Raw genomic sequence first — 57,671 nt, forward strand, 5'->3', positions numbered from 1 at the left:
CCGCGACGCTCCGCGTGCGCGGGCGCCCCGCCGCCGTGACCGGCTGGACGGGCCCGTGGCCCGCCGACGAGCGCTGGTGGGACCCGGCCGCCGCCCGCCGCCGCGCCCGGTTCCAGGTCACCACCGACGACGGCGCCGCCTACCTGCTCGCCGTCGAGGGCGGGCGCTGGCATGTCGAGGCCGTTTATGACTGAGCCGCCGTTGAAGACCGAGCCGCCGTTCGTGACCGAGCCGCCGTTCATGGCAGAGAGGCTCTCCGGCTGATGGGATGGCACAATCCGCCGATCCCGTGGCGGGAGTTCGAGGAGCGGCTGTCGTGGCGGCCCGGCGGGCGGGCCCCCGAGCCGCCGCCGGAGCCGGCCGGCGTCCCCCGCCGCGCCGAGGCCCGCGTGCCGTGGGCGGAGCTGCACGTCCACTCCTCGTTCAGCTTCCTGGACGGGGCGAGCGACCCCGCATCGCTGGTCGCCGAGGCGGCGCGGCTCGGCGTGCAGGCGATGGCCGTCACCGACCACGACGGCATGTACGGGGCGGTGCAGTTCGCGCAGGCCGCGGGCGAGGCCGGGATCGGCACGGTCTTCGGCGCGGAGCTGGGCCTCGGCATGCCCGGGCCGCGGACCGGCGAGCCCGACCCGGCCGGCCGGCACCTGCTGGTCCTCGCCCGGGGCGCCCCCGGGTACGCGCGGCTCTGCTCGGCGATCACGTCCGCGCAGCTCGCGGGAGGACGGAAGGGCAGGCCCGTCTACGACGCGGGCGCGCTGGCCGAGGCGCACGGCGGCCACTGGGCCGTCCTCACCGGCTGCCGGAAGGGCCCGGTCCCGGCGGCGCTGGAGGCGGACGGCCCGGACGCGGCGGAGCGGGAGCTGCGCGAGCTGGTCGGCGCCTACGGCCGCGACAACGTGTTCGTCGAGCTGGTCGACCACGACCAGCCCGACGACGACCTGCGCAACGACGCCCTGTTCGCGCTGGCGCGCCGGGTCGGGGTGGACGTGGTGGCGTCCAACAACGTGCACTTCGCCGCGCCCGGCGCCGACGCGCGGCTCGCGCAGGCCATGGCCGCCGTCCGGGCACGGCGCGGCCTGGACGACATGGCCGGCTGGCTTCCAGCGGGCGGCACCGCCCACGTCCGCAGCGGCGCGGAGATGGCGGGGCGGCTCGCGCGGTTCCCCGGCGTCCGCGAGCGGACGGTCGCGCTGGCGGAGGAGTGCCGGTTCGACTTCGACGTGGTCGCGCCCCGGCTGCCCGACTGGCCCGTCCCGGACGGGCACGACGAGGCGAGCTGGCTGCGGCGCCTGGTGAAGGAGGGCGCGCTCCGGCGGTACGGGCCGCCCGAGAGGGAGCGGGTCTCCGGCGCCTACGAGCAGATCGCCCGGGAGCTGGACGTCATCGAGCAGCTCCGCTTCCCCGGCTACTTCCTGATCGTGCACGACATCGTGGAGTTCTGCCGGAGCAGGGGGATCCTGTGCCAGGGCCGGGGATCGGCGGCCAACTCGGCGGTCTGCTACGCGCTCGGCATCACCGGGGTCGACGCCGTCCGCCACGGCCTGCTGTTCGAGCGCTTCCTGTCGCCGGGGCGGGACGGCCCGCCCGACATCGACCTGGACATCGAGCACCGGCGCCGGGAGGAGGCCATCCAGTACGTCTACGGGAAGTACGGGCGGGAGCGCACGGCACAGGTGGCGAACGTCATCAGCTACCGCCCGCGCATGGCCGTCCGGGACGCGGCGCGCGCCCTCGGCTTCTCCCCCGGCCAGCAGGACGCGTGGTCGAAGAGCATCGACCCGCGCGACCCCGTCGGGACGGAGGCCGGCATCCCGGCGCCGGTGAAGGAGCTGGCGGACCGGATGCTGGCGCTCCCCCGCCACCTCGGCATCCACTCCGGCGGCATGGTGATCGCGGACCGGCCCGTCGGGGAGATCTGCCCGATCGAGTGGGCGACGATGCCGGGCCGCACCGTCCTGCAGTGGGACAAGGACGACTGCGCGGCGGCCGGGCTCGTCAAGTTCGACCTGCTCGGGCTCGGGATGCTCGCGGCGCTGCACGACTGCTTCGACCTGGTGGCCGAGCACCACGGGGTCCGGCACGACCTCCAGTCGATCCCGCCGGACGACCCGGAGGTCTACGACATGCTGTGCGACGCCGACACGGTCGGGGTGTTCCAGGTCGAGTCGCGGGCGCAGATGGCGACGCTGCCCCGGCTGAGGCCCCGCGAGTTCTACGACCTGGTGGTGGAGGTGGCGCTGATCAGGCCGGGGCCGATCCAGGGCGGATCCGTGCACCCCTACCTGCGGCGGCGCAAGGGCCTGGAGCCCGCCGACTGCCCGCACCCGCTGATGGAGCCGGCCCTGTCCCGCACGCTCGGCGTCCCGCTGTTCCAGGAGCAGATGATGCAGCTCGCCGTCGACTGCGCGGGATTCACCCCCGCCGAGGCCGACCAGCTCCGGCAGGCGATGGGCGCCAAGCGCGCCCCCGAGCGCGTCGAGCGGCTGAGGCGGCGGCTGCTCGACGGGATGGCCGAGCGCGGCATCCCGGCCCCCGTCGCGGAGAGCGTGTACGAGAAGATCCTCGGCTTCACCGGGTTCGGGTTCCCCGAGTCGCACGCGCAGAGCTTCGCGCATCTGGTGTACGCGAGCGCCTGGCTGAAGCGCCACCACCCCGCCGCGTTCACCGCGGCTCTGGTGCGCAACCAGCCGATGGGGTTCTACAGCCCGCAGAGCCTTCTCGCCGACGCCCGGCGGCACGGTGTCGTGGTCCGGGGCGTGGACATCAACGCCAGCGACGTCCACCCCACGCTGGAGGAGCCCGTCGAGGCCGACTCCGGCCATCCCCACGCGCCCGCGACGCCGCAGCCCGCGATCCGGCTGGGGTTGTCGGGCGTCCGCAACCTGGGGGACGACACCGCCGAGGCCGTCGCGGCGGGACGCCCCTACACGAGCATGGAGGACCTCGCCCGCCGCGTGCCGCTGTCGGCCGGCGCCCTGGAGGCGCTCGCCACCGCGGGCGCGTTCGACCGGTTCGGCCTGTCGCGGCGCGAGGCCCTCTGGGCGGCGGGCGCGCTGGCGGGCTCCGGCCCGGGGCGGATCGAGGGCGTCACGCCGGGCGCGTCCGCGCCCGCCCTGCCGGCCATGACGCCGATCGAGGAGACCCTCGCCGACCTGTGGGCCACCGGCGTCTCCCACACCCATCCCGTCGCGCACGTCCGGGAGGCGCTGGACGAGCTGGGCGCGCTGCCGTCCGCGCGGCTCGCGGAGACGCCGGGCGAGACCAACGTCGTCGTCGCCGGGCTCGTCACCCACCGGCAGCGCCCGCCGACGGCCGGCGGCATCGTGTTCATGACCCTGGAGGACGAGACCGGCATCATCAACGTGGTGTGCCCGCCGCAGGTGTTCCAGCGGTTCCGCGGCCTGGCCGTCGACTCCCAGGCGCTGCTGGTCGGCGGCCGTCTGGAACGCGTGGACGGGGTCACCAACGTCCGGGCCACCCGGCTGCGCCGCCTGCCGGTCCCCGGCCGCGTCCGGGCCCGGAACTTCCACTGAGACGAGATCGGGCGGCCCGCGCTAGAACCTCACCGCCTCCTCTGTCATCGTATGGAGGCGTTGGGGCCGCGTGCCGCCGTGGAGGCGGTCGCCAAGACGTGGCTCCGTGGGGCGGAAGGTGAGACTCCATGGACGCGACCTCCCTGGGTGAGCTGCGCCCGGACGATCCCTCCCGAATCGGCCGGTACCGCATCGAGGCCAAGATCGGTGAGGGCGGGATGGGCGCCGTCTACCTCGGCCGCGACACCGACGGGCGGGCCGTGGCCGTGAAGGTGGTCCGGGCGGAGCTGGCGGGCGACAGGACGTTCCTCGCGCGGTTCCACGACGAGGCCGCCAACGCCCAGCGCGTGGCGTCGTTCTGCACGGCGCAGGTCCTGGAGCACGGCGAGGACCTCGGCCTGGCCTACATGGTGACCGAGTACATCGACGGGCCGTCGCTGCTCCAGCACGTCAGCGCGAACGGGGCCCTTTCGCCGGGGATGCTGCACGGCGTCGCGGTCGGCGTGGCCGCCGCGCTCGTCGCCATCCACAGCGCGGGCCTGGTGCACCGCGACCTGAAGCCGAGCAACGTGCTGCTGTCCATCTCCGGACCGCGCGTGATCGACTTCGGGATCGCCCGCGCGCTGGACATGGCCTCCTCCCACACCCGGACCGGGCAGGTCGTCGGCACGCCCGGCTGGATCGCGCCCGAGCAGATCACCACGCAGCAGGTCACCCCGGCCGTGGACGTGTTCGCCTGGGGCTGCCTGGTGGCGTTCGCCGCCAGCGGGCGCAACCCGTTCGGGCAGGGCTCGTTCCAGATCATGGCGGCCCGCGCCGTGCACGCCGATCCCGAGATCGGCGACCTGCCGCCGTCGCTGACCGGGCTCGTCCAGGCGTCGCTGCGCAAGGACCCCGCGCAGCGGCCGAGCGCCCGGGAGCTGCTCCTGGCGCTGGTCGGCGGATCCGGCGAGGCGGCCGTGACGACCGAGCTGGGCGAGATGTGGACGGCCCCGCCCGGGGCCCCCGCGGCGGCCCCGGAAGCGACGCGCGCCGCCGACCCGTCGGCCACCTCCCAGGACGTCCCGGCCCCGGTCCCGGCCCCGCGACCCCAGCCGCAGCCCCAGCCCCAGCCCCAGCCGGAGCCGCGGACGGAACCCGCCTACGAGCGCCGCACCGACCCGCCCACCGCGCGGGAGTTCCCGGCGCCCGCCGTCCGGGGGCGGTCGCGGCGCGGCGTATTCGCCGCGTCGGGCGCGGCGGTGCTGCTGGTCGCGGGGGTCGTGGCGGGCGCCGTCTACCTCAACGGCCTCGATTCCCACGGCGCGCGGAACGCCGCGGCGGGTGCGGCGGCGTTCCCGACCGCGCCGATGTTCGTCCGGGTCGACACCGCGCCCGGGTGGCCGACGACGTGCAACGCCGACATCGGCGTCTACAGGCCCGGCGAGGCGTCTCCGAGGACGCTGGTGGGCGGGCCGGGCTGCGACGTCCTCCCCGAGCGGTCGCCGGACGGCAGGCGCGTCGCGTTCACCCGGATGGGCCAGCGGAGCGGCGAGGCCTGGGTGGTGAACGCCGACGGGTCAGGCGCGCGGAAGGTGACCGGCATCGTGCGCGGCACCCGCGTGGCGTGGTCGCCCGACGGCGCCCGCCTGGCCTACGTGGGCGAGAAGGACGGCGTCCGGCAGATCTTCGCCATGGCCGTCGGGGGCGGCCAGGTCACCCAGCTGACCACCGACGACTCCCTCAAGGACGACCCGATGTGGTCGTCCAAGGGCAAGCTCGTGTTCTGGAGCAAGCGCGACGCCGACGTGGAGCAGATCTACACCATGGACGCGGACCGGCCGGGCGGCGCCTGGACGCAGATCAGCAGGGACGGCGTGCGCGCGGTCGACCCGGAGTGGTCGCCCGACGGCTCCAAGATCGCCTACGTCCGGGGACCGGCCACCGCGAGCGACATCTGGATCATGAACGCCGACGGGTCCGGCGCGCACGCGCTGACGTCCGGGGCGGCGCGCGACATGGACCCGGCGTGGTCGGGCGACGGCCGCTGGCTCGCCTACGTGCGCGGCGAGGTCACCGACCCGGTGATCCGCGCCGTCCGCGCGGACGGCACCGGCGACCGCGCCGTCACGCCCGAGGGCCGGGTCCTCGGCCACCCGAACTGGTCGTGAGGGCCGGACCGCTCCCCGCGCTCAGCCGGTGATCATGTCGAGGCGACGCAGGATGACGCCCTCGCGCAGCGCCCACGGGCAGACCTCCAGTTCCGGCAGCTCGAACAGGTCCATCGCCGCGTCGGCGACGATCGCGCCCGCGAGCAGCTGCGGGGCGCGCCGCTCGGACACCCCGGGCAGCTCGGCGCGCTCGGCGGAGGGCATCGCGGCGAGCTTGTCGGTCCACTCGGTGAGGGCCTCGCCCGCCAGGACGCGCCGCTGGTAGGGGCCGTCGGCCGTCGGGGCGGCGCCGCCGATCCGGGCGAGCTGCTTGAACGTCTTGGACGTGGCGACCGCGTGGTCGGCCGCCCCGTACCGGGCGACGTCCCCGACCCGCCGCGCGATCTCCGCGCGGACGTGCCGGCGCAGTTTGCGGACCTCCTCGGCGGGCGGCGGGTCGGCGGTGAACCAGTCGCGGGTGAGGCGCCCGGCGCCGAGCGGCACGGAGAACGCCGCGTCCGGCTCCTCGTCGATGCCGGAGGCGACCTCCAACGAGCCGCCGCCGATGTCCACCACGAGCAGGCGCCCCGAGGACCAGCCGAACCAGCGCCGGACGGCGAGGAAGGTCAGCCGCGCCTCCTCCTCGCCGGACAGCGCCCGGATGTCGATCCGCTTGTCCGCGCGGATGCGCGCCAGGACGTCGTCGCCGTTGGAGGCGTCGCGGACGGCGGAGGTGGCGAACGCGACCAGGTCCTCCACGCCCTTGTCCTCGGCGACCTGGAGCGCCTCGTCGACGAAGTCGCGCAGCAGCGTCTCGCCCTCTTCGGAGAGCCGCTCGCCGTCCGCCAGATGGTCGGCGAGTCTCAGGTCCGCCTTGTGGGAGTACGCGGGGAGGGGCCGCGCGCCCTGGTGGGCGTCCACCACCAGGAGATGCACCGTGTTCGAGCCCACGTCCAGCACACCGAGTCGCATGGCCCCGACGCTATCGGACCGATCCATGGCGCGGGCAGGGCCCGGCGGGGGCTATGGTCGGCGGCATGGAGGCGGCTCACGAGCGGCGGTGGCGCGTACCGCCAGGTCATGTGGTGGTCAAGTGCGCGGCGGCGGCGGCCGTCACGGCGCTGCTCGTGCTGTACTCCCACGACCCCCAGTTCCGGTTCCTGGCGGGCGCGGCGGCGATCGGCCTGAACGTGCTCGCGCTGCGCGACCTGATCGCCCCGGTCCGGCTCGCCGCAGACCGCGAGGGCCTCACCGTCGTGACCGGCTACGCCCGGCGCCGCCGGCTGCGCTGGGACGAGGTGGTCTCCATCCGGGTGGACGAGCGGCGCCGGCTGCTGCTGCACACGCGGATCCTGGAGATCGAGACCGCCGACGACCTGTACCTGCTCAGCGCGTTCGACCTGGGCTCGGACGTCCACGACGCCGCCGACGAGCTGTACCGGCTGCGCCCGCACCGGCCCGTGAACTAGAGGGCGGGCACCTCGTCCGGCGTGGGGAACGAGCTCTGCGCGCCGGGGCGGCGGACAGCCGCGGCGCCGACCCGGGCGGCGTAGCGGGCCGCCTCCCGCAGGGAGTCGCCGCGCGCGAGCCGCAGGCACAGCGCAGCGGTGAAGGCGTCCCCGGCGCCCGTGGTGTCGACGGCCTCCGACCGCGGGGACGGGACGGCGGAGGTGCCCTGGCCGTCGGCGACGACAACGCCGTCGGCGCCGACCGTGACCGCGACCGAGCGGGGTCCGGACCCGGCGAGCGCCGCCGCCATCCGGCCGGGGTCGCCGGCCCCGCCGAGCAGGAAGGCGGCCTCGTGCTCGTTGACGACGAGGGGGTCGCAGAGGGCGAGCAGCCCGTCCGGGACGGGCGCGGACGGCGAGAGGTTCAGCACGACCCGGCGGCCCGCGCGGGCGGCGAGCCCGGCGGCGGCCTCCACCGCGGGCAGCGGCACCTCCATCTGCAGCGACACGACCGGGGCGCTCTCGATCAGCGCGCGGGCCGCCTCGACGTCGGCGGGGCCGAGCCTGGCGTTGGCGCCGGGCGAGACGATGATGCTGTTGTCGCCGTCCGGCCCGACCGTGATCAGCGCGACGCCCGTCGGGACGCCCGGCGTGGCCGCCAGGTGCGCGAGGTCCACGCCGGCCGCGGCCAGGGCGTCGCGCAGCAGGGCGCCGTGCCCGTCGTCGCCGACCCGGCCGACGATCGCGGCCCGGCCGCCGAGCCGCGCCGCCGCGACCGCCTGGTTGGCCCCCTTGCCGCCCGGATGCGTGGCCAGGTCGGACCCGAGCACGGTCTCCCCCGGCGCGGGCCGCCGCTCCACCCCCACCACCAGGTCGGCGTTGAGCGATCCGACCACGGCGACGTCACACCTGCGCTGTCCCACCAGTAACCGACTACACGCGCGGGGGGCGTCCGCGCAACCGCTATCCCGAGCGCAGCTCCGCCAGGTCGACGATCTCGGCGAGATCATCGACCGTCGGGTAGTAGCCGCGGCCGACGGGCACCCCGTCCCGCGTCACCAGCAGCGCCGTGGCCCCCCGCACTCCGGCGAAGTCCGCCCACACCCCGTGCGCGCCGGTCAGCCGCACCGCCGTCACCCGTAACCCGCCGGGCCCCGTCCAGCTCCCCCGCTCCTCCCCCATGCACGGAACGTTACGCTCGACCACCCAAGGTCACGATCTTGGGGTCTCCCGGCGGCGACCGAGCGCGTGGTGACGGTCTCCGAGGGGCGCGTCGTGCGGGGGGCTAGTCCGTCTCGAACGTCGCCGGGTCGGGCCCGAAGCGCAGGCCCTTGTCCATCTCGCCGAGCGTCTTCATGTCGTCCGGCGTCAGCTCGAAGCCGAACACGTCGATGTTCTCCGCGATCCGGGACGGCGTCGCCGACTTCGGGATGACCACGTTCCCGATCTGCAGGTGCCAGCGCAGCGCGACCTGGGCGGGGGTGCGGCCGTGGGCCCGGGCGATGCGGTCGAGCGCGGGGTCGTCCAGGAGCCCGTGCCCCTGGCCGAGCGGCGCCCACGCCTCGGTGCGGATGCCGTGGTCGCGGTGGAAGGCGCGCATCCCGTCCTGCTGGAAGTAGGGGTGCAGCTCGATCTGGTTGACGGCGGGGACCACGTCGGCCTCGTCGATGACGCGCCGCAGCGTCTCCACGGTGAAGTTGGAGACGCCGATCGAGCGGACCCGCCCGTCGTGCTTCAGCCGTTCCAGCGCCCGCCAGGTCTCCAGGTACAGGCCGCGGCCCGGCATCGGCCAGTGGATCAGGTAGAGGTCCAGGTATTCCAGGCCGAGGCGGCGCAGGCTCGCCTCGTAGGCGCGCATCGTGGCGTCGTAGCCCTGGTCGCTGTTCCACACCTTGCTGGTGACGAACAGCTCGTCGCGCGGCAGCTCCGACGCGCGCAGGGCGCGTCCCACGCCTTCCTCGTTGCCGTAGGCGCTGGCGGTGTCGATGCTGCGGTAGCCGTTCCGCAGGGCGATCGTCACGGCGCTCTCGGCCTCGTCGTTCCCCACCTGGAAGACCCCGAAGCCGAGCTGCGGCATCGCGGTCCCGTCGATGAGGTCCACGTTCGGTACGGTCACGGTGTCCCTCCTCCCTCGACTGTGTACCCTGCGCTCTCCTGCCCTGAGACGTGCCGTCAAACATGGCGGGCCCGCCATCGGCCCGCGGGCGGTCTAGGCGCCCCGGTCCCGGTCGCGCTGGGAGCGGGCGATCTCGGCGAGCGCGTCCCTGAAGACGGTGAAGCGCTCGTCGCCGAGGGCCCGCCGGTGGCGGTCCTCGATGGAGGCGAGGATCGCGCGGGCCTTGGCGATCTCGTCGAGGCCGCGCCCGGTGGGCACGACGCGCTTGGCGCGGCGGTCGCCCGGGTCGGGTTCGCGGCGGACGTACCCGAGCTCCACCAGCTCGTCCACGATCGTGCCGACGATCTGCTTGTGCTGCCCGGACCGGGCCGACAGCTCGGTCGCGCGCACGCCCTCCGGTTCGAGGAAGGCCAGGACGGTGCCGTGCCGCGGCCGGACGTCGGGGTGCCCCTGCTCGGCGAGCCGGCGGAACAGCTCCTCCTGGAGCGCCCGCGCCAACCGGCCCGCCAGCACGCCCAGGTCGGGCCCCCCTCGTTCCGCGTCCACGCGATCCCCGCCCTCCGGCGCCCTGCCGTCACGGATCCTGACTGTCAACAACCGTGACTTTAGCGCACCGGAGGGCGCGGACCCGACCGCTCATCCGGCCGTCACGCCACCCCCTGGAAGGTCCAGTCGCCGGAGCCGACCTCGAAGACGGCGCGGCCGTTCTGGACGCCGATCCACCCGGCCCCCTCCGGCGCCTTCGGCCGCGCGGACCCGCCGAGGAGCGGGTACTCCACGCGGGCCCGCGTGCCCGGCGGGACGGTGACGTCCAGCCGGAGCCTCTTCCCGGCGCGGCGCCACGAGGACGCGGCGCGCCCGCGCGGCGTCTCGTAGGTCGCGGCCGCGTAGGTGACGTCCCCGACGACCGCCGGCCGGACGAGGAGGGTCGCGTACCCGATCGAGTCGTCGGCCTGGCCGAGGCCCGCGAGGCCGGCGTGGAACCACTCGTCGATCGCGCCGAGCATGAAGTGGTTCTGCGAGTTCCCCGAGGTGGGCCCGTCCCAGTTCTCGGTCAGCGAGGTCGCGCCGTGCACGACCTGGTAGCCGTAGCTGGGGTTGCCGGTCTGCGTGGCGACGGCGTGGATGACGTCGTCGCGCCCGGCGGCGGACAGCACGTGGAACACCGACGGCAGCGCGATCTCGCCGACCGTCAGGTGGTAGCCCTTGGCCTCGATGCTCTTCACCAGGTGGGCCAGAACGGCTTCTCTATGGTCCGCCGGCACGACCCCCATGTCGAGAGCGAGGGCGTCGCACGCCTGGCTCCCGGACCCGTAGGTGTCGCCGGTGGCGTACTTCGCGTTGAACGCCGAGCCGATCTCGCCCGCGAGCGCCCCGTACCGCGCGGCGTCGGCGTCCTTCCCGACGACCTCGGCGATCCGCGCGAGGGCGGTGACGGCCCGGTGGTAGCCGAAGGTCGCGGTCACCCCCTTCGGGGTGCTGTCGTCGAAGGTGATCCAGTCGCCGAGGCCGTAGTCGAGCAGATGCCCCTTCGCCTTCGCGGACAGGTAGTCCACGTAGCGGACCATGTTCGGGTAGTAGGCCCGCAGCGTCGCCTCGTCGCCGTACGCGCGGTACATCTGCCAGGGCGCGAACACGATGACGTTGCCCCAGTTGGGGTCGTCCCTGAACCCGCCGGAGAACACCGTGAACTCGGGCGCGATGTCCGGGACGAGGCCGTCCTCGGTCTGGGCCTCGGCGATGTCGCGGACGAGCTCGCCGTAGTAGGCCGTGACGTCGTAGTTACGGGCGACGGCGGGGAACACGAGGTTGGCCTGTTCCAGCCAGCCGAGCTTCTCGCGGTGCGGGCAGTCGGTGAGGACGGAGTACATGTTGCTCTGCACGGCCCGGTCGATGATCTTGTGGATGTCGTTGAGGAGGCCGTGCGAGCTGGTGAACGAGCCCGCCCTGGCGTTGCCCGCGCGCAGGACGATCCCGGTGACGGTGCCGTCGTCCGGTTCCCCCGGCAGCCCTTCGAGCTGGAGGTAGCGGAAGCCGTGGTAGCAGAACCGGGGATGCCACGTCTCGGTGCCGTCGCCGGAGAGGGTGTAGGTGTCCCAGATGGGCGAGCCGGTGGTGTGCTGGCTGACGGTCCCGTCGGCGTTGAGCAGCTCGCCGGGGCGCATCGTCACCTTCGTCCCGGCCGGGCCGCTGACGCTCAGCAGCGGCCAGCCCGCGAAGTTGACGCCGAGGTCGACGACGTGGACGCCGGCCTTCGGGCTGGTGATCTTCTTGGCGCGGAGGGTCTCGACGGGGACGACCGGCGGCGCCATGCGGGCCGCGAGCCGGGCGGTGGGCGCGGCGACGCGCACCGCGGCCGTCCAGTCCCGCCGGGTGCGGCGCGCGTCGTGGTCCTCGCCGCCGTACCAGTTGGTGAACGTGGTCGCGCCGAGCGCCGTGCGCCAGGACGCGTCGGACGCCACGACCTCGCGCGACCCGTCGGTGTAGGTGATCTCCAGCTGGCCGATGAACGCGGGCTTGCCGTCCGAGCGGGTGAGCTTCTCGTAGCGGCCGGGCGTCGGAGGCACGTGAGCCATGCCGGTGCCCAGCTCCACCTCGACGGTGTTGCCGCCGCGGTGGAGCAGCCTGGTCACGTCGTAGGTGGAGTAGACGATCCGCTCCTTGTACTTGCTGTAGGGCGGTTCGAGGACGGCGTCGCTGACGGGACGGCCGTTCACGGTGACGTCCAGGACGCCGAGGGCGGTGGCGTACAGGCGGGCCGTGCGGACGCGCCTGCCGATCGTGAACTCGCGCCTGAAGACGGGCAGGGCCTCGGGCTGGCGGCGCAGCGGCGGCGGCGCCTCCTGGCCCTTGACCGTGGCGGCCGTGTCGAACGCCGTGCCGTCGCCGGAGGTCTGGACGGTGAAGTCCTCCGGGAAGTTGGGGGTCCTGCCGTCGTCGGTCGTCTCGTCCGTGCGCGGGTAGAGCAGGATCCGGTCGAACCGCTGTTCCCTGCCGAGGTCGATCTGCACCCAGATGGGCGCGGCGAGGTCCTGGTCCTTGCGCTCCAGGCTCGTGTAGCCGAAGGGCGCGGCGTCGCTGGTGAGGTTGCCGTCCGTGACGGCCTTCGGCTCCCACTGGCCCCCGACGGTGTAGCTCTCCGACGCGGTGACCGGCGCCCTCGCCGCGAGGTTCGGGCCCGACGCCCCGTCCTGCACCTGGATCTCGGCGAGCTGGAGCCGCGACACCTTGTAGGGCCAGCCCTCCTTGATCGGCAGACCGAGCCGGGTCACGTTCACCCGGACGTACCGGGCGGTGCGGGCGGCGAACGCGACCGTCGCGGGCGCGGGCGCCGGGTCGGCCGACCACACCGGGTTCCCGATCCACGCGGCCGTCCAGTCGGCGGGGGCGAGCAGGCCCATCTCGAAGTGGGACGGCTCGCTCCACGCGGACGCGCGGCCCTGCCCGTCCCACACGCGGACCTGCCACGACGCGCGCTGCCGGGACTTCAGCGCACGTCCCGCGTACACGGCCGAGACGGCGCCTCCGGCGACCTTGCCGGAGTCCCACAGGTCGGGGCGGGCGAGGCGGGCGTCCGTGGTCGCCACGCGCACCTGGTAGGCGCTCTGCACGGCGTCGCGCGGCCCGGTGGCGAACCGCCAGCCGAGCGTCGGCGCCGTGTCGTCGATGCCGAGCGGGGCCGGCAGGTGGTCGACCCGCAGGCCGGTGGGGTGCAGCGTCCGGTGCGGGGCGGCCGCCGGCGCCGCCAGGGCGGGCGCCGCGACCGCGCCGCTCGCCGTGACCGCGGCGGCGGCGACCCCGCCTGCCTGGACGAACCTTCTCCGCGACAACTCGTTCATGCTGGGCTCCTCGGGGGGGTGGGTGGAGCGGTAGGGGGAAAGGCGGGGCGCCGGTCCGGTGGGCGCCGGTCCGCGCCCACCGGACGGTGCGTCAGGGGGCGGTGCCGTGGAAGGTGTGGGTGCCGGAGCCGACCACGGCGGGCTCGGCGGTTCCGGGGACGTGCACCCGCGCGGTGCTGCCCGCCGGGACCGTGACCCGGAGGGTGACCTTGCCGTCCTCCAGCGTCCAGGAGGAGCGGACCTCGCCGTACGGCGTCCGCCGGGTGGCGGAGGCGCTGGTGAGGTCGCCCACCACGGCCGGGGCGATGACCAGGTCGCGGTACCCGGCGGAGCCGGGCGCCTGCCCGATGCCGGCGAGCCGGCCGGAGAACCAGGAGTCGATCGCGCCGAGCATGAAGTGGTTCTGCGACTGGCCGGCGCCGCCGTCCCACGACTCGCCCAGGGCGGTGTTGCCGTGGGCGACCTGGTACCCGTAGCTCGGACTGTCCGTCTGCGTCGCGACCTTGTAGATGACGTCGTCGGGCAGGACGCGGAACGCCGACGGCAGCGAGATCTCGCCGAGCAGCAGGTGGTACCCGGCGTTCCGGACACTGGCCACCAGGTGGTCCAGCAGCCGCCGGCGCTGGTCGGCGGGCACGGCGCCCATGTCCAGCGCGATGGCCTCGGCGCCCTGGCCGCCGCCCCCGAAGGTGCCGGTCGCGGGGTCGTAGAGCTTGTCCGACAGGGCCTTGGCGCTCCTGTCGGCCTTGGCCCGGTAGGCGGCGGCGCCGGCCTCGTCGCCGAGCGCGCCGGCGATCCGGGACATGGTGTCGGCGATCCGCCACCACCCGTACGTCCCCGAGACGACCTTCGGGAACGTGCGGTCGGGGGTGAACCAGTCGCCCAGGGTGTAGTCGGTCAGCCCGTCGGAGACGCGGCCCTCGATGTACGCGGCGTACCGCTTCATCGCGCCGTAGTACGTCCGCATGGTCTCGGTGTCGCCGTAGTTCAGGTAGAGCTGCCAGGGGACGGCGACGAACGCGCCGCCCCAGTTGGAGTCGTCCCTGTAGGTGCCCGGCAGGACCGTGTAGTCCGGGACCGTGGACGGGACGAGCCCGGCCTCGGTCTGCGCGTCCGCCATGTCCTGGACGATCTTGCGGAGCTGGGCGTGCACGTCGTAGTTGGCGGCGAGCGCGTCGCCGACGAGGTGGTCCTGCTCCAGCCAGCCGAGCTTCTCCCGGCTCGGGCAGTCGGTGAGGACGCTCATCATGTTCCCCTCGATGGCCCGGCGGATCAGCCCGTGGATGCCGTTGAGGAGGTCGTTGGACGAGCTGAACGAGCCCGCGGAGTCGTTGTCGGCGCGCAGCACCTGGCCCCGGACGGAGATCGTCGCGCCTTCGGGCAGGCCGCGCACCTCCAGGTAGCGGAAGCCGTGGTAGGAGAACCGCGGATGCCACGTCTCGGAATCCGCGGTGCGCGTGGTGTACTCGTCCCACAGCGGCGCCCCGACGTTGCTGGCCGACTGGAACGCGCGGCCGTCCTTGAGGCTCTCGGACGGCAGGATCCGCACGGACGTCCCGGCCGGGGCCTGGACGGTGACCTCCGGACGGCCCGCGATGTTGCGGCCGACGTCGAAGACCCGGTAGCCGTCGCCTGCCCCGATCTGCCGTCCCTCCAGCGTCTCGGCGACACGGACGGGTTCGGCGACCCGCCCGCTCAGCGCGCCGGGCGCCGTGACGGGCACGGCCGCCTCCCAGCCGGAGCGGGACGCGCCCGGCCTGTCCCAGCCGGGCCGCTCGCGGCGGGCGTCGTGGTCCTCGCCTCCGTACCAGTTGGAGAACGTGACGGGTCCGAGGACGGTCTTCCACGTGCCGTCGCTGGCCACCCGCACGACGCGGCCGTCGGCGAGGGTGACCTCCAGCTGGGCCATCAGCTTGGGGTCGCTGATCGTCCCGCTGAACTTGCGGTAGCGGTCGGGCGTGGAGATCACGTTGGCGATGCCGTTGCCCAGCTCGACGCCGAGCGTGTTCCCGCCGGAGCGCAGCATCCTCGTGACGTCGTACGTCGCGTACTGGACGCGCTCGGCGTACGCGGTGTTGGCCGGCTCCAGTTCGGCGTCGCCGACGCGGTGCCCGTTCAGCCGGGCCTCGTAGACACCGAGGCCGGCCACGTAGAGGCGGGCCCGGCGGACGCCGCCGGGCAGCCCGAAGTCCTTCGCGAAGAGTGGCAGCGCCTCGGGGACGGGCGACTCGGGCGGCTCCTGGCCGGTGACCGCCGCCTTCGCCGCGAAGGGCCCCTCGGCCGAGTCGGAGGCGGCGACCGAGAAGTCGACGGGGGCGTACGGGACCTTGCCGCCCTCGACGCCCTGGTCCGTGCGCGGGTAGAGGAGGACCTCGTCGAAGTCCTTGGCCGCCTGGAGGTCCACGGTGAGGGTGAGCGGCTTGTCGGAGACGTCCGCCTTGCCGTAGGCGGAGCTGGACCAGCCGGCGAACTCCTGGTTCGTGGTCTGCGTGCCGTCGGTGAGGTAGCGGGTCCCCCACTTGCGGTTGACGTTGCCGCCGTTGTCGGACGCGGTGACGGTCCTGCCCTTGGCGAGGTTGGTGTCCGGGTCGCCGGAACTGCGCACCTCCAGTTCGGCGAGCTGGAGCCGCCAGGTCCGGTCCGGCAGCTGCTCGACCTTGGGCAGGCCGAGCCTCGTCACGTCCAGCCGGACGTAGCGCGCGGTGGTCTTCGGCAGCTTCACCACGATGGGGGCGGGCTTCTTGCCGGTGACCTGCCAGTCCTTCTGGCCGATCCAGCCGCCCCGCCAGTCGCTCTGGGACGTCAGGCCCGTCTCGAACCAGGACGGCGACGACCAGCCGGAGGGCCGCGGGCCCGTCCAGACGCGGACGCGCCAGTACACCCGGGTCCGGCTGCCGATCGGCTTGCCCGCGTAGTCGGCGCGCTGGCCGGCGGACGCCACCCGGCCGGAGTCCCAGAGGTCGGGGCTTCCCTCCCGCAGGGCCTTCTCGCTCGTGGCGGCCTGGATCCGGTACGCGGTCTGGGTGACGTTCCGCCCGCCCTGGAGCTGCCAGGTCAGCGGCGGCGTCGTGTCGTCGATGCCGAGGGCCTGGCCGAGGTCGGCGGCCTTCAAGCGGGTGACGTGGGCCTCCGCGTCCGCGTGAACCGGGGCGGCCAGGAAGGTCAACGGGAGGGCGACGGTGACCGCGGCGGCCGCCAAGCCGCGCAGTGGCCTGCGCGAGGCGGTGGTCATGCGCGGTCGCTCTGGAGCCGGTGGGACCCGCGCAGCCCCTCGATGTAGACGTACTCGCCGTCGCTGTGGACGCCCTTGGCTCGTGCGCGGGCGCCGTCCCAGACGAGGCGTCCGTCGACGCGGACCTCGACCCGGGCGCCGAACGTCGGCACGCCGGCGCGGCCGACGGTGGTGCCCGGAGCCTTCAGGTGCGCGGAGTAGGTCCCGCCGGAGACCTTCCAGGAGGCGTCGACCGCGCCGACCGGCGTGGTGATCCGGCCTTGCGCGAACGTGAGGTCGGCCGGGTGCGGGACGAAGTCGAACGACCGCCCGCCCGTGCCGGTGGGGTTCAGGCCGAGCACGGAGAACGTGAGGGCCGGGGTCGGGCCCGTCGCCCAGGCGTGCGCGAGGCTGACGTAGGAGCTGCAGAAGACGCACCCGTCCCCCGGGTTGCGGAACGACTCCCAGAAGGTGCTGCCGGTCCCCTCCGGGTGGTTGAGCATGTAGCCCCACTGGCGCCGGATGATGTCCACGCCGGCCTGGTCGGCGGCCTGGCCGCCGGCGGCGAAGTGGGCGTTCACCTCCATGGAGCCGGAGAAGACGCCGGGGTTGCCCTTGTTCTCCGGGGCGGTCGAGGTGATCTCGTTCCAGTTGCCCTTGAGGGACTCGCTGATGCGGCGCGCCTGCCGCCGGTCCGCGAGGCCGTACCAGACGGCGAGGGAGTTGTCCGCCTGCGGGTGGATCGTCGAGTTCGGATAGAACTTGTACGCGCCGGCGGCCTCGTCCCAGAAGTTCGCGTTGATGGCGGTCCGGAGCGCGGCGGCCCGCTCGGCGTAGGACGCGGCCAGGGAGTCGTCGCCCTGCGCCTTGGCGAGCTGCGAGCCGGTGTCGAGGACGCGCCACATCAGCACGTTCGCGATGAGGTTCTCGCCCTTGGCCAGGATCCGGACGGAGTCGGACGTCCCCGTGATGGACACCAGGCCCTTGTCGTCCATCTTCCGGGTGATGAAGTCGACGCCCTTCCGGTACCGGTCCCACACGCCGGACACCCAGCCCGCGTCACCGGTGTAGCGGTAGTAGTCCCAGCTCGCGGCGAGCGTCCACAGGTGGTAGGTGTCCGAGCCGTACTTGTTCAGCTCGGGCCCGGCGTAGGGGAGCTCGCCGGTGTCGCGCTGGTGCTGGTACACGGTGGTGAGCGCGTTGCGGGCGGACTCGGTGTCGTTGAACGCCGCGTAGGCGCTCGGGATCTCGATGCCGAGGTCGCCGGGCCAGACCGTCCGGTCGCGCTTGGCGCCGTCCACGAGGATCGTGTCGCCGACGCCGATGTCGCCGGTGCTGTCCCACAGCGCCGCCGGGGGCTCCCAGACCCGGCCCGTCTTCGGGGAGATCGTGTTGAGCTGGACGGTGTAGGCGCCCGCGTACCAGATGCGGTTGAGCAGGTCGTCGCTCGAATAGAAGTAGTTCGCGTACTTCGACGGGTCCTTCATCGCCGGCGCGGGGGTGAAGGACAGCGACACCTTGTCCAGGTCGACCCGGCCGCCGGAGGACAGGAAGATCGTCAGGTAGCGGAAGCCGCCCCGGAGCAGTTCGGGGGGCGTGGTGTAGGACGTGGCGCCGTCGACGTCCACGGAGAGGGCGCCGTCGCGGCTGCGGGGGCCTCCGGTCGACGCGTCGCTCGTCGTGTCCACGTAGGTGGACGACTCGGAGAACGCGACGCCGACCTTCTGCGGGCCGTCCGACCCGGCGAAGCGCAGCGTGGTGAGTCCGCTGACCTCCTTGCCGAAGTCGAGCGTGACGGACGATCCGGCGCTGGTCAGGCTGGTAGTGCCGCCCTTCAGGACGGCGGCCGGGTCCGCCACGGTGCCGCTGGTCCTGAAGACCGACACCGGGTGGAGCGTCCGCGACGAGGGAGACAGGTTGTAGCGCTGCCACGGGGCCGCGTCGCGGCCCGGCTCGGCGTAGGCGGTGCCGAGCGGGGCCGCCTGGGCGGCGGTGAGGGCGGACAGTCCGAGAGCGACGGCGGCTACGCCGCGACGGCGCCTGGATACGCTGGTGTGCATGGGTTCCTCGCGAATGTGTTCTTAGCGGGACATGGGGTGAGGGGTCCACCGTGCGGGAGGGCGGGCCAACGCCCTCCCGCACGTTCGGCGGTTCAGCGGGTGGGGACCACCGCCTCGCCGTAGGGAACGAGCCTGACCGGCCCGACCAGCCCGTACCTCTGGCGGGACGCGCCGCCGTACACGCCGGGGTCGGAGACGCGGAGCCGGTTGTTCAGCGTCGTGGCGACCTCGACCTCGATCGTGTTGGCGCCCCGGCGCAGCCAGGGGCCGATGTCCACGACCGGGACGATCACGCTGACCGGGAGCCGGTGGCCGTTGACGGTCACGCGGCAGGTGTCGAAGACCTCGCCGAGTTCCAGCACCGCGCCGCCGCCCGTCCAGTCCACGGTGGTGCTGTAGGTGCCGATGCCGGAGACGTCCGCGAGTTCGGGGATGTCCGGCCACGCCTTGAGCCCGTCGAGCTCCAGGTCGTGCCGCTTCACGCCGTCCGGCGTCATGTCCTCCACCTGGAGCCGCCAGGCGGTGAGGGTCCGCGCCTCCGGCACGGCGCCGATCACGGTCTGCACGGTGCGGCCGCCGCGCAGCGTGGTGGAGTAGGTGCCCGCGGCCCTCGCGCGGGCGACCAGGCGCTGCCGGTCGACGCGGAGCTCGGCCTGCGAGGCGGTGGCGGACGGGGCCTCACCGCCGCGCGCCAGAATGATCACGGTGGCCTCGGACGGCTGCAGCGCCACCCGCAGCGTGATCGTGTCGCCCTCCTCGCGGTAGACGGCGACCCGCTCGGTCTCGCCCGTCCACAGGTCCAGCCGGTACGGGACGGCCTCGCGGTCGGACCGGGTGAAGGTGACCTCGTGGTCGATCGCCGCGACCGGCGGCTTGACGGTCTCGGCGTGCTTGCCGTTGCACAGGTAGAAGTAGTCGGCGCGGCCGTCCCGCCGGTGAGCGGTGAGGAGCGTGGACGCCTCCGCGTAGGCGACCGCCGGGCGCAGGCCGAGGTCGGCCAGCGCCCCGGGCACGTCGGCCTCGGCGGCGACGACGCGGACGCGCGGCTGCGCGAACACCTGCGTGAGGACGGCGCGCAGCTGCTCGTTCTCGCCGTCGCGCGCCAGGCCGGGGACGGTCGCGGCCGACCAGTCGCCGAGGAACACCAGCGGCAGGCCCGCCTTCGTCAGCCTGAGCATGGTGCGGGCGGTGCCGAGCGGCAGCGTGCACTCGTTGCCGCCGAAGCGGTCGCCCTCGACGAACACGACCTTGTAGGCGGGGCCGTCGGGGGCGAGCCGCCCGCCGGACACGGTCGCGGACGGCAGGTCGAGCAGCGGCGCGCTGATGAGCTGGTGCGTCCAGCCCAGCGGGACGCCGCTCTTGGTGAACCATCCGGCGCCGATGCCGGTCTTGGTGTAGCCCTTCTGGCGGAACACGGCCACGTCGATGCGGCTCTTGCCGGCCTGCATGGCCAGGTGGACGCGCGCCAGGTAGCCGGCCACGTCGGGGACGTGCCGCCAGGTCGGCTGGCGCGGTCCCCACGACTCGGAGAACCCGATGCCGCCGTTGTAGGGGGTGAAGGCCGCGAAGCCCGGCCACGCCGCCCCCGGCGCGGCGGCGTAGGAGAAGCCGTGCAGGACGGTCTGGTTGAGCCCGGCCGCGTAGGCGCCGCCCATCGTGCGGAGGAACTTGCCCCAGGTGGTGTTGTAGGCGCCGCCCTGGTAGGCCCCCGCCTCGCAGGAGAGGACCTTCCGTCCCCCCATGTCGCGGCCGCCGGCGAGGGCGCGGTAGTCGTCCAGGTTCTTGAACCCGAGCGACTCGCCCTCCGGGACGTCCAGGATCGCGGCGGTGTGGATGGCGTCGGTCTCCAGCCCGTACGGCTGCGCGCGGTACTCCAGCCCGATCGAGTGCGCCCACTTCGCGAGCGCCGCGAAGTGGAACTCGTTGAACAGGTCGGAGACCGTCTGCCAGAAGTCGTGGCGGACGTGGGCGGTGGTCGCCGCGTCGTAGGCGAACTTGGTGTTCTCCTTGAGGCGGACGATCACCGGCAGGTACGGCATGAGGTCGTAGCCGCGGCGGCGCCGGAACTCGGCGGGCAGGTCGGGCGTCCAGTTCAGCGCCGCCGTCTCCAGCTCGATCGAGTCCTCGAACAGCGTCCCGCCCGCCCGCTTGATCAGCTTGCGGATGTCGCGGCTGAGCAGGCGCGCCTCCCAGAACGCGGTGACGGCGCGGGTCCCGGCGCGGCTGAAGTGGTCGACGACGCAGCTGTCCGGGGACGAGTGCGGGCCGGACTCCGGCCGCTGCCCGCTGCCGCGCCGCCAGTAGGAGAACAGCAGCCAGTCGCCGCCCTCCGGGGCCGTCCAGGTGATCCGCTCCCCCGCGACCTTCGAGGTCAGGTCGGTGAACGACGCGGGGTCGAGGCCGGTCTCCTTGCGGGTGGTGTTCGCGGCGGCGGTCCGCACGGCGTGCACGGCGACGAGGTGCCGCCTCGTCACGCCGTCCTCGGGCGCGGTGACCGGCTCGGGGACCGGGCCGTCATGGGTGGCGCCGCCCGCGACGGGCACCGTCCCGTACGCGAGTTCCTGGACGGCGGCCTCGTCGTCCGGCGTGATCGTCGGGACGGCGGCGGGCCAGGCCGGGCCGATCGTCAGGTCGACGGTCACGCCGCGCCGTGCCGCCTGGTCGAGCGCGGCCTCCACGCCGGCGTTCCAGGCCGGGGTGCCCCAGCCGTGGCCCGCCGGGTCCAGGACGGACTTGTCGCGGATGCTGTGGTGCACCGCGACGATCTCCGCGCCGCCGAACCCGGCGTCCGCGATCTGGTCGATCTCGCGCCGGATCTCCGCCGGGTCGACCAGGCCGTCCGGCCACCACCAGCGGAACCGGGGCCGCACCGCCGCGCCGGGGCGGGCGAACCCGCCCGCCGCCGGCCCCGCGGGGAGAGCGGGCGCGGCCTGGGCGGCGGCCTCGCCCCCGAGGACCGGGCCCGCGCCCGCCGCGACGGCGGCCGCGGCGCCGATCTGGAGGGCGCGCCTGCGGGTGAACCCCTGCCCCGTGCGTTCGTCGTTCACTGTCTTCTCCTGATCACTGTGATGCGGCCGGAGCCGACCGGGCCGATGGTGAGGAGCCGGCCGGTGGCGTCCCGGCTCGTGGCGCGGGGGGCGCGGGCATGGGGGCCGGCGACGCCGTACGCGCGCGGGTCGTCGTCGCCGGTCTCGACGACGACGCGGGCGGACGCGCCGGGCGGCACGTCCACGTCCAGGCGGTACCGCTCGGCGCGGTCGAGCGCGACGGAGACGGGGCCGCGGATCGTCGGGACCCGCCCGGAGATCCGGGTCAGGTCGCCGGGGCGCGGCCGGACCTCGATCTCGGCGGCTCCCGGCGCGGTGATCCGCACGCCGAGGACATGGCGCGGGATGACGTTCGCGGGCGCCGAACCCCAGGCGTGCGAGAACGTCATGTTGGGCTTGAGGGACGGGTCCCAGGCCTCGGCCACGATGGTCGCGCCGAGGTCGTCCAGCATGTGCAGCCAGGAGCTCATGCCGCCGGCCGTCATCAGCCCGATCGCGGCTTTGGCCTGGCCGGTGGCGAACAGGGCGTCCAGCAGGAACTGCGCGCCGTAGACGCTGACCTTCATGCCGCCGTCCGCGAGGGTCTGCCCCAAGGCGCGGACGACGGGGTCGGGAACCGTTCCGGGCCCGGCCACGCCGAGCGCGACCGGGAACACGGTGGCGTGCTGCGCGCTGTGGGTGGTGCCAGCTCCATCGACGAACCGTCCGTTGGACGCGTCGAGCAGCTTCTCCCGCATCGCCTTGGCCAGCGTGTCGGCGCGCTCCCGCCAGCTCTTCGCGTCGGCGGTCCTCCCCAGGGCGTCCGCGATGTCGGCCATGGCGGTGAACGCGGCGTACTGGCAGGCGTTCACGACGGTGTTGACGTCGGTGAACACGTAGCCGTCCCGATTGGACGCGGGCCAGTCGACCAGGTCCTGGGTGGGCGAGGCGGGCTTCTTGTGGACGAGCCCGTCCTCGCCGAGGTGGGGCGTCAGATGCTTGGACGCGAGGATGTCGTAGTCCGCGGCGAGCTGCTCCGGGTCACCGGTGTGCAGGTAGTCCTGCCAGGCCGACATGACGCTCATCAGCCGGTACTCGGTCGGCCAGGTGGGGTTGCGGGCCAGGTAGGCGTCGGAGGCGCGGGCCAGCGCGAACGAGCGCTGCACCGCGTACTCGGACGCCTGGTTGATGAGCGCGTCGCCCTCGTAGGGGCCGCGTTCGCGCGTCGGCGTGTCGGTGTAGAGGTCGCCGCGGGTCGCCTCGATCGAGTAGCGGCACAGCTCGTACACGCGGTCGAGGTCGGGGCTGGAGCTGGAGAACGACGCGTCGGAGTCGCGCCAGGCGGCCCGCCAGGCGCGTCCGGTGACGGCCTGCGACAGGTCGAGGTCGTCGTCGCAGACGAGCTGCGCGTAGCGGAACCCTCGGTAGCCCCAGTGCTCGATGGTCTGCTCGCCGTCGCGGAGCGTCCACACCTCCCGGTAGGTGACGCCGGCGCGGAGCGCGTGCCTGACCGTCCCGTCGGCGTTCAGCTCCTCGCCGAGCCGGACCTCGACGGTCTGCCCGGCCTTGCCGCGCACGGACAGGCGCAGACCGCCCGCGATCTCCCGTCCGAGGTCCACGAGCCAGGTGCCGGACGAGACCTTCCGCACGGACGCGGGCCCGGCGTCGTACAGCCCGACCGGTTCGACGAGCGCGGGCTCCAGCCCGCCGATGGCCGCCTTCGCCACCGCCGGCTCCCAGCCGGAGTCGTCGAAGCCGGGGCTCGTCCATCCGGCCGGCTCCTGCCGCATGTCCCAGTACTCCTGGGGGCCGGTGTAGAAGCCGGAGCCGATCGTCCCGGCGTCGCGCAGCAGCCCCGCCTGGCGGCGCGCCTTCCACGCCGGGCCGCTCCCGACGGTGGTGGACGTCCCGTCGGCGTAGGTGACGACGAGCTCGGCGAGGAAGCGCTTGTCCTCCGGGGTGAACGCCAGGGCGGCGAGCGCGTTGCGCCGGCCCGGCTCCAGCGCCTCGGTCACGTCGAAGGAGTGGTACTTCGGCGCTCCGGCCCCGCCCCGCATGGAGGCGAAACCGGCCACCTCGCCGTTGACCCAGATCTTCGCCGGGTACTGGCGGATCGACGCCGGAGACTGGGCGGCGACGTGGAGCACGGCGGCCGCGATCGGCTTGCCCTCCGGGACGAACTCGGTGCGCAGCAGCGCCCAGGAGTCGTCGGGCGACCCGGCCGAGGACAGCGTCGACTGCCCCTTGGCCAGGGTCAGGGCGCCGCCGGCGACCGTGCCGGCGCCGAAGGTGCCGAGGCCGTCGGAGAAGTCCTCGTCGATGATCGCTTCACCGTCCGGGCCGGTGAAGGTGACGCGGTCCCACACGTTGGCCTCGGTGGAGCCGTTGCGCATCCCGACCGTGCCCGTCCGGTACGTGGCGTCGGTCGTGGTGTCGACCTCGGCCCCGTCGACGGACGTCCGGAAGGTGGAGCCCTCCATCTCGACCGCCACGTCGTACCAGCGGCCCGTCTCGACGGGGAACGGCAGGCGCTTCTCCTCCAGCACCTGGTAGGCGCCGTTCACGCAGACGTGCTTCTTCAGGACGCCGGGAGAACCGGCGCGCAGCTGCCACAGGTAGTTGGCGCTCGTCCCGGACGCCCGGAACCAGATGCTCGCCGCGACCGAGGTGATCTGGAGCCGAGCCTTGAGGACGCCGTCGCCGGGCGCCCGCGCGGCCGCCGTCCAGATCGGCTCGGCGGACCACTCGCCGACGCCCGTGGCCAGCAGTGCGGGCTCGGACCAGCGGGACGCCCTGGGCCCGTCGAACGTCCGGACCCGCCACCAGTACGGCGTGCGCGGCGCCAGCGCCGGACCGCCGTACGGCACGGCGACGGACGCCGCCGACGCGGCCTTCCCGCTGTCCCACACGTGCGGGCCGCGCTCCAGGCGGGCCGGCGTGGTGGCGAACTGCACCTGGTAGTGCGTCTGCTTCGTCCCCGGGCCGAGGTCGGCGACCTGCCAGCTCAGCCTCGGCCGGGCGGCCGTGACGCCGAGCCCGTCCGGCAGCAGGGAGGTCAGCAGCCCGGACGGCGTCCGGGCCGCCGGGGCGGCCGGGGACGCCGACGCGGCGCCCCCGGCGGAGCCGAGCACGACCGCGCCCGCCACCCCGGCCGCCGACGCGCCGAGGAAGTCCCGGCGGCTCATCCCGATCCTTGGTCGTTCGGTCATCGCCGGGCTCCTCAGAGGTGGTCGGAACGGAAGGTGAGGTGCCCGGAGCCGGCTTCGAAGACGGCGTAGCCGTCCTTCATGCCGGTGAAGCGGGCGCCGCCCGGCCCGGAGACGTGCACGTCGCCCGCGGCGCGGGCGGGGACGTGGATCTCGGCGCGGACGTTGACGGGGATGTCCGCGTCGAGCGAGAAGCCGCCGCCGGCCCGCTTCCACGTGACGCCGACGTCTCCGCGCTGCAGCGGGACGGTCCCGGACGCGCGGTCCAGCCCGGTCAGCGGCGGCCTGATCCGCACGGCGGCCGAGGCCGGGGCGGTCACGGCGACGCCGAGGAGGGTCCGCTGCACCTCGACCAGCGACGTCGCGCCCCACGGGTGGGAGTGGCTCTGCCCGGTCTCCGGGGCGTCCCACGACTCCCACGTGAAGGTGCCGCCGCGCGCGAGGATGTTGCCCCAGCCCGGTCCCCGCGAGTCGGTGAGGCGGGTGACGACGTCCGCGGGACGGCCGCCGAGCGCCTCCAGCAGCCGGTGCGCGGTCATCGGCCCCATCTGCATGCCGAGCCCGGCGACGTACGACTCGACCTCGGCCCGGCCGTCGGCGGGGGCGACGCCGTAGGCGAGCGCGTAGGCGTTGGCGATCTGCGAGGCGTGCGCGCTCTGGGAGCCGTCGCTCCTCAGTCCGTCGATGTAGACGCCGTCCGGGCGGCGGAGCCTGGCGTTGATGTTGCCGGTGAGCGCGGCGGCGTCCTTGCGCAGCGCCTCCGCGTCGCCGGTCCTGCCGAGCGCGGCGGCGGCGCGGGCGGTGGCGTTCAGGACGTCCACGCCGAGCACGTTGATGACCGTGCGCGCGGCGGTGTCCATGTCGTGGCCGTACCGCATGGTCGCCGGCCAGTCGATGATGCCGTACTTGTAGGCCCCGGAGCCGCCCTCCAGGTTGGTGACCAGGCCCGTCCCCTCCGCGACGTAGCGGCGGACGTAGCCGGCGACCGCGCTCATCACGGGGTACGCGTCCGCGAGCGTGGCCGCGTCGCCGGACTGCTGGTAGTAGTCCCAGACCCAGCCGGGGAACATCTCGGTGTAGTCGGGGATGTCGCGCTTGCCGTCGCCGTTCGGGTAGACGGCGTTGAGGCGCCCGTCCGGCCAGTACCGCGCCTGCGACGCCATGAACTCGCGGATCGCCTGCCGGGTGAGGCGCCGCTCCCCGTAGGCGCCCATCATGGCGATCGAGGTGTCGACCGAGTCGCCGAGGAACTGCCCCTTCTCCCGGGTCGGCGTGTCGAGGAACTGGGACTGCGATCCGTACAGCGCCGACCGCGCCATCAGGTCGTACGCCGCGTTCACTCCCGCGTCCGACGTGCGGAGGCCGCCCTCGCGGGTCACCTCGTTGTGCTGGACGACGGCGGAGACGTCGTCCGCCTCGGCCCCGGAGCCCGGCGCGATCTCCAGGTAGCGGAAGCCGACGTAGGTGAGCGGCCGGAAGGTCTGGTCGCCGTCGCGCTGGGTGTAGCCGTAGCCGAGGTTGGTGTCCTGGTTGTCGCTCTTGGAGCGGGAGACCGTCCCGTCGTCCTTGAGGACGTAGGAGGCGTACATGTCGACGTGCCGGCCGGCGACGCCCTCCCGGAACCGCACCACCGGCACGGCCGGGATCACCTTCCCGAAGTCGGCGACCAGCGCGCCCGAGTCCAGCCGCGTGACCTTCACCGGCCGGACGGTCCGGTACGCGAGCGCGGTCTCCTGGCCGTGCAGGTGCTTGAACCCCGACGCGGGGTGGGCGCCGACGACCACCGGGTCCTGCCACGAGGACGCGTCGAAGCCGGGCTGGTCCCAGCCGGCCTGCACGGCGGTACCGTCGATGTCCTCGACGTAGTCGCCGCCGTCCCCGTTGCGCTTCGGCGCCGTCTTCCAGGGGGCGCGCGTCACCTTCCACGTCCCGTCGGTGACGACGACCTGCCGCGTCCCGTCGGCGTGGTCGATGACCAGCCGGACGAGCAGGCCGGGCTCGCCCTTCGGCCGCCCCTGCCCCGACCCGTACCAGTGGTAGAGCGCGCCGATCGTGGCGGGCCGCCCGGCCTTCACCTTCGAGGTGACGTCGACGGTCTTGTAGAAGCCGTCGTCGGCGTACTCGAAGGCGGGGCCGCGGTCGACGGTCTCGCCGTTCAGGTGCAGCGCGTACTGCTGACCGGCCGCGATGTGCACGCGAGCGCGCACGACCTTCGACTCGCCGACCGTGAAGTCCTTGCGGGCGAGGGTGTAGTCGTCGGCCTCCGCGGTGGTGCGCCGGATCCAGGTGGCCTGCCAGTCCCGGTCGGCGAGCCCGGTGTCGAACGCGGCGGGCCGCGCCCACGGAGAGCGCTTTCCGGAGCCGTCCCAGGTCCGGACGGTCCACGTGTACGACGTCTCCGGCGCGAGGGACGGGCCGGCGTACCTCACGTACTCCTGGCTCCCCGACCGGACGCGGCCGCTGTCCCAGACCGCCGTGCCGGACGGCCCCCGCACGATGATCTCGTAGGCGCTCTGCACCTCCCCGGGGTCGCGGTCGCGGGGCGTCCACCCGAACAGCGGCGCCCCCTCCACGCTCAGCGGGCGCGCCTGGTCACCCACGGTCAGCGCCACGGGGGACTGCGGCGCGTGCCCTGCTCTCAGCGCGGCCTGCGCGGTCCCGGGGAGACCGGCGGCGAGGGTCGCCGCCACGGTGGCGACGGCGAGGGCGACGGCACGGCGTTCGGCATGGCGGGTCTTGTCACGGCGAATCATCTGAAGCAACCTCCACGTCGTTGCTGCGGCTTGCGGTGATCTGCCGGAAGGAGCCGGGGCGGACCGCGCCCGCGGGGGGGCGTCCCGCCCCGGCCCCTCTCCGGCTACGGCCGTACGGAGAACCCGCTCATCTGCACGTTCGCGCCGACGCCGTCCCAGCTCCTGGTGATGTCCAGGCGCACGTAGCGGGCGCTGACCTTGGCGAAGGCCGTCGTCCCGCCCTCCTTCGGCGTGTCCGTCGCGGTCGCCACGGTGCGCCAGTTCCGGCCGTCCGAGGAGACCTGGACGCCGTAGTCGCGGGGCCCGTAGTTGGAGCGCCCTCCCACGACGACCGAGCCGAACTCGACCGGCGCGCCGAAGTCGACGCCGTAGCGCACCGGGTCGGCGGGGGTCGGTCCCTGGCCGGCGGCGCGTCCCCACGACACCCAGAACGTGCTGGGCGAGCCGTCCACGGCGAGCTTGGCCGGGTACCGGTCCTGGCCGGCGTCGGCGACCACCCGCGGGAACGGCGTGCCGCCCGGGTTGAGGGCGAGGTCGCCGGAGTGCCGCAGGGTCACCGCCGCGGCGGCGGACGGCCCGGCGTCGCTGCGCGCGGTCACCTTCAGGGTGCTCGTGCCGGACGCGACGCCCTTGTCCCGCAGCGCGACGGGCACCGTCACCGAGCCGCCCGCCGGAACCGTGACGCGGCCCCGCTCCGGCTCGGCGCCGATCCCCTCGGCGGCGGACGCGGAGACCGTCACGTTCGCCGCGCGCCCGGAGGCGTTGGTGACCAGCACGGTCGCGCGGTTGTAGCCGCCGTCCGCCAGCGGCAGCTCCGGTTCGAGGGCCTCGACGGCCAGCACCGGGCGGTCGCCGCCGGACGGGGTGAGGGCGACGGGGCCGAACAGCCCGTAGTCCATCGGCGCCCGCGACGAGGCCCCGGTGCCGGGCGCGGCGCGGACCGCGTTGAGCAGCGTGGAGGCGACCCGCACGGTGATCGTGTTGGCCCCGGGCCGCAGGTACCGCCCGACCTCGACGTGCCGCAGGTCCGCCTGGTTCAGCGGTGGCAGGTCGTGCCCGTTGACGTTCACGCGGACGGTGTCCACCGGCGTCCCGAGGTCGAGCGCGACGCGGTCGATGCCCTTCCAGCCGTCGTCCAGGGTGACGTTCGCGGTGTAGGTGCCCACGCCCGAGACGTCCGCGAGGTCGACGGGATGGCCGTTGGCCTTGGTGATCGCCGACCAGGCGGGCAGCGCGCCGCCCTCCCCGGCCTTCACCGCGACCGGGCCGAGCGTCTTGTGCGCGGTGTCGCCGGGCCTGCCGGACGGGCCGGGGCCCCAGGAGTCGACCGACAGCGACCACTCGTCCAGCCTCACCGGTTGGGGGACGGCCGCCGCGCCCTGCGCTCCCGGCGGGCGTGAGCCGCCCGCGGGCCCGGTGAAGGCGGCGTCGCGCCGCGGCGTGACCGCGATGACCGCGGCGTCGTTCCCGGCCAGCCGGACCGGGACGGTGACGGTGCCGTGGCCGGACGTGTAGTCGGCGATCGGGGTGATCTTTCCGGTCCAGGTGTCCAGCCGGTAGGGCACGCCCTCGCCGGTCAGGGTGATCTTCTGCGCGGTCGCGGTGTTCGTCTGGTTGTACAGGTAGTAGTAGTCGGTGGAGCCCGCCTGGCGGCGCACGTCGAGGATGGCGCCCGAGCCGTCGTGCGGCGCGGCGGCCGGCGTGACGCGCAGGCGCCGCAGCGCGTCCGGCGCGTCCGCCTCGCTCGCCACCCGCACCACGCCGCGCTGCCGGAGGAGTTCGGAGACCACCGACCGCAGCCGCGCGTCCTGCCGCGCCGCGTCGCCGTTGCCGGGCACCGCGCTCGGCACGTCCCCGACGATGACGACGGGAAGCCCCTGCCGCGCCAGCCGCAGCAGCTTCTCAGCGGCGTCCACCGGCATCGTCTTCTGGTCGTTCAGCAGCACCGCGTGGTAGGCGGAGCGGTCGCCGAACAGGGCGCCGCGGGAGAAGGAGGCGTCCTTGCGGCGCAGCAGCGCCGGGCTGAGGTACTCGTAGGTGTACCCGGCCGCCGCCAGCGCCGAGGAGCTCTGGATCAGCTTGTTCGACCCGCTGCCGGTGGTGCCGGTGCCGTTCATGCCGAAGTCCTGCCAGTACACGGCCAGGTCGAAGCGGGGCTTGCCCTGCCGCAGCACCAGCTGCATCCGGGCCAGGTTGTCGTTGACCGCGCGGTAGTCGGCCCAGTTCGGGCCGCCCTTGTCGCCGAACGCCTCCGAGTAGGAGGCGTTGCCGCCGTAGGTCATGCCGGGCCAGGCCGACTGCGGCCCGGCGCCCGCGGGGCCCCTGCTCAGGTACGGGAAGCCGTGCCAGACGACCTGGTTCACGCCGCCCGCGAGGCCCCGGTAGACGGCCTGGAGGTTGGAGGCGTCCGATCCGGCGCCGGCCGTCGAGCCCCACACCGAGGAGGAGAAGGCGCAGCACTCGTCGGACACCACCGGCCGCCCGGACACGTGCGCGCCCGTCGCGACGACCCGGTAGTCCTGGACGTTGCTGTAGGCCCCGACCGACTGCCCGAACGCCAGGGACTCTCCCTCGGGCACGTCGACGTGCGAGGCGGCCTCCGCGACGTCCACCGGGATGCCGTAGGGCTGGATGCGGGTGCTGATGTGGTGCTTGTGGGCCCACTCGCGCAGGACGTCGAGCCGGTTGCTGATGTAGAGGTCGCTGAGGGTCTGCCGGTAGTCGGTGCGGACCCGGGCGCCGACGCCGCCGCCGAAGTCGAAGAACGGCCGGTCGGTGATGCCCTGGTCGCCGGCGCCGGCCAGGGCGGGGAGCACCTCGACCGGGGAGTAGCCGCGCCGCTTCGTCCACTGGTCGACCAGCTCGGACGTCCACTTCTGGGTGGTGCCCAGTTCGAGCGAGTCCTCGAACAGGTCGCTCTCGCCCATCTGGGCGAGCAGCTTCCGCACGTCGGGGGTGAGGATGTGCTCGTCGTAGAAGTCCGTGGTCGCCTTGGCCCCGGCCTCGCCGAACGGGTCGAGGGCGTAGTTGGTGCCGGTCGCGGTGTAGCCGGACAGGGACTGCCCGCTGGGCGTCTGGTAGAAGGCGATCAGCGCGTAGGTGCTCTCGCCGTCGCCGGGGAAGTCGACCGCGAGGCCGCCCTGCGCGTCCACCTTCGAGGTGACGTCGGTGACGCCCTCGCGTTCCAGCATCCGCGGGCCGCTCGACGTGGCGCATCCCGCGTCGGAGCACTTGGCGACGAGCGCGGCGACGAGCGTCCTCTTCGCCCCGGCGGGCGGCGCGACGTTGAAGTTGGTGGGCAGCGCCCCCGACCTGCCGGTCCCGCCCTTGTGGAACTCGTGGGAGAAGACGATCTGCTGCTGCGCGCTCGGATCGTTGACGTCGTCGACGGTGGGGACGGTCGCGGGCCAGCGCGGGCCGATGGTGAAGTCGAGGCCGAGCCCGTTGGCCTTGGCCGCGGCCAGCATCGTCCGGGTCTTCTGCGCCCAGAGCGGGGTGCCCCAGCCGTAGGTCTTCAGGAACTCCGGGGAGTTGTTGCCGGCGCCCTCCACGCTGAACGGCGCGACCTCGGCTCCGCCGCCGCCCGCCTTCCTGATCTGTTCGAGCTCCGCGGCCAGTTCCTTGTCGTCGGTGTGGGCCAGCGGCTGCCACCAGCGGTACTTGGGCCGCACGGACGCCGGGGGGTCGGCGAAGGTTCCGCGGGTCAGGGCCGGGACGTCCGGCCCGAACGGCGGAGCGGTCTCGGCCGCCCCGGCGGCGGCGAGCCCGGACACGGCCAGGAGCGCGGCCGCCGGCACCGCCAGGAGCCGAGCTTTGGAATGAGTCACGAGGAGTAGCCCTCCAGCTCGATGACGCGGCTGTAGTTGTGGTCGTTGGAGTCGCGGACGAGGAGCCGGAGCGCCGACGCCCGGACGGGCGCGAAGGTCCTCTCGACCGTGCCGGCGGTGCTGCCGGCGACCGTCGCGACCGTCGTCCACGTCCCGTCCACGCGGGCCTGGACGTCGAAGTCGCGGATTCCGGTCTTGGCGGCCGGGTGCGCCGGGTCGTCGAGCGTGAAGACCTTCACGCGGCCGACGCGGCGCGGCTCGTCCCAGGAGGCGGTCAGGGTGTCGGGGAAGTCTCCGGCGGTGTCGTCGTTCCAGCCGCCGACGCCGTTCAGCCACACGCCGGAGTCGGTGCCGCCGTCGTTGGTCCAGGCGGGCGACGAGCCGCTGTGGGTGCTGGACGCCGACATCTCGGCGACGCGCACGAGGTTGCCGGTGACGCGCACCGGGGCCCGCACGCTCTCGTCGTCGACGGTGACGGTGACCGTTCCCTCGGTCGCCTCGCCGGTGCGCCTGATCGCGACCGGGACCTCCGTGGAGCCGCCGGCCGGGATCGTGACCCGTCCCGCGGCCCCGGCGGTGAAGCCGTCCGTCGCGGCGGCCTTCACCGGGACGGTGACGGCGTGCCGCTCGAGGTTGGTGACGCGGAACCGGGCCGTCGAGGACTCTCCGTCGATGACGGGGACGTCGGCGCCGAACGGGGGTTCGACGGCGAGCTGGGTGCGGTCCTGGTGCACGGCCTCGGGCGTGCGGACGTTGAACGTCCAGGACCCGGATCCGACCTCGTACACGGCCCGCCCGTCCTGGACGCCCAGGGACCGGGCGCCCGCCGGGGCGGTGGCGCCGGACGCGCCGAGCAGCGGCACCTCCACGCGGGCGGGGGCGCCCGGCGGGACGGTCACGTCGAGCCGCAGGTCGTGCCCGGAGCGGCGCCACGCGCTGGAGACCGCGCCGCGGGGTGTGCGGTAGGTGGAGGCGGCGCGGGTCAGGTCGCCGACGACGGCGGGCCGGACCACGAGCTTGCCGAAGGCGACCGAGTCGCCCGCCTGGCCGATCCCGGCGAGCCCGGCGCCGAACCACTCGTCGATCGCGCCGAGCATGAAGTGGTTCTGGGAGCCGTAGCCGGTCGGGCCGTCCCAGTACTCGGTGAGCGCGGTCGCGCCGTGCACGACCTGGTAGCCGTAGCTGGGGTCGGTGACCTGCTGGGCGACGGCGAGGATGACGTCGTCGCGCCCGGCCGCCGACAGCACCCGGAACAGGGCCGGCAGGGCGATCTCGCCGACGGTGAGGTGGTGGCCCTTGCCCTTGACCGAGGCGACGAGGTGGTCGAGGACGGCCTGGCGCTGCGCCTCGGGGACGATGCCGAGGTCGAGCGCGAACGCGTTCCCGGCCTGGCTGCCCGAGCCGTAGGTGTGCCCGGCCTCGTCCAGGTACTCGGCGTTGAAGGCGGCGGCGATGTCGCCCGCGAGCCTGCGGTAGCGGGCGGCGTCGTCGTCCTTGCCGAGCAGGCCGGCGACGGAGGCGAGCGCGGCGGCGCTGCGCTGGTAGCCGTAGGTGGCGGCGATCCCGCGCGGCGTGGTCTTGTCGACGGCGGCCCAGTCGCCGAGGCCGTAGTCGAGCAGGTTCCCCTTCGCCTTGGAGGTCAGGTAGTCCAGGTAGCGCTGCATGTTCGGGTAGAAGTCGCGCAGCGGGCGGGCGTCGCCGTAGGTGCGGTAGTACTGCCAGGCGGCCAGGATGATGGCGCTCCCCCAGTTGGGGTCGTCGCGGACGCCGCCGGAGAACTGGACGTACTCGGGCGCGATGTCGGGGACGAGCCCGTCGGATGTCTGCGCCTCGGCCATGTTGCGCAGCAGCGCCGGGTAGTAGGCCGCGACGTCGTAGTTGCGGGTGACCGACCCCTGGACGAGCTGGGTCTCCTCCAGCCAGCCGAGCTTCTCCCGGTCGGGGCAGTCGGTCAGGATGCTGAACATGTTGCCCTGGATCGACCGGTCGATGATCTTGTGGATGCCGTTCAGCAGCAGGTCGGAGCTCTCGAACGAGCCGGCGGAGGCGTTGCCCGCGCGCAGCACGACCGCCGACACGGCGTCCGCGTCCGGGGCGGACGGCAGGCCCGTCACCTGGAGGTAGCGGAAGCCGTGGTAGACGAAGCGGGGGTGCCAGGTCTCGGTGCCCTCCCCGGCGAGGGTGTAGTGGTCCTCGATCGGGGGGCGCCGCGCCCCGCCGGCGATCATCGTGCCCTGCTCGACGAGGCCGTCCGCGCCGAGCCGCTCCCCCGGCGTGAGCGCCAGCTCCGTCCCGCGCGGGCCGCCGACCCGGATCTCCGGCCAGCCCGCGACGTTCTCACCGAGGTCGAAGACGTAGGTGCCCTTCTCCGGCTGCGTGACCTTCACGGTCCGGCGGCGCCCGACGGGCACGATCGCCGGCGACATGCGCGCGGTGAGCGCGATGCCGGGGTCGGGCGCCTCGGCGGCCGGGCGCCAGGCCGCCAGGTCCGCCGACGGCTCGTCCCAGCCCGCGCGGGCGAGGCGGGCGTCCTCGTCCTCACCGCCGTACCAGTGGGTGAAGGTGGTCGGGCCGAGGTCGGTGCGCCAGGACGAGTCGGTCGCGACCCGCGCGGTCGTCCCGTCCGCGAGCGTGACCTCCAGCTGGGCGAGCAGCTTCGGCGCGCCCTGCGCCCCGACGTACTTGGTGTACCGGTCGCTGGTGGAGGTGACGTTGTAGGTGCCGTTGCCGAGCCGGACGCCGATCGCGTTGCCGCCGCGCCGCAGCAGCTTCGTGACGTCGTAGGCCGCGTACTCGGCCCGCTTGCGGTAGTCGGTGTTCGGCGGTTCCAGGACGGCGTCGCTCACCGGGCGGCCGTTGACGGTGGCGTCGTAGATGCCGAGCGCGGTGATGTAGAGCCGCGCCGACCGCACCTCGTCCTTCAGGGAGAACTGCCGGGCGAGCAGGGGCAGGCGGGGAAGGTCGGTCTGGTACGCGGGCGGCGGCTCCTGCCCGGTGACGCTCTTGGCCGTGGCGAACGGGCCGTCCGCCGAGTCGGAGGTCTGCAGCGTGTAGTCGACGGGGAAGTTCGGCGTCTTGCCGTCGCTCGTCATCAGGTCGGTGCGCGGGTAGAGCTTGACCGAGGCGAGGTCCTTGACGGCGCCGAGGTCGAGCTGAAGCCAGATGTGGTGGCCGGGGTCCTGCGAGCCGTAGGCGGGGCTGGTGTACCCGAACGGCGCCGTCTGCGTGGTGAGGGACCCGTCGGTGACGAACTCCGGCATCCACTTGCCGGGGTACTCGCGGACCTCGGACGCGGTGACCTTCGCGCCCTTCGCCACGTTCGTCCCGGACGGGTCGAGCGCCTCGATCTCGGCGAGCTGGAGCCGCGACAGCAGCGAGCTGCCCTCCTTGACGGGGAGGCCGAGCTTCGTCACGTCCAGCCGCAGGTGGCGGGCCCTGGTTCCGGCGGGCAGCGCGACGGTGGCGGGAGTCGGCGCCCGGTTCAGCCAGCGCTCGTCGCCGATCCACTTGCCGGACCAGTCGTCCTTGGCGAGGAGGCCCGTCTCGAACCGGGCGGGGCCGCTCCAGCCCGACGCGCGCCCGGAGCCGTCCCAGACCCGGACCCGCCACCACACCTGGCGGCGGGAGGTGAGCGCCGTGCCCCGGTAGACGGCGCCGGCGGCGGAGGAGGAAACCCTGCCGGAGTCCCACAGGTCGGCGCGGCCGAGCCGGTCCCGGGACGTCGCCGCGACCACCTGGTAGGCGGTCTGGGCCGAGCCGCGGCCCGGGGCCGCCAAGTGCCAGCTCAGGGCGGGCGTCGTGTCGTCGATGCCGATGGGGTCGTCGAGCGCGTCGGTCCGCAGCCCGGTGGCGTGCAGCCCCGAGGCGTCAGCGCGGGCGGGCAGGGCGGTGACGGCGGTGAGCGCGAGGCATAGGGCGGCACCGCATACGGCACCGCGTGGTGGGGGGATTTTGGGCATGACGGAACATCCTTCGGACCTGCGCGGGGGTGGGGGGTGACGGCGTCGCGCCGTAAGGGTGTCGTCAGGGGTTCACATGGACCAGTTCGATCTCCAGGAGGTCGGCGAGGGCCTTCAGGTCGGCGACGCGGTGGCCCGTCCCGAGGGCCCAGTGGTGGGAGATGCCGGTGGCCGACCACGCGTCGGTCCACTCGCCGGGGTCGCAGCCGAAGTCGACGCGGGAGGTGGTGTTGCCGATCTGCAGCAGCGGCCCGTCCACGGTCTCGCCCTCGGACGCGACGAACGCGAACCTGCCGTCGCGGCGCTGGATGATCCCGAACGCGGTGACCGGGCCGTGCTTGACGTCGAACTCGACGGACACGCCGTAGCCGCGCTTGCCGTGGTAGACGCCGAGGCCGCGCAGCAGCGGGCGGCGGGCGCTGATCGCCAGGTGCGCGGGCCCGTCGTGGCCCATCTCGACGTGGCCGCGGTGGAAGTCGAGCGCCTGCAGCTCGGTGAAGGAGCCGCCCGCGCCGAGCCGGTCGGCGACCAGCATCGCCAGGGAGGTGCGCAGCTCGTACTCCCCGGCGGCCGGGATCCCGCGCGCGGTGAGCAGCGAGGCGCCGAGGATCATCCCGGCGCCGAGCCGCTCGTGGATCTCGCCGTCCAGGCCGCGGTGGTAGTAGGCCAGGCTGTCGAGTTCGAAGTCCTCGACGAGGCGGTCGAGGCCGACCGAGACGCGGGCCGCCCAGGTCAGGTCGTCGTCGTTGACGGACGCGTCCAGCTCGAAGATCTTCTCCGCCTCGGCCTTCTTGGCGGCCGTCTCGGCGTCGGTGACCTTCTCCACCCGGACGCGCAGGTCGTCGAACTCCAGCACCTCGACGTGCCCGCCGAAGTTGGCGCTGACGAGCGTGAGGTCGGTGGAGACGTCGAGCATGCCCGGGTACAGGTGGCCCATCAGCCCGTGCCGGCCCCGCCGCAGCGCCGCGCGGACCCCGGCGGCGCGCACCCAGCGGCCGATCTTCGCCCAGGCGCGCTCGTCCTCCAGGTAGCCCGACACCGAGCGGAACGGGACGCCGCAGCGCGCGAACGCGTTCGCCATCTCCGGCAGCGGGCAGGCGCCGCAGTAGGCGAGCCACTGCCCGGTGTCGAAGGTCGCGTGGTCCATCGACTCGGTCGGCTGCAGGTTGATCAGCAGGACCGGCGCGTCCGCCCGCTGCGCCACCGGGACCAGCATCGTCGCGGTCATGTAGGTGGTGAGGAAGCCGACGATGATGTCGCAGCCCGCGGCGCGCAGCCGCTCGGCCGCGGCCGCGCCCTCCTGCGCGTCGGAGATGAACCCCACGTCGACGACCTCGGCGCCGAGCCCGCGCATCCGCTCCGAGACACGCTCGGCGGACCGTTTGAGCTGCGGCAGCAGGTCGGGGAACTGCGGCCAGTAGGCGCCGAGCCCGCCGGCGACGAGGCCGACCTTGACCGGCGGCGGCGCTGTGGTGTCTGCCATTGCTTGTCCTCTCCTAACGGGCCGTGAGGGTGCGGCGCCCGGCGGACGCCCTCTTCATGGGGACATGCCCACCGGACGCGGACCCCCGGGTCCGGGAGGTGACGGCGGACACAGAGGAGGGTGCGAACTTCCCGGCCGGCGGCATCGTTGTCCCTTCGGGTTCACTTGGTCGAGCGGGCCCAGCAGGCACGGCCGGCGGCCCGGGTGGGGACGGCGCGGCCGCGGCGGGGTGAGCGCCGCGGCCGCGCGGTCCGGGCCGCCGGCCGGCCTCGTTCCGTCTGGGATCCTCCTCAGCGCAGGAACGCGGCGGCGACGCCGGCGTCCACGGGGACGTGCAGTCCGGTGGTGTGGGTCAGGTCCCCGCCGGTGAGGGCGAAGACGGCGGCGGCGACGTGCTCGGGCAGCACCTCGCGCTTGAGCAGCGTCCGCTGGGCGTAGAACTCGCCGAGCCTCTCCTCCTCGACGCCGTACACGGCGGCGCGCTTGGCGCCCCACCCGCCGGCGAAGATCCCCGAACCGCGCACGACCCCGTCCGGGTTGACCCCGTTGACGCGGATGCCGTGCTCGCCGAGCTCGGCGGCCAGCAGCCGCACCTGGTGCGCCTGGTCGGCCTTGGTCGCGCCGTAGGCGATGTTGTTCGGCCCGGCGAACACCCCGTTCTTGGACGAGATGTAGACGATGTCGCCGCCCATCCCCTGCTCGACCATGACGCGGGCGGTCTCGCGGGACACCAGGAACGAGCCGCGCGCCATGACGTCGTGCTGGAGGTCCCAGTCGGCGACGGTCGTCTCCAGCAGCGGCTTGGAGATGGAGAGCCCGGCGTTGTTGACGACGAGGTCCACGCCGCCGAAGGCCAGGACCGCCTCCCGGACGGCCGCGGCGATCTCGTCCTCCGAGGTCACGTCCGCGCCGGCGGCGACGGCGACGTCGGAGGCGCGCAGCGCGCCGGCGCCGATCCCGGCGGCGACCTTCTCGGCGGCCGCGAGGTCGCGGTCGGCGACGACGACGCAGGCGCCCTCGTCGGCGAGGCGGCGGGCGGTGGCCGCGCCGATCCCCGAGCCGCCGCCGGTGACGAGGGCGACGCGGGACGCGAGGGGCTTCGGCGCCGGCATCCGGCGCAGCTTGGCCTCCTCCAGCTCCCAGTACTCGATGCGGAACTTCTCCGCCTCGTCGATGGGCGCGTACGACGACAGCGCCTCCGCGCCGCGCATCACGTTGATCGCGTTGACGTAGAACTCGCCGGCGACCCGCGCGGTCTGCTTGTTCGCCCCGAAGGAGAACATCCCGACGCCCGGCACCAGCACGATCGCCGGGTCCGCGCCGCGCATCGGCGGCGAGTCCGGGCCGGCGTGCCGGTCGTAGTAGGCGGCGTACTCCTCGCGGTAGGCGGCGTGCAGTTCCCTCAGCCGCGCCTTGGCCTCGTCGAGCGGCGCGTCCGGCGGCAGGTCCAGCACCATCGGCGCGACCTTGGTGCGCAGGAAGTGGTCCGGGCACGACGTGCCGAGCGCGGCGAGCCGGGGGTGCTCGGCGCGCGACACGAAGTCCAGGACGGCCTCACTGTCGGTGTAGTGCCCGACCTGCGGGCGGTCCGTGGACGCCAGGCCCCGGACGAGCGGGAACAGCGCGGCGGCGCGCGCGTGCCGCTCTTCCTCGGGCAGCACCGGGTGGACGACCTCGCCGAACGGGTCGGCCTTGCCGTGCTCGGCGATGTAGGCCTCGGCGGTGCGGATGATGTCGAGCGAGTTGGCCTTGCACTCCTCGCTCGTCTCGCCCCAGGCGGTGATGCCGTGCCCGCCGAGGATCACCCCGATGGCGCCGGGGTTGACGCGCTTGATCTCGGCGATGTCCAGGCCGAGCTGGAAGCCGGGGCGCCGCCACGGCACCCACGCCACCCGGTCGCCGAAGATCCGGCGCGTCAGCTCCTCGCCGTCGGCGGCCGTCGCGATCGCGATGCCGGAGTCGGGGTGCAGGTGGTCGACGTGCGCGGCCTCCACGAGGCCGTGCATCGCGGTGTCGATCGACGGGGCGGCGCCGCCCTTGCCGTGCAGGCAGTAGTCGAACGCCGCGACCATCTCGTCCTCGCGCTCGACGCCCGGGTAGACGTCCACGAGGGCGCGCATCCGGTCCAGCCGCAGGACGGCCAGGCCCTTCTCGGTGAGGGTGCCGAGGTCGCCGCCCGAGCCCTTCACCCACATCAGCTCGATGTCGCGGGCCGTCACCGGGTCGGTGACGGTGCCCTTCGCGGACGCGTTGCCGCCCGCGTAGTTGGTGTTGCGCGGGTCCGAGCCGAGGGTGTTGGCGCGTTCCAGCAGATGCTCCACCTCGGGTGGAGTGGCGGTCATCGGATATCTCCTCATGTGCGTGCGTGGCCTCGTGTGCGAGCGAAGGACGCTCAGGCGCCCCAGCCGGCCGCCTGGCCGTCCTTGCGCTCCTCGACGATCCGCTGGTGGTAGCCGGACGCCTTGTAGGCGGCGACCGGGTCCGGGTGCAGGCCCATCTCCTCGCGCAGCTCGGCGAGCAGCGGCCGGACGTCGGTGTTGTAGGCGTCCATGAACACGGCGTTCGCCTCCAGGACGTCACCGGACCGCTGCGCCGACCGCAGGGCGTCGACGTCCACCAGCAGCGCCTTCGCCGTGGCCTCCTGGACGTTCATCACCGAGCGGATCTGGCCCTGGATCTTCGGCTCGATGTTGTGGCACTGGTCGAGCATGAACGCCACGCCCGTCTCGACGTCGTAGCCGCCGCCGCGCACCACCTCGTACATGATCCGGAACAGCTGGAACGGGTCGGCGGCGCCCACCATCAGGTCGTCGTCGGCGTAGAAGCGGGAGTTGAAGTCGAAGCCGCCGAGCTTCCCCTCGCGCAGCAGGAACGCCACGATGAACTCGATGTTGGTGCCGGGCGCGTGGTGGCCGGTGTCGACCACGACCTGCGCCTTCGGGCCGAGCTTCAGGCAGTGCGCGTAGGAGGTGCCCCAGTCCGGCAGGTCGGTCGCGTAGAACGCCGGCTCGAACAGCTTGTACTCCAGCAGGAACCGCTGGTCGTCGCCGAGCCGCTCGTACACGGCGGCGAGGGCCTCGGCCATCCGGTCCTGCCGGTCGCGGATGTCGTCCTGCCCCGGGTAGTTCGTCCCGTCGGAGAACCACAGCTTCAGGTCGCGGGACCCGGTCGCGTCCATGATGTCGACCGCTTCGAGCAGCTGGTCGAGGGCCTTGCGGCGGACGGCGGGGTCGGGGTTGGTGACGCTGCCGAGCATGTAGTCGTCATCCTGGAAGACGTTGGTGTTCACCGCCCCGATCCGCACGCCCCGCTCCTTGGCGTGGGCGGCCAGCGCGGCGTAGTCGTCCACCCGGTCCCAGGGGATGTGGACCGCCACGCTGGGGGCGACGCCGGTGAACCGGTGCACCTGCGCGGCATCGTCGATCTTCTCCTGCGGGGTGCGCGGCACGCCCGGCTGGGCGAAGACCTTGAACCGGGTCCCCGAGTTCCCGTACGCCCACGAGGGGGTCTCGATCTGCTGGCGGCGCAGGGCGTCCTTCACCGCGCTGGTGTCGTTCACGCTTGCCTCTCTCTTCTCTCCGGTCCTCGTCAGTCGAGGTGGAAGACCTCGGGGAGCGTCCGCATCCCCTCGTCGGGGCGGCCGTCGAGGTCCTCGAAAAACGGCGCCATCTCCGCCTGCCACCGCGCGTTCACCTCGGTGCGGGCCATCGCCTCCTGGGCGGCCTCGAAGTCGTCGGTCTCCAGGTAGCCGACGAGAAGGCCGTCCTCGCGCAGGAACAGCGAGTAGTTGTGCCAGCCGGTGTCGCGCAGAGCGCTGAGCATGTCGGGCCAGACCGCCTGGTGGCGCAGCTTGTACTCCTCCAGGCGGTCCTGCCTGACCTTCAGCAGGAAGCAGACGCGCTTCGTGCTTCCGGACATCTGTTCGTCTCCTCGTGGGGGGCGGCCCCCACGCCTAGCGGTTCGCTTCGCTCAGGCTCAGAAGTGGTACTGGTCGATGTTCTTGGCGTCGAACACGGTCGGCGGGCCGAGGATCACCTCGCCGTTGGCGCCGATCGTGCGCTCGCCGAGCTTGCCCGCCGTGAACTTCTCGCCCTCCGCGCCGGTGATCTGGCCGGACGACAGCGCCGCCGCCGCGAACGCGGCGAGGTAGCCGAGGTTCTTCGGGTCCCAGAGCTCGAAGCCCTTGACCGTGCCGTCCTTGACGAACTTGCGCATCTGGTCGGGGGTGCCGAGGCCGGTCAGCGCGACCTTGCCCTTGTACTTGGAGCCGGAGATGTAGCGGGCGGCGGCGGCGATGCCGACCGTGGTCGGCGAGATGATGCCCTTCAGGTTCGGGTACGCCTGCAGCAGGCCCTGGGTCTGCTGGAACGACTTCTGGTCGTCGTCGTCGCCGTAGGCCACCTTGACGAGCTTCATCTTGGAGTACTCGGGCTTCTTCAGCTCGTCCTGCATGAACTTGATCCAGGTGTTCTGGTTCGTGGCGTTCGCGGTCGCCGACAGGATCGCGATCTCGCCCTCGCCGCCGATCTGCTCGGACAGCAGCTTGACCTCGCTGCGGCCGATCTCCTCGGAGCTGGCCTGGTTGATGAACACGTCCCGGCATTCGGGGTTGGTGTCGGAGTCGTAGGCGACGATCTTGATGTTCTTGGACATCGCCTGCTTGAGCGGACCGCACACCGCGTTCTCGTCGTTGGCGGCGATGAGGATCGCGTCGTGCCGCTGCTGGATCAGCGTGTTGATGTAGGAGACCTGCGAGGACGCCGAGGCGTCGGACGGGCCGACCTCCTTGGCCTCACCGCCGAACTCCTTGGCCGCCGCGATGCCGGCGTTGTCGACGATCGTCTCGTAGGGGTTGTTGACCTGCTTGGGCAGGAAGGCCAGCTTCAGGCCCTTCTTCAGCGGCGCGTTCGGGTTCGCCGAGGCCTTGCCCCCGGCCTTGGCGTCCCCCGAGCCGGACGCGGAGTCCTTGGTGGTCCCGCCGCAGGCGGCCAGGCTGAGGGCCAGAGCGCCCGCCGTGGCGGCGGCCGCCAGCCGGCGCGGGGCGCGCATACGAATGCTCATCAGGGTGCCTTTCACAGTTCCGGGTCGTGCTACGGGGTCGGTGGACATGCGGCGGGGGGCGGGGGTCGTGCGGTCGGGTTCGAGATGCGGTGGGATCACGGTGCGGCGGCGGGGACCGCGGGTCTCGCGCCCCGCCGCCGGCCTCGGGCCTCGCGCGCCACGGCGATCAGCCGCGGCGTGAGGACGCTGATGATGAGCAGCAGGCCCGTGACGATCGACTGGACCTCGGTGGAGACGTCGTTGAGCATCAGCAGGTTGCGGAGCAGGCCGATGAGCAGCACGGCCGCGATGACGCCGCCGAGGGTGCCCTTGCCGCCGTCGAAGTCGACGCCGCCGAGCAGCACCGCCGCGATGACGGCGAGCTCCAGGCCGATGCCGTTGTCGGCGCGGGCGCTGCCGTAGCGGAGCGTGTAGACGACGCCGGCGAACCCGGCGACGAGGCCGGACACCGCGAACAGGATCAGCTTGATGCGCTTGACCCGGATGCCGGCGAAGTAGGCGGCGTCCTCCTGCGCGCCGATCGCGAACAGCGACCGCCCGACGCCGGTGGCGTGCAGGACGACGCCGGTGGCGGCGGCGAGCACGGCGAACAGCGCGACCGGGTACGGGATCGGCGTGCCCGGGATGGAGGACGTCGCGAGATCGGTGTAGGCGGCGGGGAACTCCGAGATCGCCCCGGTGCCGAGCGTCACGTACGCCAGACCCCGGTAGAGGGTCAGCGTGCCGATCGTCACGGCGAGGGACGGCAGCCCGAGCCGGGTCACCAGCAGGCCGTTCACCAGCCCGCAGACCACGCCGACGACCAGCACCAGCGGGATGATCGCCTCGATGGACATGCCGCCGTCCCACAGCTTGCCGGTGAGCGCGCTGCACAGCCCGAGGATGGAGGCGACCGACAGGTCCACCTGCCCGCACACGACCAGCAGCGTCATCGGCAGCGCGATCAGCGCGATCTCGCTGAGGTCGTCCAGCGCGAACGACAGGTTGTCGTTGTTCGCGAAGTCCGGGGAGAACCCGGCGCCGCTCGCGAACACCACCACCAGCAGGGCGGTGACGGCGGTCTCCCACCGCATCAGGCGGCTCATGACCGTCCCTCCTTGCTCTCCGGGGCGGCGGCGCGGTGCGCGGCCGAGGCCAGGGACCGCTGTTTCAGCGCCCGGGTGACGCGCAGCGCCAGCAGCCGGTCGACGCTGATGGCCAGCAGCAGCAGGACGCCGGTGATCGCGTCCTGCCAGAACGAGTTGACCTTGAGCACCACCAGCACGCTGCCGATGGTGGTGAGCAGCAGCGCGCCGAGCGCCGCCCCGTACACGGTGCCGACGCCGCCGGTGATGGCGACGCCGCCGACGACGACGGCGCTGACGACCTTCAGCTCCCAGCCGTTGGCGGCGTCGGCGACGACGGTGCCGAACCGGGCGAGCCACAGCACCCCGGCGAGGCCGGCGAGGGCGCCGCTGACCAGGTAGGCGGTGAGGACGCGGCGGCGGATCGGCACGCCGGCGAGCATCGCGGCCTCCGGGCTGGAGCCGATCGCGTAGTACTCGCGCCCGGAGGAGTAGGAGCGCAGGTAGTAGCCGACCGCCGCCATCACGACCACGGTGATGATCGGAAGGTAGGGGATGCCGAGGATCCCGTCGTTGCCGAGGCTCAGCAGCGACGCCGGAAGGTCCGCGGCGCCGATCTGGTCGCCGTGCGCGATGCGGTAGTCCAGCCCCTGGATGACGTACAGGGTGCCGAGGGTCACGACGAGGGCGGGGACGCGGCAGAAGCTGACCAGCAGCCCGTTCACGAGCCCGCAGACCAGGCCGATCCCGACGCCCACCAGGACGACCATCACGACGTTGCGGTCCCCGCCGGAGGCGTACTTGCCGGCGCTGAACGCGACGAGCCCGACGACGGACCCGACCGACAGGTCGATGTTGCGGGTGACGACGACCATGCTCTGCCCGACGGCGAGCAGCACCAGGATCGAGGCGTTGAGGAAGATGTCCTTGAGGCCCTGGCCGGACAGGAACCGCGGGTTCGCGATCGTCGTGCCGAGCACGAGCAGGACCAGCGCGCCGAGGATGCTCAGCTCGCGGGCGCGCAGCACCATCTCGACCAGGCGGCGCCCGCCGCCCGGCGGGCCGCCCGACTCCGGCCTGGCCGGGGACTGGGTGAGGACGGTCATCGGCTCAGGCCGCCTTTCCGGTGCCGGGGCGGCCGGTCGCCGCGGCCATCACGCTCTCCTCGGTCGCGTCCGCGCGGGCGATCTGCGCGGTCAGCCGCCCCTCGTGCATGACGAGGATCCGGTCGGCCATGCCGAGCACCTCCGGCAGGTCGGAGGAGATCATCAGCACCGCCAGGTCCTGCGCGGCCAGCTCCGACAGCAGCCGGTGCACCTCGGCCTTGGTGCCGACGTCGATGCCGCGGGTCGGCTCGTCCACGATCAGCACGGCCGGCTCGGTGGCCAGCCACTTGGCGAGCACGACCTTCTGCTGGTTGCCGCCCGACAGGACGCCGACGGCGTCGCTGAGCCGGGAGTACTTCAGCTGGAGGCGCAGGCCCCAGTCGGCGGCGCGGTCCCGCTCCACCTTCCGGGAGATCAGGCCCCCGCGCCCGGTCTCGCGGCGCAGCGTCTTCAACTGGGTCAGGCCCATGTTCCGCTCGATCGACATGTCCATGACGAGGCCCTGCTGGCGGCGGTCCTCGGGGACGAGCGCCAGCCCGGCCGACATCGCGGCCGTGGGGCTGCCCGCGGGGAGCGGACGCCCGCCGACCTCGACGGTCCCGGCGTCCCAGCGGTCCACGCCGAAGACGGCGCGGGCGACCTCGCTGCGGCCGGCGCCGACGAGCCCGGCCAGCGCGACGATCTCGCCGCGGCGGACCTCGAAGGAGACGTCGGTGAAGGCGCCCTCGCGGGTCAGCCGGCTCACCTTCAGCGCGACCTCGCCGGGCGTGACGTCCTGCTTGGGGTAGAGCGCGTCGAGGTCGCGGCCGACCATCCGGCGGACGAGGTCGTCGGGAGTGATGTCGGCGACCATGTCGGTGCCGACGTAGGTGCCGTCGCGCAGCGTCGTGACCCGGCGGCAGATCTCGAAGATCTCCTCCAGCCGGTGCGAGATGAACAGCACCGCGCAGCCGCTCTCCTGCAGGCTGCGGGTGACCGCGAACAGGCGGGCGACCTCCTGGCCGGTGAGCGCCGCGGTCGGCTCGTCCATGATGAGCACCCGCGCGTCCCGGGAGATGGCCTTGGCGATCTCGACGACCTGCTGGTCGGCGATCGACAGGCCGCGGGCGGGCTGCTGCGGGTCCAGCGCGACGCCGAGCCGCTCGAACAGCCGCGCCGTCTCGGCGTGCATGGCGCGGCGGTCGATGCGGCCGAGCGCGCCGCGCGGCTGGCGGCCCATGAAGATGTTCTCCGCGACCGACAGGTCGGGGAACAGCGTGGGCTCCTGGTAGATGACCGCGACACCGGCGGCCTGCGCGTCGGCGGGGCTGTTGAAGGCCACCGGCTCGCCGTCCACCCGCACCTCGCCCGCGTCGGGGCGGTGGACCCCTGCGAACGTTTTTACGACGGTGGACTTGCCGGCGCCGTTCTCCCCCGCAAGGGCGTGCACCTCGCCCGCGTGGAGCTCCAGGGTGACCCCCTGCAGCGCGCGGACCGCGCCGAACGACTTACTCACGTTGACCAGTGCCAATGTCGGCGGCGCCGAGCGGCCCGGTGCACTCATCGCGGCCCTCCTCGCGGGGGTCGTCTGTGACGTACAGATGAAAAACGTTTTAACGGGATGTTGCGGAGGACGCTAGATGTGACCCGGAGCACCCGTCAAGAGGGAACCTTGCCGCCAACCCCGCCCGACGCTGCGAGAAGCCCGTGCTCGCAAGGGCCCGCGACGTTCAGAAGTCGTACGCGGCCAGGACCGGCCGCCGAGGTTTCGCGACCCGTGGACCCCCACCACGGGTTGACACGTTTTAATCGAATGACCAAAGTGAGCGGCGACACAGCAGCGGACGACTCGGGGGCACACAGATTGGGCGCAGACGAGACCGGCCGCTCCGCGCCGCCGGGCAGGACGGTCGGCATCAAGCAGGTCGCGGCGCACGCAGGCGTCTCGCCCGGCACCGTGTCCAACGTGCTCAACCGGCCCGAGCGCGTCGCCGAGACCACCCGCGTCCGCGTCGAGCAGGCGATCCGCGATCTCGGCTTCGTCCGCAACGGCTCGGCGTCCACCCTGCGCGCCGGGCACAGCAGCACGATCGGGCTGATGGTCCTCGACCTGGCCAACCCGTTCTTCACCGACGTGGCGCGCGGCGTGGAGGACACCGCCAGCGAGCGCGGCTACGCGGTGATCCTGTCCTCCTCGGGCGAGTCCGACGAGCGGGAGCTGCGCAACCTGCGGGTGTTCGCCGAGCAGCGCGTCCGCGGCGTCCTGCTGACCCCGGTCGGCGACGACGGCGAGGCCGCCGACCGGCTGAGCGAGCGGGGCGTCCCGGTGGTGCTGCTCGACCACCCGACGCCGCGCGCCAACCAGTGCTCGGTCGCCGTGGACGACGTCGCCGGCGGCGAGCTCGCGGTCCGCGAACTGCTGGACGCGGGGGCCCGGACGCTGGCGCTGGTGACCGGGCCGGCCGTGCTGCGCCAGTGCGTCGACCGGCGCAGGGGCGCGCTGCGGGCGCTGCGCGCCGCCGGGCTCCCCGGGAAGGTGATGCGCGAGGTCGCGGTGGGGGCGATGAACGCCCGGTCCGGGCAGGAGGCGGCCCGGCGGCTGCTGGAGGCCGGCCCGCCGCTGCCCGAGGCGATCTTCTGCGCGAACGACCTGCTCGCGCTCGGCGTGCTGCGCGTCCTGCTGCAGGCCGGGATCAAGGTGCCGGATGACGTCGCGCTGATCGGGTACGACGACATCGAGTTCTCGGCCGCCGCCGCCGTCCCGCTCAGCTCGGTGCGGCAGCCCACCTACCAGCTCGGCCGGATCGCGACCGAGCTGCTGCTGGAGGAGTGCGACGACTCGGGCGGGCACGCCCACCAGCAGGTGATGTTCCAGCCCGAGCTGGTCGTCCGCGAGTCCAGCCGCTCCGCCCTGGGCGGCCCCGCCCTCGGGAGGCAGGCACTGTGAAGGTCGCGCTGTTCCTCACCTGCGTCAACGACACGATGTACCCGGGGACGGGCAGGGCCGTGGTGCGGCTGCTGCGGCGCCTCGGCCACGACGTCGAGTTCCCCGACGCGCAGACCTGCTGCGGGCAGATGCACCTCAACACCGGCTACCGGAAGCAGGCGCTGCCCCTGGTGAAGGGGTTCGCGGAGACGTTCGAGCCCTACGACGCGATCGTGACGCCGTCCGCGTCCTGCGGGGCGATGATCCGCGACTGGCACCCGCGGCTCGCGCCGCGCGCCGCCGGGGTCGCCTCCCGCGTGTACGAGCTGACGGAGTTCCTGGTGGACGTCCTCGGCGTCACCGACGTCGGCGCGTACTACCCGCACCGCGTCACCTACCACCCCACGTGCCACTCGCTGCGGATGCTGCACGTCGGCGACCGCCCGCTGCGGCTGCTGCGCGAGGTCGGCGGCATCGACCTGGTCGAGCTCCCGGACGCGGCCGAGTGCTGCGGGTTCGGCGGGACGTTCGCGCTGAAGAACGCCGAGGTGTCGGCCGCGATGTGCGCCGACAAGGTCACCGCCGTCCGGGAGACCGGCGCCGAGACGCTGTGCGCGGCGGACAACTCCTGCCTGATGCACATCGGCGGCGCCCTCACCCGCACCCGCGCCGGGGTGCGGACCGTCCACCTGGCCGAGATCCTCGCCTCGACGCGGGAGGAGCCCGCATGACCTCGCCCGCGCGTACACCGTGGGGGGACGACCCCCCACACCCCCGGGTTGGCTCCGCTCAGGCGATGCCGACCTACCTGGGAATGCCGTCGTTCCCGGACGCCGCCCGCCGCGCGGTGGCGGACCCGCGGCTGCGCGCGAACCTCGCGCACGCCACCACCACGATCCGCGGGCGCCGCGCCGCCGCGGTGGCCGAGCTGGACGACTGGGCCGCGCTCCGCGAGGCGGGCAAGCAGATCAAGGACCACGTCCTGGCGGACCTCGGGCACTACCTGCGGCTGCTGGAGGAGAAGGTCACCGAGGCCGGCGGGACGGTGCACTGGGCCCGCGACGCGGCCGAGGCCAACCGGATCGTCGCGGACCTGGTGAAGGCCACCGGCGAGACCGAGGTCGTCAAGGTCAAGTCGATGGCGACGCAGGAGATCGGCCTCAACGAGTTCCTCGCCGAGGAGGGGATCACCGCCTACGAGACCGACCTGGCGGAGCTGATCGTCCAGCTCGGCGACGACCGGCCGTCGCACATCCTCGTCCCGGCGATCCACCGCAACCGCTCCGACATCCGCGACATCTTCCTGCGCGCGATGGAGGACGCTCCGGAGGACCTGACCGACGCGCCCGCCGAGCTGGCCGAGGCGGCCCGCCGGCACCTGCGCGCCAAGTTCCTGTCGGCGAAGGTCGGGGTGTCGGGCGTGAACTTCGCCGTCGCCGACACCGGCACGCTCGTCGTGCTGGAGTCGGAGGGCAACGGCCGGATGTGCCTGACGCTCCCCGAGACGCTCATCTCGGTGATGGGCGTGGAGAAGATCGTGCCGAGCTGGCGGGACCTGGAGGTGTTCCTCCAGCTGCTGCCCCGCTCGTCCACCGCCGAGCGGATGAACCCCTACACCTCCACCTGGACGGGCGTGTCCCCCGGCGACGGCCCGCGCGACTTCCACCTCGTCCTGCTGGACAACGGCCGCACCGCCACCCTGGCCGACGAGGTGGGCCGGCAGGCGCTGCGCTGCATCCGCTGCTCGGCGTGCCTGAACGTGTGCCCGGTCTACCAGCGCGCGGGCGGCCACGCCTACGGCTCGCCCTACCCCGGCCCGATCGGCGCCATCCTGTCCCCGCAGATCAGGGGCATCGGGTCGGAGGTGGACGCGTCGCTGCCGTACGCGTCGACGCTGTGCGGGGCCTGCTTCGAGGCGTGCCCGGTCGCCATCGACATCCCGGAGGTGCTGGTGCACCTGCGGGCCCGCGCCGTCGAGAAGGGGCCCCGGCATCCGCTGGAGCGGGTGGCGATGGCCGCGGCCGGGTGGACGCTGCGCTCCCCCACCCGGCTCGGGCTCGCGCAGCGCGCCGCGTCCGCGAGCCGCCGCGCCGTGGCGCGCGGCGGCCGGATCCGGCGGCTGCCCGGGCCGCTCGGCGCCTGGACCGAGACGCGGGACGCGCCCGCGCCGCCGCCCGAGTCGTTCCGCGCCTGGTGGGCCCGGACCGGCGGCGGGCGCGAGGAGGGGGAACGGTGAACGCGCGCGAGGAGATCCTGCGCCGGATCGAGCGGGCGGCGCCCGCCCGGCCCGCCGCCGAGGTCGCCGCCGCCTACGGGCGGATCGACCGCGGCTACCTGCGCCGCCACCACGAGGACGCGATCCTCGACCTGTTCGCCGAGCGGGTCGCCGACTACCGCGCGACCGTCCTGCGCGTCGCCGCGGCCGACGTCGCCTCGACCGTCGCCGAACGGCTCGCGGCCCGTCCCGGCGCCTACGGCGTCCCCTCCGGCCTGCCGGAGGAGTGGACGTCCGCGACGGGGGCGGAGCTCGTGCGCGACCCGTCGGTCGCCTCCCTCGACGGCCTCGCCGGGGCGGTCACCGGCTGCGCGGCGGCGGTCGCGGAGACCGGCACGATCGTGCTGGACCACGGCGCCGGCCAGGGGCCGCGCGCCCTGTCCCTCGTCCCCGACTACCACCTGATCGTCGTCCTCGCCGGCCAGGTCGCCGCCGATGTGCCGGAGGCGCTCGAACGGCTCGACCCGCGGCGCCCGCTGACGTTCGTGTCGGGCCCGTCCGCGACGAGCGACATCGAGCTGTCCCGGGTGGAGGGCGTGCATGGCCCGCGGACTCTGGAGGTTGTGGTCGTCCAATGAGCGAAGCGATGTTCGCGGCCGTCGATCTCGGGGCGTCCAGCGGGCGGGTGATGGCCGGGCGCGTCGGGCCGGGCACCCTCGCCCTGGAGGAGATCCGCCGCTTCCCGAACCGCCCCGTGCGGGTCAACGGAACCCTGCACTGGGACATCCTCGGCCTCTACGGCAACGTCCTGGACGGGCTCCGCTCCGCCCCGCGCGGCCTGTCCTCGGTCGGCATCGACTCCTGGGCCGTCGACTACGGGCTCCTCGACGCGGAGGGCCGGCTGCTCGGCAACCCCGTCCACTACCGCGACGCCCGCACCGACGGCGTGATGGAGCGGGTGCGCGCCGAGCTGGGCGAGGACCTGCTCTACCGGACCTCGGGCCTGCAGTTCCTCCCGTTCAACACGATCTACCAGCTCGCGGCCGAGGACCTGTCCCGGGCCGCCACGCTGCTGCTCGTCCCCGACCTGCTGGCCCACTGGCTCACCGGGGAGATCGGCGCCGAGCGCACGAACGCCTCCACCACCGGGCTGCTGGACGTCCGGAGCGGCGCCTGGTCGGCGGACCTCATCGACCGGCTCGGCCTGCCCGCGCGGATCTTCCCGCCGCTGCACGACCCCGGCGCCGGCATCGGCACCCTGCGCGCGGACGTGGCGGCCGAGACCGGCCACGGCGCGCTGCGCGTCACGGCCGTCGGGTCCCACGACACGGCCTCCGCCGTCGCCGCCGTCCCCGCCGCCACCGACCGGTTCGCCTACATCTCGTGCGGTACCTGGTCGCTGGTCGGCGTGGAACTGGACGCCCCCGTGCTGACCGACGAGAGCCGCAAGGCCAACTTCACCAACGAGGGCGGCGTCGACGGGACCGTCCGCTACCTGCGCAACGTGATGGGCCTGTGGCTCCTCCAGGAGTCGCAGCGGACCTGGGGCGAGGCGGACCTGCCGGGCCTGCTCGCCGCGGCCCGGGACGTGCCCGGCCTGCGCAGCCTCATCGACCCCGACGACCCCGAGTTCCTGCCGCCCGGCGACATGCCGGCCCGCATCGCCGCGCACTGCCGCCGCCGCGGGTTCCCCGAGCCGTCCACCCCCGCCGAGACCGTGCGCTGCATCCTCGACAGCCTCGCCCTCGCGCACCGCGCCACGCTCCGCCAGGCGGCGCGCCTGTCGGGGCGGGACATCGACGTCGTCCACCTGGTGGGCGGCGGCAGCCGCAACGACCTGCTGTGCCGGCTGACCGCCGACGCGAGCGGGCTGCCGGTGGTGGCCGGACCCGTCGAGGCGACCGCCCTCGGCAACGTCCTGGCGCAGGCCCGCGCGCACGGCGCCGTCGCGGACCTCGCCGGGTCACGCGCCCTGGTCGCCGCCACCCAGGACCTGCGCCGCTACGAGCCGTCGGGCGACGAGGCCCGCTGGAGCGAGGCCGCCTCCCGCCTCGGCCTGGAGGACTGACCGGCCGCGGATGTCACGGTCCCGGGACGGTTTACCCTCCCGAGGTTGACATGGGACGCCCGAGGGCCGTTCATAGCTATGTACATACGGTCCAAGGCCGCCGTCGCGGGCGGGCAAGGCGCAGGCAGGGCGTGTTGTCCTGCCTTATTGACGTTCCACCCGATAAGGTGAATCCCGCTCGTTCAGAGGTACCGCAACAAGAAGCATGGCCACGGCGTATCGGCCGCCTGTCGCTGTTGGGGTGTGGACATGGAGGGTCGTGCGGCCCATGCCGCCGGGGGTCCCGGCAACGCTCCGCTCGTGGGGCGCCGGGACGCGCTGCACCGGATCGACCGCGCTCTCGACGCGGTCGAGAGCGGCTACGGCCTCGTCGCGCTGGTCGGCGAGCCCGGCGCCGGCAAGACGCGGCTGCTGAACGAGCTCGCGGACTGCGCGACCGCCCGCAAGCTGCCGTTCGTCGCGGGGCGCGCGGCCGAGTTCGAGCAGGAGATGCCGTTCGGCGCCGTGGTCGACGCGCTCGACGACCGCCTCGAGGAGCACTCCCTCGACCTGCCGCCCGGCGCGCTGCGCCTGCTCGGCACCGTGTTCCCCGCGCTCGCCGACCTGTCCGGCGACCCGCCCGCCGCCTCGCCGGAGTCGCGGGTGGCGCGCTACCAGCTGCACCGCACCGTCCGGCACCTGCTGGAGGCGCTCGCCGAGCCGTCCGGGCTGGTGCTGATCCTCGACGACCTGCACTGGGCCGACGACGCGACGATCGAGCTGCTGGACCACCTGGTCCGCCACCCGCCCCGGGCGCGGGTCCTGCTGGCGGTCGCCTACCGTCCGGCGCAGGCGTCGCCGCGGCTGGCGGCGCTGGTGGACGCGGCGGGCCCGCAGGGCGCGCGGGTGGCGGTCGATCCGCTCACCCAGAGCGAGGTCCGCGAGTTCCTCGGCCCGGACGTGGGCCGCGCGCGGTGCGAGGCCCTGTTCAAGGCCAGCGGCGGCAACCCGTTCTACCTCGAGGCGCTGGCCAGGATGGCGGGCGGGACCGCGCCCGCGTCCGGCGCCGGCCTCGACCGGCACTGGGAGAAGGGCGTCGCGAACCTGACCGAGGTGCCGCCGGCGGTGCGGGCGGCGCTGCAGGTCGAGCTGAGCGCGCTGCCGCCGAGGGCGCTGCTGATGGCGCAGGGCGCCGCGGTGGCCGCGGACGTGTTCGAGCCCGCGCTCGCGTCGGTCGCGGCGGAGATGGACCAGAACGCCGCGCTCACCGCCCTGGACGTGCTGACCGGCCACGACGTGGTGCGTCCCGCGCCGGGCGGCCGGTTCCGGTTCCGCCATCCCCTGGTGCGGCACGTCGCCTACGCCTCGACGGCGGCCGGCTGGCGGATCGCCGCGCACTCGCGGGTGTCGGAGCGGCTGGCCGAGCTCGGCGCCCCGGCGGCCGTGCGCGCCCACCACGTGGTGCGGTCGGCGCGCTTCGGCGACGCCGAGGCGATCCGGACGCTTCTGGAGGCCGCCCGCGCCGTCGCGCCGCAGGCGCCCGCGACCGCCGCGTACTGGCTGCAGGCCGCGCTGGACCTGATGCCCGGCGCCGGCGCCGGCGCCTATCCCGACCGGGTGGAGCTGCTGGTCGAGCTGGCCCAGGTGCAGGCCGTCAGCGGCCATGCCGAGGAGGGCCGCGAGACCGCCCGCACGCTGCTGGGGCTGCTGCCGCCGGACGACACCGTCCGCCGCGCCCGCACCGTGCACATGTGCGCGATCATGGAGCGCCAGCTCGGCCGGATCCACGAGGCCCGCGCCCTGGTCCTGGACGAGCTGCGCCGCAGCACCGACCGGCAGACCCCCGAGGCGGTGCTGCTGCGGATCCGGCTCGTCGCCGACCGGATCCAGCGGATCGACACCCGGGGCTCGCACGCCATCCTGGAGACCATCCCCGACAGCGCGCCCGGGTGGGGCCCCGGCCTGACGGCGGCGGTCGCGGCGATGCGCCCGATGGTCGCCTACGGGCGCGGCGAGGTCGCGGAGGCGATCGACCGCGCCCAGACCGCCGACCGGCTGTTCTCCGCGGCGTCCGACAACGACTTCGCCGACTGCCTCGACTGCTTCGCCTGGCTGGTGTTCGCCGAGTCGTTCCTCGGCATGTACGACGAGGCGCTGCGGCACGCCGAGCGGCTGGTGTCGATCACCCGCACGACCGGGCAGACGTTCGTGCTCGGCTACATGCTGTCCGGGCAGTCGCGCGTCCTCGCCCAGACGGGGCGGCTGGAGGAGGCCGCCGCCGTCGCCGACGAGGCCACCGCGGTCGGCCGTGACCTGCGCTCGCAGGAGGTGCTGGCCTACGGGCTGATCCAGCAGTGCCTGACCGCGTCCTGGATGGGCGACCACGAGCGGGCGCTGCGGGCCGGGGACGAGGCCGTCGCCAACGACACCGGGTCGGGCGAGTGGTGGACCCACATGGCGCATGTGGCCCGCGCCATCGCGGTGATCAACGAGGGCCGGCTGGAGGAGGGCGCCACCGCGCTGATCGCCGCCTGCGGCGACGGCACCCTCGGCCTGGACTTCAGCACCCTGGTGATCTGCGCGGAGGCGCTGGCGTCGGTCCGCGCCGCGCAGGAGAACGGCGCCGACGCGGCGCACTGGGCCGACATCGCCGAGGCGATCGCCGACCCGCTGCTGACCGGCGACGCCGGCCTGGCCCGGCTGACCCGGGCGCACGCGCTCCGCTCCGCCGACCCCGCCGCGTCCGCGGCGGTGGCGGCGGAGGCCGCCGACCTGCTCGCCAAGGCGGGGCGGCGGCCCGAGGCCGGCCGCGCCGAACTGGCCGCCGGGCTCGCGCACGCCGCCGCGGGCGACCGGTCCCGCGCCCGGGACCGGCTGCGCGCCGCCGCCGAGGTCTTCGAGTCGTGCGGGATGAAGGGGCTGCTGGCGCAGGTCGTCCGCGAGCAGCGGCGGCTCGGTGTCCGGGTGCCCTCCCCCGGGACGCCCGCACGCGGTGCCAAGGGCAGGAAGGACCTGCCGTTCGGGCTCTCCCCGCGCGAGCACGAGATCGCGCTGCTGGTCGCCGAGGGCAACAGCAACCAGCAGATCGCCGAGCGGCTGTACCTCAGCGTCCGGACGGTCGAGACCCACCTCTCCCGCGTCTTCGGCAAGATCGGCGTGTCCTCCCGGGTCGGCGTCGCGACCGCGATGAACCGTTCCGAGTAGATCTGACTCTTACTTCACGTACGTCCCGTACGTCCGGTGGGTGCGCCCGCACCCGTAAGTACGGGTTCTCCACGATGCCGCGCCGATATCTGCGTTTGGCAGGGTTGGACCGTCAGGAAGCGGAGGAGATCGACATGGAGCAGCAGCGGATCGCGCGCTTCACGCACGCGGGCGTCGCCGACGCCGAGGTGTCCGCGCACCCCTTCGCGACCGAGGACGGCCTCGGCCTGAACCTCACCCGGTTCCGCCGGAGCGACTGCGACGACGTCGTCCTGCTGGTGCACGGGCTGACCACGTCCAGCGACATGTACATTATGCCGGAGCACGCCAACCTGGTGAACCACCTGCACGACGCCGGGTTCGGCGACGTGTGGGCGGCCGACCTGCGGATCAGCGGCCGGTTCCCCTACAACGCCGAGGCCTCGCGCCACGACCTGGACGCCATCGCGCTCTACGACCACCCGGCGATGCTCGCCGAGCTGCGGCGCCACGTCGGCGACCGGCGGATCCACGTGATCTCCCACTGCGTGGGCGCGATCTCGTTCTCGATGGCGCTGTTCGCCGCCACCGTCACCGGCGTCACCAGCCTGGTCTGCAACAGCGTCTCGCTCACCCCGCGCACCCCGCGCTGGTCGAAGATCAAGCTCGGCTACGGGCCCGCCCTCATGGAGTACGTGCTCGGGCCCTGCCACCTGGACCCCCGGTACGCGAACGCTCCGGTGCTGACGCGCGGCTGGATGCTCGCCAAGGCCGTCGCCCCGTTCCACCGCGAGTGCGACGAGCCGGCCTGCCACATGCTCAGCTTCATGTGGGGCGGCGGACAACCGATCTTCACGCACGGCAAGATGTCGCCGGTCACGCACGGCCGGCTGCCCGACCTGTTCGGGGCCTGCAACGTCAACTACTACCGGCACCTCCACGCGATGGTGAAGGCGGGCCGCGCGGTGAAGCGCCACCCGCGCGACCCCCGCTCGGCCGCGCTGCCGGACGACTACCTGTCGCGCGCCGCCACGGTCACGACGCCGATCCTGTTCCTCACCGGAGACCGCAACCACGTGTTCACCGATTCCAACATCGTCTGCCACCGCGCCCTGGAGAAGATCACTCCCGGGCTGCACGAGCTGGCGGTCCTGCCCGGCTACGGCCACCAGGATCCGTTCATGGGGGCCGCCTCCGCGACCGAGGTGTTCCCGCAGGTCGTGGACTTCCTCAAGCGGAAGGCGGGCTGAGTGATGAGCGAAGGCGGCGGCGCGGCCGAGCACGTCGACGCGGTCGTGGTCGGATCCGGATTCGGCGGATCCGTCACCGCGTACCGGCTGGCGGAGGCCGGGCAGCGGGTCGTCCTGCTGGAGCGCGGGCAGCCGTACCCGCCCGGCAGCTTCCCGCGCTCCCCCGCCGAGTTGGGGCGGGCTTTCTGGGACCCCGACGCCGGCCTGTACGGGATGTACGACGTGTGGGGGTTCAAGGGCTGCGACTCCGTCGTGTCCTCCGGCCTCGGCGGCGGCTCCCTGATCTACGCGAACGTGCTGCTGCGCAAGGACGAGCGCTGGTTCGTGCACGACCGGCCGGGGCCCGGCGGGGGGCACGAGCCGTGGCCGGTCTCGCGCGCCGACCTGGACCCGCACTACGACGCCGTCGAGCGGATGATGGGCGCGACGCCGTACCCGCTGGACCAGGTCCCCTACGACGACACCCCGAAGACGCACGCGATGCAGGACGCGGCGGCCGAGCTCGGCCTCCACAGCACGCTGCCGCCGCTCGCGGTCAGCTTCGCGCCGGAGCCGGGCGGCACGCCCGGGGTGAGCCTGCCGATCGCCGACCCCGCGTACGGCAACCTGCACGGCGCCCGCCGCCGGACGTGCAAGCTGTGCGGCGAGTGCGACATCGGCTGCAACGAGGGCTCCAAGAACAGCCTCGACCACAACTACCTGTCGGCGGCGGCGCACCACGGCGCCGACATCCGCACCTCCCACGAGGTGAAGGCGATCCGGCCGCGGCGGGGCGGCGGGTACGAGGTCGACTACGTCCACCACACGGACCTGTCCGCCCGCAAGCGCCGCCTGCCGAGCCGGACGATCACGTGCGACCGGCTGGTGCTGGGCGCCGGCACGTACGGCACCACGTACCTGCTGCTGAAGTCCCGCGCGGCGTTCCCCGGCCTCAGCTCGGCGCTCGGCACCCGTTTCTGCGGCAACGGCGACCTGCTGACGTTCCTGATGCGGGCCAAGGACCGCAACCGGGTCCGCCCGCTCAACGCCAGCCGCGGGCCGGTGATCACCACGGCGATCCGGCTGCCGGACGACCTGGACGGCGTGCCCGGCGCGGGCCGCGGCGCCTACATCCAGGACGGCGGCTACCCCGGTTTCACCGACTGGATCGTGAACGGCTTCGACGTCCGCGGCGAGTTCGAGCGCGCGGTGGAGTTCCTGTGGGGCCGGTTCCGGGAGTTCTTCAAGGACGCGCCGGACACCAACCTGTCCGAGGAGCTCTCGGACCTGATCGGCGACGGGGCGCTGACGGTCAGCTCGCTGCCGCTGCTCGGCATGGGCCGCGAGACCGCCGACGGGCGGCTGCACCTGCGGGACGGCCGGCTCGCCGCCGACTGGAACGCGCGGACCAGCGAGGAGCTGTTCAACCGCGTCCGCAAGACGATGCGGGGGATCGCGGACGTGCTCGGCGCCGACTACGCCGACAACCCGATGTGGTTCCGCAAGCGCATCATCACCGTCCATCCGCTGGGCGGCGCCCCTATGGGCGGCCACCCGGGCGAAGGCGTCTGCGACGCCTTCGGCGAGGTGTTCGGGTTCCCGGGCCTCTACATCGCCGACGGGGCGGCGATGCCCGGCCCGGTGGGCCCGAACCCCTCGCTGACGATCGCCGCGCAGGCCGACCGGCTGGCCACGCGGCTGCTGGAGAGGACCGCCCCGCCCGCCACGGGGGCCGAGCCGGCCGGGGGAGCCGGCTCGCCAGGCGGGGCGGGGAACGGCTCGGCGTACGGCCCCGCATCGGGGAGCCGCGGTGGGACACGGGGACCGTCCACCGCGGTCGCGGGCCGTACGTCGCTGTCGTTCACCGAGGAGATGAAGGGGTTCGTCACCTACGGGGAGTCCGACACGCGGATCGGCGAGCTGGCCGAGGGGCGCCTGCCCCTGTCGTTCCGCCTGACGATCACCGCGGCGGACACCGACCGCTTCCTGGCCGAGGCGGACCACGAGGCGACGGCCGCCGGATGGGTCGACGCGACGGGGCACGGGGGGCGCCGCCCGGTCGAGCGGGGCACGTTCAACCTGTTCGTCGCGGACGGGCCCGAGGACCGGCGGCTGATGAAGTACCGGCTGTTCTACACCGACGGCGAGGGGCGGCGGCGCACGCTGAGCGGGCGCAAGAACGTCCTGCACGGGCCGCCGACGCGGATCTGGCCGGACACCTCCACCCTCTACGTGCGGCTGCTGGACGGGCACGTCGCCGAGGACGAGGAG

32 protein-coding genes and 1 pseudogene (1 of these 33 running past the window's edge) are annotated in these 57,671 nt (G+C 73.7%); 12 read left to right on the forward strand and 21 right to left on the reverse strand.

Annotated elements, in window-relative coordinates; all coding sequences use genetic code 11:
- The 3 genes and pseudogenes from AB0C87_RS25540 to AB0C87_RS25550 form a co-directional block, all read left to right on the forward strand.
- Window positions 1-194, forward strand: a pseudogene (locus AB0C87_RS25540) (DNA polymerase Y family protein); the annotation flags it as partial.
- 69 nt (window positions 195-263) lie between these two features.
- Window positions 264-3,533 (forward strand): error-prone DNA polymerase, encoded by a 3,270-nt coding sequence (locus AB0C87_RS25545; protein WP_360579872.1) that lies wholly within the window; start codon window positions 264-266, stop codon window positions 3,531-3,533.
- Window positions 3,534-3,661: 128 nt separating this feature from the next.
- The gene (locus AB0C87_RS25550) at window positions 3,662-5,683 is read left to right on the forward strand and encodes a protein kinase (RefSeq protein ID WP_360579874.1); all 2,022 of its coding nucleotides are present in this window, start codon (window positions 3,662-3,664) and stop codon (window positions 5,681-5,683) included.
- A 21-nt stretch (window positions 5,684-5,704) separates the two neighbouring features.
- On the opposite strand, the gene AB0C87_RS25555 is transcribed toward AB0C87_RS25550, so the two are convergent.
- Window positions 5,705-6,634: a Ppx/GppA phosphatase family protein gene (locus AB0C87_RS25555; RefSeq protein WP_360579876.1), complete on the reverse strand. Its 930-nt coding sequence runs from the start codon at window positions 6,632-6,634 to the stop codon at window positions 5,705-5,707.
- A gap of 65 nt (window positions 6,635-6,699) precedes the next feature.
- Between AB0C87_RS25555 and AB0C87_RS25560 the strand changes: the two genes are divergently transcribed.
- On the forward strand, window positions 6,700-7,131 hold the full coding sequence (locus AB0C87_RS25560) for a PH domain-containing protein (RefSeq protein WP_345182452.1): 432 nt from the start codon (window positions 6,700-6,702) through the stop codon (window positions 7,129-7,131).
- On the opposite strand, the gene AB0C87_RS25565 is transcribed toward AB0C87_RS25560, so the two are convergent.
- The 20 genes from AB0C87_RS25565 to AB0C87_RS25660 all read right to left on the reverse strand — a co-directional run bounded on the left by AB0C87_RS25565 (window position 7,128) and on the right by AB0C87_RS25660 (window position 45,364).
- Complete coding sequence (locus AB0C87_RS25565) at window positions 7,128-8,006, reverse strand: PfkB family carbohydrate kinase (protein ID WP_353833028.1); 879 nt, start codon at window positions 8,004-8,006, stop codon at window positions 7,128-7,130. The two genes, AB0C87_RS25560 and AB0C87_RS25565, sit on opposite strands and share 4 nt — an antisense overlap.
- Before the next feature lie 67 nt (window positions 8,007-8,073).
- Window positions 8,074-8,292, reverse strand: a complete 219-nt coding sequence (locus AB0C87_RS25570) for a hypothetical protein (RefSeq protein WP_345182447.1) — start codon at window positions 8,290-8,292, stop codon at window positions 8,074-8,076.
- Between the two features lie 103 nt (window positions 8,293-8,395).
- Entirely contained in the window at window positions 8,396-9,187 is a 792-nt protein-coding gene (locus AB0C87_RS25575) for an aldo/keto reductase (RefSeq protein ID WP_345182548.1), read from the reverse strand.
- A gap of 132 nt (window positions 9,188-9,319) precedes the next feature.
- Window positions 9,320-9,772, reverse strand: a complete 453-nt coding sequence (locus tag AB0C87_RS25580; protein ID WP_345182445.1) for a MarR family transcriptional regulator — start codon at window positions 9,770-9,772, stop codon at window positions 9,320-9,322.
- 101 nt (window positions 9,773-9,873) lie between these two features.
- Window positions 9,874-13,065: a family 78 glycoside hydrolase catalytic domain gene (locus AB0C87_RS25585; protein WP_360579879.1), complete on the reverse strand. Its 3,192-nt coding sequence runs from the start codon at window positions 13,063-13,065 to the stop codon at window positions 9,874-9,876.
- Between the two features lie 91 nt (window positions 13,066-13,156).
- Window positions 13,157-16,297, reverse strand: a complete 3,141-nt coding sequence (locus tag AB0C87_RS25590) for a family 78 glycoside hydrolase catalytic domain (RefSeq protein ID WP_360579881.1) — start codon at window positions 16,295-16,297, stop codon at window positions 13,157-13,159.
- Entirely contained in the window at window positions 16,294-18,336 is a 2,043-nt protein-coding gene (locus tag AB0C87_RS25595) for a trehalase family glycosidase (protein WP_360579883.1), read from the reverse strand. The genes AB0C87_RS25590 and AB0C87_RS25595 overlap by 4 nt, the downstream gene beginning before the upstream one ends.
- Window positions 18,337-18,428: 92 nt before the next feature.
- Complete coding sequence (locus tag AB0C87_RS25600) at window positions 18,429-21,383, reverse strand: glycosyl hydrolase (RefSeq protein ID WP_360579885.1); 2,955 nt, start codon at window positions 21,381-21,383, stop codon at window positions 18,429-18,431.
- Complete coding sequence (locus AB0C87_RS25605) at window positions 21,380-24,571, reverse strand: family 78 glycoside hydrolase catalytic domain (protein WP_360579886.1); 3,192 nt, start codon at window positions 24,569-24,571, stop codon at window positions 21,380-21,382. The genes AB0C87_RS25600 and AB0C87_RS25605 overlap by 4 nt, the downstream gene beginning before the upstream one ends.
- Before the next feature lie 11 nt (window positions 24,572-24,582).
- Window positions 24,583-27,321: a family 78 glycoside hydrolase catalytic domain gene (locus tag AB0C87_RS25610; protein ID WP_353833034.1), complete on the reverse strand. Its 2,739-nt coding sequence runs from the start codon at window positions 27,319-27,321 to the stop codon at window positions 24,583-24,585.
- Between the two features lie 104 nt (window positions 27,322-27,425).
- On the reverse strand, window positions 27,426-31,148 hold the full coding sequence (locus AB0C87_RS25615; protein WP_360579889.1) for a glycosyl hydrolase: 3,723 nt from the start codon (window positions 31,146-31,148) through the stop codon (window positions 27,426-27,428).
- On the reverse strand, window positions 31,145-35,107 hold the full coding sequence (locus AB0C87_RS25620) for a family 78 glycoside hydrolase catalytic domain (RefSeq protein ID WP_360579891.1): 3,963 nt from the start codon (window positions 35,105-35,107) through the stop codon (window positions 31,145-31,147). The genes AB0C87_RS25615 and AB0C87_RS25620 overlap by 4 nt, the downstream gene beginning before the upstream one ends.
- Window positions 35,108-35,171: 64 nt before the next feature.
- Window positions 35,172-36,590 (reverse strand): L-fucose/L-arabinose isomerase family protein, encoded by a 1,419-nt coding sequence (locus AB0C87_RS25625; protein ID WP_345182427.1) that lies wholly within the window; start codon window positions 36,588-36,590, stop codon window positions 35,172-35,174.
- Between the two features lie 290 nt (window positions 36,591-36,880).
- Entirely contained in the window at window positions 36,881-38,932 is a 2,052-nt protein-coding gene (locus AB0C87_RS25630; RefSeq protein ID WP_360579893.1) for a bifunctional aldolase/short-chain dehydrogenase, read from the reverse strand.
- Window positions 38,933-38,982: 50 nt separating this feature from the next.
- Entirely contained in the window at window positions 38,983-40,149 is a 1,167-nt protein-coding gene (gene rhaI, locus AB0C87_RS25635) for an L-rhamnose isomerase (RefSeq protein ID WP_360354636.1), read from the reverse strand.
- 29 nt (window positions 40,150-40,178) lie between these two features.
- A complete protein-coding gene (locus AB0C87_RS25640) occupies window positions 40,179-40,508 on the reverse strand; it encodes an L-rhamnose mutarotase (protein WP_179847793.1) in 330 nt (109 codons plus the stop codon).
- Between the two features lie 57 nt (window positions 40,509-40,565).
- Complete coding sequence (gene rhaS / locus AB0C87_RS25645) at window positions 40,566-41,651, reverse strand: rhamnose ABC transporter substrate-binding protein (protein WP_345182420.1); 1,086 nt, start codon at window positions 41,649-41,651, stop codon at window positions 40,566-40,568.
- A 95-nt stretch (window positions 41,652-41,746) separates the two neighbouring features.
- Window positions 41,747-42,736 carry an ABC transporter permease gene (locus AB0C87_RS25650; RefSeq protein WP_345182418.1) on the reverse strand — a complete coding sequence of 330 codons (990 nt, stop codon included), beginning with the start codon at window positions 42,734-42,736 and terminating at the stop codon, window positions 41,747-41,749.
- Window positions 42,733-43,821: an ABC transporter permease gene (locus tag AB0C87_RS25655; RefSeq protein WP_345182416.1), complete on the reverse strand. Its 1,089-nt coding sequence runs from the start codon at window positions 43,819-43,821 to the stop codon at window positions 42,733-42,735. The genes AB0C87_RS25650 and AB0C87_RS25655 overlap by 4 nt, the downstream gene beginning before the upstream one ends.
- A gap of 4 nt (window positions 43,822-43,825) precedes the next feature.
- Entirely contained in the window at window positions 43,826-45,364 is a 1,539-nt protein-coding gene (locus AB0C87_RS25660; RefSeq protein ID WP_345182414.1) for a sugar ABC transporter ATP-binding protein, read from the reverse strand.
- A gap of 300 nt (window positions 45,365-45,664) precedes the next feature.
- On the opposite strand from AB0C87_RS25660, the gene AB0C87_RS25665 reads away from it, so the two are divergent.
- The 8 genes from AB0C87_RS25665 to AB0C87_RS25700 all read left to right on the forward strand — a co-directional run.
- A complete protein-coding gene (locus AB0C87_RS25665; protein ID WP_353833041.1) occupies window positions 45,665-46,747 on the forward strand; it encodes a substrate-binding domain-containing protein in 1,083 nt (360 codons plus the stop codon).
- Window positions 46,744-47,457: a (Fe-S)-binding protein gene (locus AB0C87_RS25670; RefSeq protein WP_360579896.1), complete on the forward strand. Its 714-nt coding sequence runs from the start codon at window positions 46,744-46,746 to the stop codon at window positions 47,455-47,457. The genes AB0C87_RS25665 and AB0C87_RS25670 overlap by 4 nt, the downstream gene beginning before the upstream one ends.
- A gap of 83 nt (window positions 47,458-47,540) precedes the next feature.
- Entirely contained in the window at window positions 47,541-48,962 is a 1,422-nt protein-coding gene (locus AB0C87_RS25675) for a LutB/LldF family L-lactate oxidation iron-sulfur protein (RefSeq protein WP_360580023.1), read from the forward strand.
- On the forward strand, window positions 48,959-49,579 hold the full coding sequence (locus AB0C87_RS25680; protein ID WP_345187803.1) for an LUD domain-containing protein: 621 nt from the start codon (window positions 48,959-48,961) through the stop codon (window positions 49,577-49,579). Before AB0C87_RS25675 ends, AB0C87_RS25680 begins: the two co-directional genes overlap by 4 nt.
- Window positions 49,576-51,009, forward strand: a complete 1,434-nt coding sequence (locus AB0C87_RS25685; protein WP_360579898.1) for a rhamnulokinase family protein — start codon at window positions 49,576-49,578, stop codon at window positions 51,007-51,009. Before AB0C87_RS25680 ends, AB0C87_RS25685 begins: the two co-directional genes overlap by 4 nt.
- 249 nt (window positions 51,010-51,258) lie before the next feature.
- The gene (locus AB0C87_RS25690) at window positions 51,259-54,192 is read left to right on the forward strand and encodes an AAA family ATPase (RefSeq protein ID WP_360357061.1); all 2,934 of its coding nucleotides are present in this window, start codon (window positions 51,259-51,261) and stop codon (window positions 54,190-54,192) included.
- A gap of 134 nt (window positions 54,193-54,326) precedes the next feature.
- A complete protein-coding gene (locus AB0C87_RS25695) occupies window positions 54,327-55,421 on the forward strand; it encodes an alpha/beta hydrolase (RefSeq protein ID WP_345183529.1) in 1,095 nt (364 codons plus the stop codon).
- A gap of 3 nt (window positions 55,422-55,424) precedes the next feature.
- On the forward strand, window positions 55,425-57,671 hold the 5' portion of the coding sequence (locus tag AB0C87_RS25700; RefSeq protein WP_360579901.1) for a GMC family oxidoreductase. Its footprint extends 171 nt past the window's final position; only the first 2,247 of its 2,418 coding nucleotides appear in the window; the start codon lies at window positions 55,425-55,427; its stop codon lies beyond the right edge, outside the window.

The sequence above is a fragment of the Actinomadura sp. NPDC048021 genome (assembly GCF_040653135.1).
In the GTDB taxonomy this organism is placed as follows: Bacteria; Actinomycetota; Actinomycetes; order Streptosporangiales; family Streptosporangiaceae; genus Spirillospora; species Spirillospora verrucosospora.

What these genes read in the sequence shown, in the direction of transcription:
- AB0C87_RS25620 (WP_360579891.1), bottom strand. Translation starts at nt 35,107, where the DNA reads ATGCCCAAAATCCCCCCACCACGCGGTGCCGTATGCGGTGCCGCCCTA.
- AB0C87_RS25545 (WP_360579872.1), top strand. Translation starts at nt 264, where the DNA reads ATGGGATGGCACAATCCGCCGATCCCGTGGCGGGAGTTCGAGGAGCGG.
- AB0C87_RS25590 (WP_360579881.1), bottom strand. Translation starts at nt 16,297, where the DNA reads ATGACCACCGCCTCGCGCAGGCCACTGCGCGGCTTGGCGGCCGCCGCG.
- AB0C87_RS25610 (WP_353833034.1), bottom strand. Translation starts at nt 27,321, where the DNA reads ATGATTCGCCGTGACAAGACCCGCCATGCCGAACGCCGTGCCGTCGCC.
- AB0C87_RS25675 (WP_360580023.1), top strand. Translation starts at nt 47,541, where the DNA reads ATGCCGTCGTTCCCGGACGCCGCCCGCCGCGCGGTGGCGGACCCGCGG.
- AB0C87_RS25650 (WP_345182418.1), bottom strand. Translation starts at nt 42,736, where the DNA reads ATGAGCCGCCTGATGCGGTGGGAGACCGCCGTCACCGCCCTGCTGGTG.
- AB0C87_RS25570 (WP_345182447.1), bottom strand. Translation starts at nt 8,292, where the DNA reads ATGGGGGAGGAGCGGGGGAGCTGGACGGGGCCCGGCGGGTTACGGGTG.
- AB0C87_RS25685 (WP_360579898.1), top strand. Translation starts at nt 49,576, where the DNA reads ATGAGCGAAGCGATGTTCGCGGCCGTCGATCTCGGGGCGTCCAGCGGG.
- AB0C87_RS25585 (WP_360579879.1), bottom strand. Translation starts at nt 13,065, where the DNA reads ATGAACGAGTTGTCGCGGAGAAGGTTCGTCCAGGCAGGCGGGGTCGCC.
- AB0C87_RS25555 (WP_360579876.1), bottom strand. Translation starts at nt 6,634, where the DNA reads ATGCGACTCGGTGTGCTGGACGTGGGCTCGAACACGGTGCATCTCCTG.
- rhaS (WP_345182420.1), bottom strand. Translation starts at nt 41,651, where the DNA reads ATGAGCATTCGTATGCGCGCCCCGCGCCGGCTGGCGGCCGCCGCCACG.
- AB0C87_RS25695 (WP_345183529.1), top strand. Translation starts at nt 54,327, where the DNA reads ATGGAGCAGCAGCGGATCGCGCGCTTCACGCACGCGGGCGTCGCCGAC.
- AB0C87_RS25690 (WP_360357061.1), top strand. Translation starts at nt 51,259, where the DNA reads ATGGAGGGTCGTGCGGCCCATGCCGCCGGGGGTCCCGGCAACGCTCCG.
- AB0C87_RS25655 (WP_345182416.1), bottom strand. Translation starts at nt 43,821, where the DNA reads ATGACCGTCCTCACCCAGTCCCCGGCCAGGCCGGAGTCGGGCGGCCCG.
- AB0C87_RS25550 (WP_360579874.1), top strand. Translation starts at nt 3,662, where the DNA reads ATGGACGCGACCTCCCTGGGTGAGCTGCGCCCGGACGATCCCTCCCGA.
- AB0C87_RS25575 (WP_345182548.1), bottom strand. Translation starts at nt 9,187, where the DNA reads ATGCCGCAGCTCGGCTTCGGGGTCTTCCAGGTGGGGAACGACGAGGCC.
- AB0C87_RS25630 (WP_360579893.1), bottom strand. Translation starts at nt 38,932, where the DNA reads ATGACCGCCACTCCACCCGAGGTGGAGCATCTGCTGGAACGCGCCAAC.
- AB0C87_RS25625 (WP_345182427.1), bottom strand. Translation starts at nt 36,590, where the DNA reads ATGGCAGACACCACAGCGCCGCCGCCGGTCAAGGTCGGCCTCGTCGCC.
- AB0C87_RS25605 (WP_360579886.1), bottom strand. Translation starts at nt 24,571, where the DNA reads ATGACCGAACGACCAAGGATCGGGATGAGCCGCCGGGACTTCCTCGGC.
- AB0C87_RS25595 (WP_360579883.1), bottom strand. Translation starts at nt 18,336, where the DNA reads ATGCACACCAGCGTATCCAGGCGCCGTCGCGGCGTAGCCGCCGTCGCT.
- AB0C87_RS25560 (WP_345182452.1), top strand. Translation starts at nt 6,700, where the DNA reads ATGGAGGCGGCTCACGAGCGGCGGTGGCGCGTACCGCCAGGTCATGTG.
- AB0C87_RS25660 (WP_345182414.1), bottom strand. Translation starts at nt 45,364, where the DNA reads ATGAGTGCACCGGGCCGCTCGGCGCCGCCGACATTGGCACTGGTCAAC.
- AB0C87_RS25640 (WP_179847793.1), bottom strand. Translation starts at nt 40,508, where the DNA reads ATGTCCGGAAGCACGAAGCGCGTCTGCTTCCTGCTGAAGGTCAGGCAG.